The sequence below is a fragment of the Sphingobacterium sp. BS-2 genome (assembly GCF_046161205.1).
GTDB classification, from domain to species: Bacteria; Bacteroidota; Bacteroidia; order Sphingobacteriales; family Sphingobacteriaceae; genus Sphingobacterium; species Sphingobacterium mizutaii.
Genome location: NZ_JBIXGO010000016.1, coordinates 1 through 57671, shown reverse-complemented (window position 1 = coordinate 57671; position 57671 = coordinate 1). Strand labels below are relative to the sequence as shown.

The window sequence follows — 57671 nt, the reverse complement described above, 5'->3', positions numbered from 1 at the left end:
GATTCGCAGCCCCCAAGATCGCATCACAGATCGCATGCGCCAAAACATCCGCATCTGAATGCCCAAAAGCACCAGCGTGGTGATCCAAGGTAACACCACCAACAACAAAAGGATGTCCCGCCTTCATCTGATGGACATCAAAGCCAAAACCTACTTTAATTTTCATAAAACGAAGATAAGGAATATTATTTGAACCAGGATTCCCTTCGACGGTTAGCGAAGCCGAAGGGAATCCTGGTTCACCCAAAAAACCAAAAAAGGGCAGAGAAATGATCTCTGCCCTTTTTTGGTCTCTTTTATCCTCAGCTTAGGCTGAAACTTCTTCGTTTACGAACTCATCATACAGTTCAGAGAAGGCTTCATAGTCCTCATCTGAAGATGGTTCGAAGGTACGGATGTTATTTTCTTGGATGTAAGAAAGAATTTCCGGATTGATATCTGCATCGGCTTTTACGACAACGTCTGTAAAGGATAGAGCACCTTTATAGATGTCAACATAACTACCAGATCCATAATCCTTCAATTTGCTGGCGTCAATGTCTGATTGTGCAGCCATTTCCGCATACTTGCTTCCTAAAGAATCGTTTCCGAATTCTTCATTGTACAAGGAGAAGAACACTTTGGAATCTTTGAATGTAGGATCATCCTGATAAACTGTTTTCAAGTAAGCAGGAACCATCGCAGTAAACCATCCATGACAGTGAACCACATCTGGCGACCATCCTAGTTTCTTAACGGTTTCCAAAGCGCCTTTACAGAAGAATAATGAACGCTCATTATTGTCTGCAAAGCCTTTACCATGCTCATCACGAAAAACTTTTTTCCGCTGAAAGTACTCTTCATTGTCCAAGAAGTACACCTGCATCCTTGCCGCCGGCAATGATGCTACCTTAATAATTAGCGGATTATCATTATTGTCCACCACTATGTTCATTCCCGACAACCTTATCACTTCATGAAGACGATTTCTGCGCTCATTAATATTACCAAAACGCGGCATCAGAATTCGGATTTCGAACCCTTTTTCTTGCATAGCATGTGGTAACTGGCGTGTTATTTCAGAAATTTTACTTAGTTCAAGGAAAGGCGACATTTCATGGGTTATAAACAAGATTTTCGTTTTTGCCATCTCCAACTGTTTTTTATATTATTGAATAGTAAAATCGGTCTACAAAGATACAATTAATTTATCAATTTTACAATTGATTAAAAATCATCATTTTATAATTTAAACTTTATTCCCCATTTTTGCACCTTATTTCTAATTTTTGACCGTGAAAATTTTTCGCACTAAACAGGAACTCCAACATGAACTTGCTGGAATCCGCCAACAAAATCAAGTCATCACCTTGGTACCGACCATGGGTGCGCTGCATGAAGGTCACCTCTCCTTGATCAACTATGCTAAACCACTGACCGACATTACGGTATGTAGCATTTTTGTCAATCCAACTCAATTTAATGACCCTAAGGACCTGGAGAAATATCCTCGCCCTATTGAAAATGATATCGCCCTATTGGAGTCGGTAGGCTGTGATATTCTCTTTATGCCGACCGTTGAGGAGATGTATCCAGAAAATGACCCTGAATGGCATATCGACCTAGGAAATCTGGACCAGATCTGGGAAGGCGAACACCGCCCAGGACACTTCCAAGGTGTTACACAAATCGTTTTTAAGCTTTTTGATCTGGTAAAACCGAACCAAGCTTGCTTTGGCCAAAAAGACTTCCAACAGGTGATGGTCATACAACGCATGATTGACATCAAAAAACTGGACATCAAACTCCTGATCTGCCCAATCATTAGAAGTGATGAAGGGCTGGCATTGAGCTCCAGGAACGCACGTCTTTCTGAAGAAGGAAAAGAAAATGCCTTGACTTTAATTACGGCGCTTCGCTTTATCAAGGACAATTTGGAGCAGAAGTCCGTCACTGAGCTGTTGGATGGAGCGAAAGAAATCCTTGCTTCCAATCCTGCTGTGGAATTGGAATACCTTAGTATTTGTGAAACGAGCACATTGGCCCCTGTCGACAATATCGAAGCAGACAAAGACTACGTAGCACTCATCGCTGCATGGGTGGAGAAGGTACGTTTGATCGATAACATATTACTTTCCCGTTAGAATAATTTTTAAGCCATTTTATATTAAAAGAGTAACTTTGCATCATGATGATAGAAGTAATGAAATCAAAAATTCATAGAGCTCGCGTTACGCAAGCTGAATTGAATTATGTGGGAAGCATAACCATTGATCAAGACCTGATGGATGCTGCGGATATTATTGCCAATGAAAAAGTACAGATCGTCAACAATAATAATGGAGCTAGGCTGGAGACCTATGTCATTCCAGGTGAACGTGGTACTGGAACCATCTGTTTGAATGGAGCCGCTGCCCGTCTGGTACAAGTTGGCGACATCGTAATCATTATTTCTTACGCATTAATGGAACGTGAGGAAGCAAGAAACCACAAACCATTGCTTGTGTTCCCAGATGAGCACAATAAAATCGTTTAAACACTAATTTTAGCAGATAAATTGTTAATTTTAGCAATCATTTGACCCGTGCATGCATAGACTAACCTCATACCGCCAATTTGTTGCCCACTTCCTTCTTGTTTGGATGTGCGGCATCATTATCTCCGGTGTAGTCTTCATGCACAAAGAGGTCACCTCAACCGGTGAGATCGTCACGCACATCCACCCCTATAACCTTGGCGAAAAGAACCACCATCATCACCACTCTGATGCTGAAATCCGATTCTTAGATATCGTTTACCAAGGTTCTTACCTCCACTGGTCCCCATTTGTTTTTGAAGTACCGATCTTACCAGAGTTCAATGTCTATGAATTCGGGTTTAAGACCTTTAATATTATTTTCCAAATCCACGATATCCGTGCTGGACGTGGGCCCCCTTCCATTTTAGCTTAATCAATATTTTTCTTTTTGAACCTATTGGCTCCAAACCCAAACGCTTTGGGATTATTGCGCTTAACAGGTTCGCGATTAATTAATTTATGTAGTGGCGTGAATGATGCCCTACCCTATTTGGGTTCCTATACTTTATAGGTATCCAAATATAATTGTACAGCTAAAATTATTTATGAAATTATTTCTACTCAGGAATTTCCTGATCATTATATGCCTTGGCCTAGGCAAACAAGCGGTTTATGCCCAAATTTCAGGTCGCGTAATTAATGACAAACAACAAGCTATCCCTAATGCAACCATTCTTTTGGATGGAACCAAAGTGGGAACTTCAACTGATAGCCTAGGATATTTTGAACTGGATACCAAAGGCCAAAGCAGCAAAAGCCTTTCCGTAAGAGCGGTAGGCTACCAAAATGCTAAAAAACAGTTCAATGCCAACGAATCAGGATTGAACATCGTCCTGCATGAAGACAACCTAAATTTGAACGAAGTGGTGGTCAGTGCTTCCCGTTATGGCATGGAAAGAAAGAAAGCTCCAGTAATCGTGAATGTATTGAGCCCAAAATTATTTACCGCAACACAGTCCGTTGCCATGTCGGAAACCTTGAATTACCAACCAGGGGTTCGCGTGGAAAATAATTGCCAAAACTGTGGCTTTACCCAAGTTCGCTTAAATGGAATGGAAGGGGCATATTCGCAGATTCTGATTAACTCTCGTTCTGTTTTCTCTGCTCTAAACAGTGTTTATGGTCTGGATCAGATTCCTACCTCCATGATAGACCGCATCGAGGTGGTTCGCTCTGGGGGGTCTGCCCTATTTGGTGCGAATGCCATTGCCGGAACCATCAATATCATTACCAAAGATCCTGTAGAAAATGATTGGCAGATCAAATCGACCAACTCCTTCATCGATGGCCAAGCTTGGGACAATACCATTGATTTCAATACTTCTTATGTGGACAATGACCTAAAAGCTGGAGCTACATTTTACGGAATGCACCGTAATCGTCAAGCCTATGATGCGAATGGCGATGGTTTTTCCGAAATGACAAAATTGAAGAACATCACCTTTGGAACCAAGGCTTTCTATAAGCCATCTGAATTCAATAAGATTACTTTAGACCTAAGTGCCTTAAATGAGTTCCGAAGAGGTGGAGACAACTTGGACAAGGCTCCGCATTTTACAGATGTAACAGAACAGTTAAGGACCAATACCTTTATCGGCGGATTGACTTACGACCAATACTCAAAAGATTACAAGCATAAACTTTCTCTATATGGTTCTGGACTGATTACCGATAGAGAAAGCTTTTATGGAGGTCTGGGCGGTGGTAGAACCGCTCAGGATAGCATCCTTGCATCTAATGCTTATGGTGATACCGATGATTTCGCCATGGTGGTAGGTGCGCAATATACCTATACCTTCGAACGCGATGTCATTACGGCTGGGGTGGAATATAACAACAACAGAACCAAGGACAATATCCCTGGATACGATCGTTTGATCGACCAAAAGACACATGGCGTGGGTTCTTATGCGCAATACGAGTGGAATATCTTGGAGAACCTAAAAACATTGATTGGTGCGCGCTATGATTATACCTATGTAGATGGCAGCTATAAATTGGCAGGTTACAATAGGAACTCCGCCCAAAACTTTGGTACATTCAGCCCAAGGTTCACCTTGTTATATGATATCACCGACTATCTGCAATTCAGAGGTGGATTTGCCCGCGGATTCCGTGCACCACAAGCTTTCAACGAAGATATGCACGTCACTTCCATCGGTGGGCAACAAGTATTCGTATTGATCGGTGAAAACTTAAAAACTGAATACTCCAATGCCTATACCGGTTCATTTAACTTTACCAAAAACTTTGGTTCAGTACAGACCAGTTTATTATTGGAAGGATTCTATACAGACCTTCAGAATCCATTTACCAATATCATGACTTCTCAAGATGAAAACTTGATCATCCAAGAAATGCGAAATGGGACTGGTGCGAAGGTATATGGATCAAATGTGGAATTAAACATTGCCCCTTCTTCAAAATACAGTTTCCAGATGGGTGGAACTGTGCAACGTTCTGAATATACCGATGAACAACTATTATATGAAGGAAAGACAGCTGCAGAGAATGTCAGCAGCAAAAAGTTTGTTCGTACGCCAAATGTTTACGGATACTTTAATGCAAACTGGAAACCATTGGAGCCTTTTAATATCGACATTACTGGGGTTTACACCGGTAGTATGATCGTGCCACATGTTTTGGAAGGAGAAGAGATGATCTTGAAAAACTCTCCAAATTTTGTGGAAGCAAACTTCCGCTTGGGCTATACTTTTTCATTAAAGAAAGACTTCAGCATCGAGCTTTTCGGCGGGATGCAGAACGTTTTCAATGCCTTTCAGAAAGATTTTGATAAAGGCGCTTTGCGTGACTCCAACTATATCTATGGACCATCAAGGCCAAGGACCATAACCTTCGGCATCAAAGTTGGACATTTTCACTAATGAAGTTGTTACAAAACATACTCATCAGCATCTTATTGATGACAGGTTCGCTCCAAGCTCAAGAGCAGAACGAACCTGCCATCAATTGGCTTTCCTTTGAGCAATTATCCGACTCCTTGGAAACACAGCCAAAGCCCGTTCTGATCTTTTTCCATACCGATTGGTGTTCGTATTGCAAAAAGATGCTAGGCGAAACCTTTCAAGACCAAAAAGTGATCGAAAAGCTCAATTCTGAATATTATGCCGTAGAGTTTGATGCAGAATCCGTAGACACTGTCAGTTTTGACGGAGTGAGCTATGTCAGCGAATTAAAGTCCAAAAGGACCGGAAAATATCACCCCTTGGCAAGTATATTAATGGGCAGCAAAAACAGGGCTGTTTTCCCTACTACCATGATCTTAGACACCGATTTTTCCGTGAAATTCAAAAAATTTAATTACTTAAGTATTAAGCAACTATTAAATATTTTATAAATTTATGCCCGCAACTGTAGCGTATAAAAAAATACATACGTTATAAGAAGCATTATTAATGATACTAAAAACGAATATGAAAAACTTAAAATTATTCTTAGTTGCTCTTTTGGCTGTGGTAAGTGTTTCATCTTGTATGAAGACTGAAACTAATGATTTTGATTATGAAGCTAATCAAAGAAGAATCGATTCAACTTTGAAAGCTCAAGCTCCACGTATTGAAGCTTATGCAAAAGAACATTTTGGTCCGAACGTAGATTCAGCTTACGGCATTTGGTACGAAGTATTACCTTCTACAGTTGATAGTACATTCGAATATGTTTCTGCAGGAAACGGATGGGTGCCAGTTACGGCTAACCTAAAATATAAAGGTCAATTAATGGATGGAAAAGTTTTTGAAGAAAAAACAACTCCAACCCAAATTACCATCAACAGATTAATCACTTCATGGATGGTGATGTTCTACCCTAAAGCTACAACAGGTTATTCTGGTATTTTACCTCATGGATTATTAAAAGGAAATAAAGTGAGATTTATCGCTCCTTCTCCTTTGTGTTATGATAATCAAGCACAAGAAAATATCCCTGCGGATTCACCGCTTATCTTCACCATTGAAGTAACGGATATCAGAAACGCAAACTAAGCGCAAAAAATCAAATAATATTTACAAAAAGGCAATCGTAAGGTTGCCTTTTTCTGTTGGTTTTCATCCCAAAATACCTAAAGAAAAATTCGGGTTTCATTCGAGACTCATTCGAGACACATTCGGGAAATGCCTTGGATTGCTCCGTCATTTACAGCAACAAAAATTCCTTATTCTTCGATTCATATTGCAAGTTTTCCGAATATGTCTCGAATAAGGTCAAAAGAATAGTCTGACTTAAAAAATTAGCCTAAAAATTTCCAGTATTTATTACTTAATAGCGGATAGGCTTTAGGCGATAATTAATTAAATTACTATTTTTACAATAAAAGTCCACACATGAAGATTGCTTTATCACAGCTCAACTACCATATAGGAAATTTCGAAAAGAACAACCAAAAAATTATCGATAGCATCCAAAAAGCTAAGGGTGAAGGTGCTGAACTGATCGTATTTGCAGAATTGGCTATTGGAGGCTATCCTGCGAAGGATCTTTTGCGCAACTCTGCTTTTTTACAGCATTGCTATCAAAGCATCGAGCGCATCGCTGAACATTGCCAGGATATTGCCTGTATAATTGGTGCTCCTGTTCCCAATCAAGATGGAGAAGGAAAATCCCTTTACAATGCCGCTGTATTGATTGAACAAGGACAAGTTAAGCAAATTACCAAAAAGAGTCTGCTTCCCGATTACGATGTTTTTGATGAATACCGTTATTTCGAACCTAATGCACAAGTAAGCTGTATCAATTTTAAGGACAAGACAATTGCCTTGACCATCTGTGAAGACCTATGGGATGACGATGGCCCTAATTCTTATGTAGGCGATATTATGTTGGAGTTGGCAAAAGAAAATCCTGATTTGATCATTAATATTGCAGCTTCGCCATTCTCATACACGCATTTTGAAAGCCGAAAAAATGTGCTGCAGCGCAATGTGATCAAAGCGAGCGCTCCTCTAATCTATGTCAATCAAATTGGGGCACAAACAGACATCATATTTGATGGTCGCTCACTTGCATTGAACAAAAAGGCGGAAGTGATCCTAGAATTAAAGGCTTTTGAAGAGGATTTACAGTTTGTGGAACTAATCAACAATGATTTAAAGTCCTCGGTGGAACATAGCCCACTGAAAACAACAGAAATCTCATTGATCCATGATGCCTTGATCTTGGGACTAAGAGATTATTTTCAAAAATCAGGCTTTAAATCAGCGGTTCTTGGCCTTTCAGGAGGTCTGGATTCAGCATTGGTTGCCGCATTGGCATGTGAAGCCCTAGGTCCTGAAAATGTGCTTTCTATCTTGATGCCTTCAGTATATTCGACGGACCACTCCTTGAAAGATGCTTTGGATTTGGTGGAGAATACCGGATGTCAACATCAAATAATTCCAATTAAAGACATTGCATCTGCTTTTGAATCGACTCTGGAAGAAACCTTCGCCGGACGTGATAAGGATACCACCGAAGAAAACATTCAAGCTAGAACAAGGGGAACCTTACTAATGGCAATCTCCAATAAATTTGGCAACATCTTACTGAACACTTCTAACAAAAGTGAGGCTGCAGTTGGTTACGGCACCTTATATGGAGACATGGCAGGTTCAATCAGTGTCATTGGCGATGTTTATAAGACACAGGCTTATGAGTTGGCAAAATACATCAATCGCGATCGCGAAATTATTCCGATCAATACGATCGTCAAACCACCATCGGCCGAATTAAGACCGGATCAAAAAGATTCGGATTCTCTACCTGATTATGATCTCTTGGACGCGGTCCTTTTCCAACTGATCGAAATGGAAAAATCCAAAGAGGATGTCATCAATTTGGGATTCGATGAAACCTTGGTCAACAGGATCTATAAATTGCTTTGCAATGCGGAATTCAAAAGATTCCAAGCCCCTCCTATTCTGCGCGTTAGCCCTAAAGCATTTGGTCCGGGAAGGTCCATGCCTTTAGTTGCAAAATATTCGTTTGGAGGTTAAACTTTTTATGGCTAATTACGTCTAATAAAATAAATTGAGGTTTATGAAAAAGTTTTGGTCAATCATGCTACTTGGGGTAGTCCTAGTATTAGGCTCCTGTAGCTCCTATAAATATAACACCACGAGGGTCCAGACCTTGGACTTCGCACAATATAAAACTTATGGTTGGTTACCTCCTGTAGATTCCCTTTCCAAGAACTACTTTACGAACGACATCGCCAGAAACAACATTCTGTCTTCGGCAAACCGTGAATTAGAGGCTAGAGGAATGCGCTACAGCAAAGAAAACCCAGACATCTTGTTTCGTTATATCACCATCGTGAACAACAAAAGCAGAATGGTGTACGGGAACACAGGCTGGGGATGGGGTGGCCCATGGGGCTTTAGTCCCTGGTGGGGCTACGGCTGGGGCGGCAGATCTTATCCAGTAGGAAAAGAAAAAGTTCGCTACTCCCATTTGATCATTGAAGCTGTGGACCGCAAATCAAATTCGGTCGTTTGGCAAGCAAGAGGATCTGGCGAAATCCAAACCCCAGAGAAATCAATCAATAATTTACCGAAAGTGGTAGAAGGAATTTTTAAGGAATATCCGGTGAAATAGGAAACACAAATAAAGCGAGCAATGCTCGCTTTTTTTGTGTTTGGATATGAGATGTGAGATTTGAGATTTGAGAGAGCGGAAAGGGGATGTTTTTTTAGCTATTTGCATCATCGTTGAGGAACGAAACATTCCGGAAGCATGGCTTTTTTAATATTTAATCCCCGAGCCTGTCATGTTGAGGAACGAAACATCTCGGAAGTGTGGCTTTTAATATCCCCGAGCCTGTCATGTTGAGGAACGAAACATCTCGGAAGTATGGCATTTATTATCCACGAGCCTGTCATGTTGAGGAACGAAACATCTATGAAGTATGGCTATTATTATCCCCGAGCCTGTCATGTTGAGGAACGAATCATCTCGGAAGTATGGCTTTTATTATCCCCGAGCCTGTCATGTTGAGGAACTAAACATCTCGGAAGTATGGCTTTTATTATCCCCGAGCCTGTCATGTTGAGGAACGAAACATCTCGGAAGCATGGCTTTTATTATCCCCGAGCCTGTCGTGTTGAGGAACGAAACATCTCGGAACTATAAATACTGATAATCAAAAAATGATAGCATTGGCGTACAGTTCTTCAATCTTCGATTGAAGATGACAGGCCATTTTTATAAGAACCGTACAGATTCTTCACTCCTCGTTCAGAATTGTAAATGTGCTAAAGAACCATCGGTCAATTATTTGTTTGATACAGTTTAAATCTTGGTCTATCCTCCCATCCCGTACCCTGAGCTCTGCCGAAGGGCATCCTGGTTCAAACGAAGGAATGGAAAGGAGGGACATCCAAAGGGATGATATTAATTTAGGTTTGTAAGAGGCGGGCGTATGCAATACGCCCCTACAGTAGCACGTCCAAAAATAGTTTAGAATGCCACAATTATACTTTGCTATTTTACCATAGGTAAATACCTCTTCCAATTATCGGCAATGATCCAAATATCAATTAACCCTAATACGGCAGCCATTGGTGCTCCGGAAGGATCTAAGGTTGTATGATGTAGAAAGACTCCTATCAAAATAGGCAGCAATATAATGGCTCCTAAGGCTCTTGTTTTGGGAATGGCGACCAAGAGGCCCCCTATAATTTCCATCGTCCCTACCAAGGGAATTAGCCATTTTAATTTCATTAAAGCCGCTGTAATGGATAACTGAGCTTCAGTCAGTTCGGGGGTCGGGATTATGTTGATGAACTTGGCTGTACCGAAGAATATAAATGCCAAACCAAATAGGGTGAAAATAATAGTCTTAAGGATTTTCATAAAGATTTTGCTTTGTGGACTGGTATTGAACAGATTACAAAACAAATTGTTTATGGATGGAAGCAATTTTTTGGATGGACCTTACAAACTAATTGTTCTAACTCTTTAAATCGATGACCTTTGCTTCAGGTAGAAAGGGACTTCTACATGATCCTTTGATTTGTTCTTGATAAGCTCTGCCGCCATTTTACCCATCATTTCAAAATCCGTTGATATCGTGGTGATACCATTGAGAATGAATTTCTTTAATGGGGTTTCATTATAGGAGATAACGCCGACATCCTGTCCAATCTTTAGGTTTTTCTTGATGATCTTGTCCAATAGCTTCACCAGATCATCTTCGGCGATATTGATATAACAGCTACCCAATTCAATTTTTTCCTTCTCCAATTCGCTGACTAAGGAATGGTTGAAAGCATATTGTTGGGCAAATTTATAGAAGCCTTTGATAATCGCTTTGGGATAATCGCTATTATCCGGAAAAATCAGGTTCAAGGTATGGTACTTACTCAAGGATGGTAAGGCTTCTTCTAGGGCGCCATAGATATCCTTTTCATAATTCTCATATACGGCAGCGAAATCACCTTGTATATCATCGATGTACTTACCCAATAAGATCAGTTTTTCACGTGGAATCAATTTATTAATAATATCGGGGGCTTGATCTCTTCCTTCCTTAAAATGTGGAAAAAGGACATAATAATCATAGGTCTTAGTCAGGCCTCCTAAAAGGGTCCGCAGATAGGTGATATCTGAGTTGTACACGAAAAGATCGAGCGCTGCATCATCCTCTAATTCTCTTGCAAAGGAATCATAGACCAACTTTTTGTGAGCGCTGAGTTTATTCAGAAGGATTGCAATCTTTTGCCTCTGCTTCACGTCAGTAGTGGCTATATAATATCCCTTACCGGGAATGGAGGCAATGACTTCAGCATTTTTGAGGAACTTATAGGCTTTTTCGACGGTATCCCTAGAGATATCCACATACACAGAAAGCTCATTGATGGAAGGCAACATATCCTCTTTTTCCAATGCACCATTCTTGACCGCATCGATAATGGCACTGGCTAACTGCTTGTATTTTGGGGTAGCAGAAAAGTCACTTATCTGAATGGTCTTTAAGAAATCAGTTACCTTGGAAGTCATAAGATCTGTATTACAATATAGGTTTACTTTGTATACATCCTAAGGTAAGTAAAATACTTGTTTTAAGGGAAAAGTTTTTGGCGAATTATCGGCATTGGTTTCCATTAGATCCTTCATATAAGCCCACCATTCCTTCATTATGGGATCTGTCTTTAATTTTTGTTCATCAAATCCTTCCGTCAAGGTCTGCACCGCAAAAAGATCTAAGGTATCCTCATCAAGGAAAATGGAATAATCGGAGATCCCATTTTCTTTTAAGAGCTTAGCCAACTTAGGCCATATTTCCTGATGCCGGCGCAGGTATTCAGTTTCATTGCCCGGCAGAAGTTTCATTTTAAATGCTAGCTGTTTCATGTTCTTTTGAAGATTAAAGGTCTGTTCTGATGGTATACTTACCCGAGCCAAGTTCAACCAAGATCTTGCCGTCCAGTTTCTTTAAGGAACGGACAAGATTGTTCCTATCGATGGGTTCACCATTTATTTTTACAGCAGTCAGATCATCGGTATTGATACTGCAATAGGCAATTACATTGACTGGGATCTGGATTTCTTGGATGACCTCCTTTTCGGATTTGCTCCAAGCACTTTTAATGTTACCGGCAATGGAACGATAAGACCCAGCCACGTTATTGATTCCGAAATCTCCTATTTCAGGTTGTATATAGATCTCTTGGAAACCATTTTCTTTTAGTCGGATTCCCAACATATATTCAAACATCCATTCATTGACCGAACCAAACGCATAATGCGAGAAGGAATTCATAGCTGCATTATGGACAAAGCCCTTGTCTTTGGTATAGCTATCCCAACGTTCCCAAATGGAAGTGGCACCGTTAACAACCTCATAGCCTAAGGATGGGTATTCCGTACTTTGGATCAGCATATACGCTTTATCAGCAGACCCCGAAGCCGTCAATGCTGGCAAAAGCGGCTTGAAACCCAAGAAACCCGTGCTCAATTTATTGCTATTGCTTTCCAATAATTCGCGTAGATATTTTCCTGCTATGGCTTCATCCTCCTCATCCAGGATCCCCGAATACAGTGCATTGGCATAAGCCGTTTGGGTATGCCCAGAAAAGCCATTCTGCCCTTCAACATAGCCTTCCCCCTTTCCATAAAAAGCAGCATTGGTTTTCAGTTTTCCTTGATCGTCCATATAATGTTGATTAAAGCCCATCTTGACCGCAAAGGATTCTTTTTCGTAATCATTCGCTACTTGCAAATCCCCGATAGCGCGACACATTTCAGCCATCAATTTATTGCAATAGAAATAATAGGTTGTCGCCAATAAATCCGGGCTTGTCTTTTCACCAACAGATAGCCAATCTCCGAATCCACCCTTTGGGTTTACATCTTCAAAAGCCCCCTCCTGAAGTACATGTCCCTTGGTCCGTGACTTCAGGAAAGCCATAAATTTGTTCATAAAAGGCAGCGATTCCCTTACAATCCGAAAATCATTATAGGCTTTGAAATATTCATAAGTACAGATAATCCCGGCTTCGGACCATCCCGGCGAGAAAGAATCGGATGCTCTGATCGCTGCTACTCCCTCAGCATTTACAGGCATTGGGGCATAGATCGGATAGGCTCCATTCGGCCATTGGGAATCATTCAGGTCTTTGATCCATTTCTTGTGGAAAGCAGCAACATCAGCATTGAAGATCGCCGAACGCATATACACCTGGGCGTCTCCAGTCCAGCCCAATCGTTCATCACGTTGCGGGCAGTCGGTAGGGATATCGAGATAATTAGCCTTCTGCGTCCAAAGTATATTGCTATAGAGCTGGTTCAACATGGCATTGTCTGATTCAAAATTTCCGACTTGGTCGAGATCGGAACTCATGACCAAGCCTGTCAAGAAATCAAGGCTAGGTTCTTCTTTCAGACCGGTAACTTCTACGAACTGAAAACCATGAAAGGTGAAGCTAGGGCTCCATTCCTCATTTTTTGAACCATTCAGGATATAGGTATCCGTAGCCCTCGCTTTTCGGAGGTTGTCGGTCATCAGCTTGCCATCAGGAAACAGCATTTCTCCATACCGAAAGACCAAGGAATCTCCCTTTGCGCCATTGATCTTTAGGCGGATATTACCAGCGAAATTCTGTCCAAAATCCACGATATATTTACCTCCATCAATTTTCTTGATTGATTTGGCGGATAATTCCTGCAGTACCCGAACTGGATTGCTGGGATAGATTTCTAGCGCTTGTCCCTCTTGATCTGGAAATTCTTGGATAGTCGTCCAAGAGCTTTCATCAAATCCTACCCTATTCCATCCTTGCGGCTCCTTTCGGGCATCATGCTTTTCCCCTTCCAAGAAATCTGATTCCAATATGGCGCCAGTACTGTACTTCCAACTCGAATCGGTAACAATCTGTTCTTGGCTTCCATCTTCATAGGTTACATCGATCTCAGCCTTTAGTAAGGGAAATTTTCCATAGAATTGATTCACTTGTGGGGAACCCACCAATAATGCATAGCCCAAATAACCGGCATACCAACCGCTGGATAAAATAGCTCCAAAAGCATTTTCTCCATTCTTCAGTTGGTTGCTGACGTCATAGACATTGTAATAAACCCGCTTATGGTAGTCTGTCCATCCTGACGCAAAATAATCGCGACCAATCTTTTCACCATTGATATAAAAATTATGGAGGCCAAGGGAGCTGATGTACAGGCGTGCTGATTTTATCTTTTTATTTAGGATGACTTCCTTGCGCAAATAAGGCGAAGGCGGTAAATGATATTCAGCTGTTGGGGCTAGGTGATTTAAATCAACACCAATCCACTTTGCTTTCCAATGGTCGGGATTAGGTTTCGCAAGTTCCCAATACTGCACATCGGACCATTTCCCTACTTTGTCCTTTTCATCCCAAGAACGCACCTTCCAATAGACCCGCTGACCAGGCTTCAGTAACTTTCCAGCATATTCAATTTGGTTAGTTTGGTTGCTACTGACCTTTTTGCTATCCCAAAGGTCTGCTTGGTTCTTTTTAAGCAGCATTTCAGAGCTTGCCACCAGCACTTGGTAAGCCAATTGGGATTGATTGAATCCTTTTCCTTCTAATTCCCAACTCAGGCGAGGCTTGCTTTCCTCGACATAAGGATTCAGTTTATATTCTGTACGCAGGTATTTAGGTTGGATATTCGCAAAAGAAGCCGCAAAGTTCAACAACAAGCTTACACAGATACAGGATATAATTTTTAAGGATTCCATGCGCGACGATCTAATAATTTATAGTTTTTTAGGTACTTCAATTTCGGAAATTACCTTTCCATTTTCATCCTTTTTTTGCAATAGTTTTAAATAGGCTATAATTCTGAAAATTGATTAAAGATAGAAAAGGCGAAAGGAAGGACTATCCTGTTCTTTCAGGTTGGAGGGGATTATTTAATAAAAACTCAGAATCCAAATTGGGATTTTCTTAATAAAAGTATTTAGAGGGATTCAGAGCACAGCGAAGACTGTCATCGTGAGCAAAGCGAACGATCTATTTCGGAATAAAACGGTTTGCTCATCTTGCGATTCGCAATGAATGCCCACTGTTTAATACAAAAAATAGATTCCACGGCAAGCCTCTGAATCTTTCTAGAGATCTCCCCCCTTTCCATCCCATACACCCCTTCTACAGGACGGTGCAGGATGCTCAACCTAAAGTGGATAACTATATTTGAACTACAGCCAAAGTATTGGCAACCTATAACTTTTAACTAATTCCGGTAGCCCTTCAACCTAGGCTGCCAATAAACCAAATGAAAACGAAAACATGTATTACTTAGAAAAAGGATGATCTGTTATTGAACAATAACATTGAAAAAGACTAATAAAAAAAAACCGACAGTGTTCCCGCACTATCGGTTCAATATCAATGGTCTTTTTAAACTAACCAAGAGGGTCGAAACTCTTTATTGTTTAACCATTTAACTTTGCAAAGGTATGCAATATGACCAATTAAACAAAACGAAAAACCATCGATTAATTGCACCTGCCGTAACATTTAGGAAGGTTTTGGGGTTCACATTCGGAACGGAACCCAAGAAAAGATTCCTGCAATTATCGTTGATCTTTCCTGCTTTGATTTTATCGCAGGCTGGCCATTCCGAGGTCAACAAGTATTCTACTATGAATAAAGAAACACACAACATCTCCGTGGAACATTACACGGGCATCAGCAACTTAAACTTGTTTGGCCAAGAGAAAATCAAGGTCACAGGGACTGTTAGTGATGCCAATGGGGTGCCTATTGCGAGTGTTTCTGTTCGAGTAAAAGGCACCAATTCTGCGACTGCGACTGATGAAAACGGTAATTATGAAATCGAATTGAACAAAGGGCAAACTTTAACCTTTGACAATATCGGTTTCACTTCGAAAGAGATTGTAGTCAATGCTGCAGGTACTCAAAACATTTCTTTAGACAGCAGCAGTGAAGACATTACGGAAGTCGTTGTGGTGGGTTATGGTAGCCAACAGAAAAAGGATGTTACTGGTTCGATTGCCGCTGTGTCCATGAAAAATGTAAAAGGACAGGCGATTGCGAGTCCTGACCAAGCCTTAACAGGTCAATTATCAGGTGTACAGGTAAGTAATTCCAATGGTACTCCAGGGGGAGGTCCTAGGATTCAAATCAGGGGAATTGGCGCAATTGGTGCTGGTAGCCAGCCTTTGTATGTTATTGATGGATTCCCGGTACCGGGCTCTTCCAGTGAAAGGGGAAATCCCTTGGCAACCATCAACCCAAATGATATCGAGTCGATGACCGTGCTGAAAGATGCTTCTGCAACGGCTATTTATGGCTCAAGAGGTTCCAATGGCGTAATCTTGATCAATACCAAACGTGGTACAGATGGCAAAATGAGAATTGATGTAGCGGCAAGTTCCGGTTTACAGCAGGTCCCTCAGAAAGGAAGACCCAACTTGATGAATGCCGCAGAATTTGCACAATTCAGAAAAGAAGCTATTGAGGATAGAATCAGGTTCGAAGAAGGAAGGGAACCAACTATAAATGATATCCCTGAAGAATATAGAAACCCAGCTGCCCTTGGTGAAGGTGTGGATTGGTATGATGCCGTGACCCGAATTGCGCCGATGTCGGATATCAACGTGAATTTCTCTGGTGGTAATGAGAGTGTTCGTTCATTCGTTTCTGCTGGTTATTTAAACCAAAAGGGAGTGATGTTAAATTCTGGCTTTGATCGTTTCTCGATCCGTGCGAATGTGGAAGGGAATTTTGTCAAGAAATTAAAATTAGGGATGAACATTAACCCTACGCTATCTTATATTGAAGGTGGAATCAATGGTCAGGGACGTGATGAATTCTTCGAAATCACTACTCCTGTTGCCAAAATCTATAATGATGATGGTTCCTATGTTCCTTATATTCAATCTGCGGGAACCTTTGGAAATCCCAATCCAGTAATGTTCCTAAATCAAAGGACAAACAAGAGCTCGAAGTTAAAACTCTTGATGAGTACCTACGCAGAATATAGCTTTTTGGAAAACTTGAAGTTCAAAACGACCTTCAACGTGGACTATCAAGATGAGAGTGGCGAGACTTTTAGGCCATCTACTATTCCTAATCAAAATGCTCCGGGTGCTTCAATTCCTAGCGGAAGCTATGGCAGAGGCCAATATATTAACTGGGCAAACGAAAACACTTTAAACTACGATTACTCCTCTGATAATGGCCATTCCATTTCTGCATTGGCTGGTTATTCCATCCAAATGCAAAAGAATAAGAATGCAAACTTCAATGGTGCTCAATTCCCGGATGATGATATTCAAACCTTGAATGCAGCAGCTAGGATTACCGGCGGTACAGGTATTGAAGATTGGGGATTGATCTCTTACCTAGCAAGGGTTAACTACTCCTATTTAGATCGCTATATCTTGACGGGATCCTATCGTGCTGATGGTTCTTCCCGCTTTGGTAAAGACAATCGCTGGGGTTCTTTCCCTTCAGTGGCCGTCGGATGGCGCTTATCTGAAGAGGATTTCCTGAAAGATAAAGAGTGGATCAATGAATTGAAATTGAGAGCTTCTTATGGTCGTTCTGGAAACTTCAATATTGCCAACTATGCTTCTTTAAGTAGTATTGGAGCAGCGAATTACATATTTGGAGGAGGTCTTGCACCAGGCCGTACGATGAACAGCCTAGGGAACAGCTTCTTAGGTTGGGAAAGGATGAAAGAGTTGAACATTGGTTTAGATTTCACCACATGGAATAACCGTTTGACCTTAACTGCCAACTATTATAAACGTAATACTTTAGATCTATTATTGAATACCCCGATCCCTAATTCATCAGGATTTGGATCAGTGGTGGAAAATCGTGGAGATGTCGAGAACAAGGGTTTTGAGTTTTCAATTAGTTCAGCAAATATTGCCCGTGAAAACTTTACCTGGAATACCGACTTCAATATTTCATTCAACCGCAACAAAGTCATTGCATTGGGACGCAGTACTGACCCAATCTTCTCAGGACAGAGTTCGGAAGGAAACTTTACCAATATCACCGAGATTGGTCAGCCTGTCGGAATGATCATCGGTTATGTGGTAGAAGGAATTTATCAAAACCAAGCAGATGTAGACAATAATCCAGCTTTCCCGGGAGCTATCCCTGGGAACTTAAAAATGAAGGATGTAAATGGAGATGGTCAGATTACACCAAACGATGACTTTGCAGTAATTGGAAACCCTTATCCTGACTTCAATTTTGGTATGACCAATACCTTGACTTATAAAGCATTTGATTTCCGAGTGATGATGGTGGGTTCCATGGGACAAGAAATGTTGCATGCTACCAGGTTCTATACAGACAACATCGACGGTGTATTTAATGTGAGGAAAGAGGTTGCTGATCGTTGGAGATCAGAATCTAATCCAGGTAGTGGTTTGGTGCCAACAACCAATGGTACTGGTAGAGGCCGTGTAATGTATCGTGATACCCATTCCCTATTTGTCCAAAAGACAGATTACCTATGGATCAAGAACATCACTATCGGTTATTCCCTACCAAAGAGCATTGGCGGAGTGTTAAACAACCTTAGAATTTATGCCAACCTTCAGAATCCATTCTTATTCACTGATTACGATGGAAATCCAGAAGGTACCAACATAAATAGGGGGGATATAAGTCCATTGGTACCAGGTATCGACTATTCGGCGTATCCGGTTCCAAAGATTTACACATTTGGGTTGAATTTCAATTTTTAAGACAAGGATTATGAAACTAAGATATATTCTATTAGGTCTAGGGTTATTGAGCATGAGCTCCTGCAATAAATTATTGGATGTAAAACCCTATACCTTTTCAAGTGGAGAGAACTATTACGAAAATGAAGGGCAGATCCTTCGTGCAGTAAATGGTGCATATAGCAGATTGCAAGTATTGTATACCAGTGATTTTTTTTCAATGACTGAAATGCGTGCTGACAATACCAATTATCAATATGATGAAACGGACCGTGGAGCACAGCAGCGGGAGGAAATCGATGAATTCTTGATCACCTCGTCCAATAACTACGTGAATACCACCTGGGTAAACCTGTATGTTGGCATTCAACAAGCCAACGCCATCATCAGTAGGATTGATCAAGTCGAGTTCGCGGATGAAAAATTAAAGTTACAATACCTGGGAGAGGCGAAGTTTTTGAGAGCATTTTCGTACTTTCATTTAGTTAGACTATTTGGAGAAGTTCCTTTGCTGACCAAAGAGGTTGAGAATCCTTCGGACGCCTTCTCAGATGGAAAGAAAGGAACAGTTGACGAAGTTTATGGAGTCATTATCCAAGATGCTAAGGATGCCATTGCAAACTTACTTCCTAGCTATGATAAAGGAAGTGTAGGTCGGGCGACCAAGGGTGCAGCATACACATTACTAGGAGAAGTCTACCTAACGAGGAAGCAATACGCTGAAGCAGTAACCAATTTTCAGGAAGTAACCAAATTAGGCTATTCCTTGATGCCAGATTATGCATCTTGTTTTAGTCCTAATTCCAAGAATAATGCAGAGTCAGTTTTTGAGGTGCAGTTTGATCAATCGGTAGAGGGAGAGAACAGTAACTTCATTTACATTTTCGGGCCAAGAAATGCAAAAATGCAATTGGTCGGTTTCTCAGGAAACTTAGGCGGAAGTAATATTCCAACACCGAGCATTTATAATGCCTATGAGCAGGGAGATTTACGTAGAGATAAATCCATCCAATTGTTCAATGACCCTTCAAATGCCGCATTTCAAGAGTCTAAAGCATTTGGTGGAAGCATGCCGTTTATCAAGAAGTTTTATCACGCACCTTATATTGAGGATGGTAGATCGAATGAAAACTGGCCAATCTACCGCTATGCCCACGTTCTTTTGATGTTGGCGGAAGCACAGAATGAGGTCGGCTCAGGAGATCCTTTGGCAAACCTGAATATCGTAAGAAAAAGAGCCGGCTTGAAACCAGTATCTGGTTTATCCAAAGATGCTTTGAGAACGGCCATCGCTAATGAAATAAGAGTCGAAGTAGCTTTTGAAAACCATAGGTGGTACCAACTTTTGAGAACTGGAAAAGCCATAGAGGTGATGACTGCCCATGGTGCCGAGGAGAAGAAAAGATTGACTCGACTAAGCAGTGCTTCATATAATATTCAACCGTTCAAACTATTATTCCCGATCCCTCAGCGTGAGATTCAGATTAATGGAATTGAACAAAATCAAGGTTGGTAGGCACATGTAAGCTGTTATAAACTATATCAACATAAAAACCAAATGATAAAAACGAAAAGAGCACAATTGTATTTGTTTGCCTTGTTCCTGTTCATTTTTGCAGGAGCGTGTAAGCAGGAGAAGGAAAAGGAGGTGGTTAAAGAACCTAATCCAAAAACAGATAAAATAACATTGCCCGATGGGTTTGAAATCGAGCATATCTATAGTCCTTCTGATGACAAAAAAGGATCTTGGGTTTCCATGACTTTTGATGACAAAGGTCGGATGATCACATCGGATCAATTTGGTGGTCTATTCCGCGTTGAATTGCCTCCTCTTGGTTCAGATTCAACTGTTAAGCCAAAAATTGAGGCATTGGACTTTCCAATTGAAGGCCGCGATCCAAAGGATACGACCAGCAATAAAGTAGGAATGGGCTTTGCACAAGGTTTGTTATGGGCCTATAACAGCTTATATGTTATGATTAACCACCGTCCGAATGAGAATCTTTCAAAAGGTTCCGGTCTGTATAGGCTTCAAGACACCAACAATGATGATAAATTAGATAAAATCACCCAGCTGATGGAATTGGAGGGAGAGGGTGAACATGGACCGCACAGCATCGTATTAGGACCAGATTCCATGATCTATGTTATCGCTGGTAACTTCACGAAAATCCCTAAAATGGACAATTATCGTTCTTTACCAAATGATAAGGTGGACAATTTGATTCCTTACATTTTAGATACCCATGGCCACGATGCTGACTCTCACCTGAACGGTGGATGGATAGCAAAAACGGATTCAGAAGGTAAATCTTGGGATCTTATCGCATCGGGAATGCGTAATGGATTTGACTTAGCCTTCAATAATGAAGGTGAGCTTTTTACCTACGACTCCGATATGGAATGGGATTTCGGGATGCCATGGTACCGCCCGACAAGGATCCTTCATGTTCCTAGTGGCGGTGAATACGGCTGGAGAAAAGGGGATGCAAAATGGGATGAAAGGTTCTTGGACAACCTTCCTGCAACCTTAAATATCGGCCAAGGATCTCCTACTAACTTTATCAACCCTAGCAAAGCTAAGTTCCCAGATAAATATAGAAACAGCTTATTCGCATTCGATTGGAGCTTCGGTATCATCTATGCTATCCAATTGCAACCTCATGGAGCAAGCTATACCGCTAAGGCAGAAGAATTTATTTCGGGTTCTCCACTACCATTGACCGATGGAACGATTGGTCCTGATGGAAACCTTTATTTCTTGACTGGTGGTAGACGATTGGAATCTGATCTATACCGCGTTTACCATAAGGACCGTGATAAGATCTATAACGAGGTTAAAATATCTGAGCCTAATGAGCTAGTGAAATTACGTAGAGAGATCGAACAATACCACAGACCATCGGCTCCAGGAACTGTTGATAAAGTTTGGGAATATTTAGGTCATGAGGATAGATTCATTCGCTATGCCGCTCGAGTTGCTGTAGAACATCAACCTTTTGACACTTGGAAAGACAAGGTTTTCGCAGAACGCAATGTTGTTCGATTGACTGAAGCGATGGTAGCGATGGCACATGTAGCCGATCCTTCCCTACAGCCTATGATCATGAAAAAATTGGCAACTATTCCTGTAGAAAAGATTACGCCGAAGATGTTGGAAAACCTGTTGAGAGTTTACGAAATTGTCATTGCGCGTATGGGTAAAGTGAATGATGCGGATGCTACTGCTTTAGCTCAAAGGTTAGAACCTTTCTACCCCGCCAAATCGAACTATACCAATAGGCAATTGTCTAAAATCTTACTTGCTCTAAACAGCGAACCAGCTGTTAAGAAGACGCTTGACATCCTAGCCAATGCGAAAGACGATACCACCCAAACCAACTTTATGAATTCTTCAGATTTAATCTTGAGGAATCCACAGTACGGATTGGACATCGCAGACATGTTGGCCAATATCCCGCCTGCACAACAGATCTTCATGGCTACCGCATTAAGCAATACCAGTGTTGGTTGGACTCCGGAATTACGTGAGCAATATTTCAATTGGTTCTACAAAGCCTTCGGTTTTAAAGGCGGTAACAGTTACATCGGTTTTATTGACAATGCACGTAAAATGGCATTGAAAAATGTACCACAAGAACAACTTGCCATGTACGGAAAGATGTCGGGAGACTCTTTGATCAATGCACAAGGAAACAGACTTGCTGAGAAAGTAGAAGGTCCGAAAGGTCCAGGAAGAGCATGGGAAGTTGATTCGGCGCTGAAAGTTGTTGATGAAAACACCGGTGTCCGCAATTTCAAACGCGGTAGAGAGTTGTTCCTTGCTGTTAAATGTGGTTCTTGCCATACTGTCAAAGGCGAAGGCGGTTCTGTTGGTCCTGATTTAACGCAATTAGGTACCCGTTTCTCTAAACGCGATATGCTAGAGGCTATCATTGAACCAAGTAAAGTGATTTCTGATCAATATGAATCCAAAGTATTCAACCTGAAGGACGGAACGAATGTCCTCGGCCGTTTGATGAGTGAGGATGAGCACAATTATGTGATTTCTCAAAACCCTTACGCACCACAAGTGACCAAGACCATTCCGAAAAACTCAGTGAAATCCATGAACCGTTCTGAGGTATCGATCATGCCTCCGGGAACATTGAATGTGATGAGTCCTGATGAAGTTAAAGATATCATGGCCTACCTGATGTCTGGAGGTAATGAAAAAAGTGAAGTTTATAACAAAAAATAAGTAAGGCATTGGAAAACTCAAATCAAGACTGGTTGAACAAAGTCTCCCATGTAGCACAGGTTGGAGGCATAGAAACTTCCATTTTGGATAATGGAAGGGGGAAAGGAACGCGTATAGCCTGGATCAACACTGGGGCAGGACTACGCTTTAAAGTAGTCATAGACCGTGGTATGGACATAGCGGATGCTTCGTTCAATCAGTTTAACTTGAGTTGGTTAAGCCGCCTAGGTGTAACTGCTCCGCAACCCTTCTCAGACAAGGGAATTGATTGGCTGAGAACATTTGGAGGCGGATTATTGACAACCTGTGGGGTAACCCATGTTGGAGGACCGGAGCAAGATGAATATGGAAATCGCGGCTTGCATGATCAATTCAGCAACAGCCCAGCGGAACTCCTATCCATCAAGCAGCCTGATCTAGCCAACGGCGATTACGAAATGTCCATTACTGGAAAAATATTTCAAGGCCATCCCCTAGGAGACAACATCGAAATTACGCGCACAATACGATGCATTCTAGGTCATCCAACCATTTATTTGGATGATGAAATCCAGAATATCGGTAATATCAATTCTTCCCATATGATTTTATACCATTTCAACTTCGGGTGGCCTTTCATTGATGCGGGAACCAAATTGCTCTGGAAGGGCGCTTGGCAATCTCGCGAAACCGGCGCAGACAATAAGATATTCAAAGAAGGACAGGACTTCAGAACCTGCCAAGAACCACGGGAAGACCATAGTGGTTCGGGGGAAGAAGCAGCCTTGATAGACGTGGATTGTGATGAGCAAGGCAGAGTAGATTGTGGAATTTACAATGAGAAATTAGGCTTTGCATTAAAACTAAGCTTCAACAAGAAGCAACTGCCTTGGTTGACCAATTGGCAACATTGGGGCAGAGGTGAATATGTAACAGGAATGGAACCTGGCACCAACCCACCGCTAGGGCAGAAACTGATGCGCGAACGTGGGGAATTAATCCAACTGAAACCCGGAGAAAAGCGGAAATATAACTTAGAAATCAGTATATTGAATAAGCCGGACTCCATTACGGAATTTGTAAACAAGTATATAAACCTATAAAAATAATAAGAATGGAAATCATTGAAAAGGCATTCGAACAAGGAAAAGGAATATTGAGATTAGCACCTAACTGGGTGCCAAGATCTTTTTGTGTACCAGGTAGAAGGATAAAACTTCATCCCGATGATTACTATGTATTAGGCGGTGAACGTGGCGGTATTGATGAGCGTTGGTTTTCATCGACCACTCCTGCGAAAAATGGTCCTTTGACGGGTGAATTTGAAGGATTGAGTTTTGTAGTTTATGAAGAAAATGGCAAGACAGAACAGGTTTTATTAGCTGACTGCGTAGACCATCTAAAAGGTAAATTAATTGGTAACCGTCTTTGGGATGAATACCAAAGCTGGCCGATGTATTCAAAATTCTTTGATAACATGGGTCCTCTACCCCACCATATCCATCACAATGATGAAAAGGCAGCACTTATCGAACAACAAGGAAAACCTGAAGCTTATTATTTCCCACCACAGTTGAACAATCATGGTGGCGATTTCCCGTATACCTTTATGGGAATTGCACCGGGAACACCAAAAGAAACCATCAAGGAATGTCTGGAGAACTTTGCTAAAGGCGACAACAAGATCACCAATTACTCACAAGCCTACCGCTTGGAACCAGGAACCGGATGGGATGTTCCTCCAGGCTTATTGCATGCCCCTGGAAGTTTATGTACCTATGAGCCGCAAAAAGCTTCGGATGTATTTGCGATGTACCAATCCTTGGTAAATGAAGCGATCATTCCTGAAGAGTTATTGTGGAAAGGTGTTCCTGAGAACATGAAAGGTGATTATGATGCCCTGATGGATATCATTGATTGGGACCTGAACGTTGATCCAGATATGATGAAAAACAGATTTATGGCTCCCCTGCCAGTGAAAGATGAGAAGGCGATGGAAAGCGAAGGCTATTCGGAAAAATGGGTTTGTTATAAATCAACCGCATTCAGTGCCAAAGAATTGACCGTATTCCCTGGACAGACAGTGACCATTACCGATGCTGCAGCCTATGGATTGATCATGATGCAAGGTTATGGCAAGATGAATGATTGGACCATCGAAACCCCAGCCTTGATCCGTTACGGACAATTGACTTTTGATGAATACTTTGTATCAGAGGAAGCAGCTAAAAGAGGAGTAACCATTCAGAACCATTCTACAACAGATCCGATCGTGATGCTGAAGCATTTCGGCCCAGACAATCCGGATTTAGTGGTAAAAGGTTAATTAGTGAATAAATAAACTTTGTTATGAGCAAGAACAATTTCCCAAAATTACACAATGCCACATGGCCCGGCATTGTAGGAAAAGGAGACCATGAACCCATCATTTCATTGGATGAGTTATTGGAAAAAACGGCCAAAGCAGAAGTAAACGGCGTAAAATTCGATGGAATAGACTTGGGTTTATTTGACCCACATGTCAAGTTAGATCCTTCGGACGATCATATAAAATCAGTTGTAGACAAGATTGGAGGCACCTATGGCTTGGCTATAGGTACTTTGGTGGCTCCTATTTGGCCACCAGATGGCGGTTCCGCAATGGGTTCCCAAACAGACCGAGATCGCTTTGTGGAAGTGGTTAGGAAAGCTGCTGAGTTTGGATATAAACTTAGAAAAGAAGGAATTAGGACCAACAACGTTATCCGCGTAGACTCTGCCAGCAGTGTAGAGGAATGGTCAAAAAACCCTACTGAAAACACTAAACTAATTGCCGACACCTTCCGTAGAGCATGTGATGCTGCGGCAGAATATGGCGAACGCCTAGCTGCCGAAGGTGAAATCTGTTGGGGTGGTATGCAAAGCTGGAAAACCATGCTGGATACCCTAGAGATGGTAGACCGTGATAATATGGGCTTCCAAGCGGATATGTCGCATACTTTCCTTTACCTATTAGGCTATAATGCACCTGAAGACCGCATCTTGAAACCTGACTTCCAATGGGATGACCGTGAAGAATTAGAAAGAGGGCTAAAGTTCCTGACCTCAAAACTTCGCCCTTGGACCATTGATTTCCACGTTGCACAAAACGATGGAACGGTATTCGGATCAGGATCGCACGATAAGACAGGAAGACACTGCTTGCCAACCGATCCTAACGGACGTTTGGATATCGCTAAAGATGCAGGCTTCTGGATGAAGGATGAAAATGGAAATCCAACCAAGGCCTTCAACCATATCTGTTGGGATGGATGTATGTTCCCTAATGAGGTGATGCACAAACAAGAGACCTGGGATTCGATCTTGAAGACCTTGATCGAGGTGCGCGATGTAAATGGATGGTCAGAGTAATCTTCAAAAGAAAAAATCATGAGCAAAAAAGAATTAAGAATTGGATTAATAGGATGTGGTTTCATGGGAAGAACCCATTCCAATGGATATAAACGTGTACCTAATTTCTTTCCTGACCTGGAATATACACCCGTGTTAAAGGCTGTATGTTCACGCAGTGAAGCAAAAGTGAAAGCATTTGCAGAACAGTGGGGATATGAATCTTACGAGACCGATTGGAAGAAGCTGATCGCTAGGGATGATATCGATGCTGTTGATATCTGTACCCCAAACAATATGCACATGGAGATTGCAGTAGCTGCTGCCGCAGCCGGCAAAATGGTACTTTGTGAAAAACCGCTTTCAAGAACCTTGGAAGAGGGCGAGAAAATGGTGGCAGCCGTGGAAGCCAATCAGGTGAAAAACACCATTTGGTACAATTACCGTCGTTTACCTGCGGTAACCTTGGCTAAACAGATCGTAGACAGTGGCAAGCTGGGCAAAATCTTCCATTACCGCAGCAACTTCCTACAGGACTGGACCATCAATGAAAACCTTCCTCAAGGGGGTGCCGCATTCTGGAGAATGGATGCCGATGCTGCAGGTTCAGGAGTAACCGGAGACCTATTGGCGCATTGTATAGATCTAGCGATGTGGATCAATGGAGGCATCAAGGATGTGTCGGCCATGACCGAAATCTTCGTAAAGCAACGCATGCATGAGGAAACTGGCAAAATGGAAGATGTAAAGATTGATGATGCCTGTATATTCCATTGTCACTTCGACAATGAGTCTTTGGGATTGTTTGAATCTACGCGCTATGCCCGTGGGCACAAAGCCCTATTTACTTTCGAGATCAATGGTGAAAAGGGTTCATTGAAATGGGACTTACATGATATGAACCGATTGGAGTATTTCAACAACGCCGATGATTCGATTGTTAAAGGATGGAGGTCCATTCACGTTACAGATGGCGACCAACCTTACATGGATAAATGGTGGGTTCCAGGTCTATCTTTGGGCTACGAACATTCCTTTGTCCACCAAGTAGCAGATTTTTTACAAACGCTAGAAACAGGGGCCGAATGCCACCCAACTTTTAGGGATGCACTGGAAACCCAGAAGGTCTGCGAAGCCGTTATCAACTCGGCTAAAAACAGAAAATGGGAAGATACCCATGTGGATTGGAAGAACAAATAAGTCTTAGAGAAATCCAATATGAAAAAATTATTCAAATATAGCTGTATCTGCCTCAGTGCTACTATTTTATTAGGATCATGCAATGGAAGCAATGCAGAACAGAACAACAAACAGGACAGTACCGCCAGCGATACGGTAGGGTTAGACGATGGTTATATCGCCATGTTTGACCCGAATTCCTTATCCGGCTGGGAGGGTGATACGACCTATTGGAAAATGGAAAATGGGGTCCTATCGGGCGAGATCCGAGCGGATCAAGAACCATTGAAAAACAATACATTTTTGATCTGGAACGGTGGGGATGTAGCTGACTTTTCATTGAAAACTAAATTTAAAATTTCCGAAAATGGAAATAGTGGTGTAAATTACAGAAGCGATCGTTTCACAGAGGTGCCGAATGCCCTACGGGGGTACCAAGCGGACATTGATGGAAAGAATAATTACACTGGTCAAAACTATGAGGAACGCAAGCGAACAACCTTAGCTTACCGTGGTCAGCGAACAGAAATATTGAACCCTGCAGATGGAAATAAAGGCGAGTCGAAAGGCAATGCCTGGACAAATATGAAGGTGATCGATTCTGTAGCTACCGATGAAGAATTAAAGACCATAGTAAAACCGAATGATTGGAATGATCTGGAAATCGTTGCTGAAGGCAATAAACTAACACATTTTATCAACGGAAAGGTAATCGCTGAAGTGATCGACAATGATCCTGAAAACCGCAAGGAGAAAGGATTGATTGGTGTGCAAGTGCATGTTGGTCCACCAATGAAAGTTGAATACAAAGACATGCAGATTAAAATTTTAAAGTAATCATAATATAAACTGCAATATGGAATGGAAAGAACAAGTGCGAAATACCTTATTCGAACTGCTGACAGCAGAGGAGAAAAGCTATTTAGAGGAATGTGAGCGAACGATTGCAGATAATTACACTACAAGTTTTGTAAAGATATTTTCCTCGTTAAGCAGGAAATTAAATACCAGCAAGGATAAAACAGTAAGTATGGTCCAAGAGGATAGCAATCCCTTGATTGTCGAGAATTGGACCGTACTTAGACTTGCGCGGGTATACCTATTGAGTTTGATCGAAGATCAACAAGAACCCTATTTTACTTTTATCGAGAAGTTGTTCAATTATGCTGATATGCAAGAGCAGGAAGCCTTGTATTCGGCATTGAACATTTTCCAGTTCCCAAGAATCTGGATTGACCGTTGCCAAGAGGGTATTCGGAATAATATTGGGCTGGTTCAAGGCGCTATCATGGAGCAGAACAAGTTTCCTGCTACCTACTTAAATGAAGAAGCCTGGAACCAAATGATTTTAAAGAGCTTTTTTACCGGCAAGGATATCAAGAAGATTTATGGTCTCTACGACCGCAACAACATCCATCTTGCAAACTCCATTGTCGACTATATTTATGAACGCGATTCTGCCAATCGAGAGATCCACCCTATGCTATGGGTTTTGGCGAAGGATCACTTACCTCCTCGCGCTAAAGAAATCTTGAAGCAGCAAAACGTTAGCCCAGAATTATTAGAGAAAAATTAAAAACAGACAGGAATGTGCACAGAATTAAATAGAGACCTAGCGAGTATGGGGAGACCAATGTCGCTAGACTTTGAATTAATTAAAGGGATGAAATTTGTGGACCCACATATTCATATGGTTTCACGAACGACGGATGATTACCAAGCGCTGTTTGATGCAGGTGTTCTTTTACTGATCGAACCTGCCTTTTGGGTCGGACAGCCAAGAACTGGGATAGATACCTTTAAGGATTATTATAGTAGCCTGATTGGATGGGAAAGATTTAGGGCTTCCCAATTTGGGATTAGACATTTTTGTACCATCGGACTTAATTCTAGAGAAGCAAACAATGAAGCTTTAGCAGAACAGGTTATGGAATTACTTCCTCATTTCATTTATAAGGAAGGTGTTGTCGGGATTGGAGAAATTGGTTTCGATGACCAGACTCCTGCTGAAGATAAATACTATAGAGCTCAATTGGAGCTTGCCAAAGAAGCTGGACTGCCTGTCCAGGTTCACACCCCCCACCGTGATAAAACTCGCGGAACCACACGCAGTATGGATATCGCTATCGAGCATGGCCTAGACCCTCAAACCGTCATCATTGACCATAACTCAGAAGAAACGGTTAAGGAAGTATTAGACCGCGGTTTCTATGCCGGATTCACCATCTATCCATTTACCAAAATGGGCAATGAGCGCATGGTGGATATCGTCAAAGAATATGGTTCTGATAGGATCATGGTCAATTCAGCAGCAGACTGGGGAATCTCAGATCCATTGGCAGTGCCAAAAACTGCTGCATTGATGCTGCAACATGGTGTTTCAAAAGAAGATGTCATCAAGGTGACCTATCAGAATGCTTTAGATGCGTTCAAGGTCAGCGACCATCTTGATTTAAATACCCTGGACAAGACTTTATTTGCAGATCCTAATGAGAAATTTGAAGGTAATACAATCCTTCGTGGTGGTCAACAACCTAGGTTAAATAAGGATTCTATTATTATTTCTTAATACCGTCGCGTATGTTGAAACCATGGATCCAAATCATCAGGCCGTCCAATGTTTTAACAGCCATATCTGATGTTTTAGCTGGTGTCGCTTTAGCCTGCTTGTTTCTGCAACAAGATTTACCCCCGGTCAATCCATTGATCTGGATTACCATTTCCAGTATGTTACTCTATACTGGCGGGATAGTCTTTAATGATGTCTTTGATGCCGCTTTGGATAAAGTGGAGCGTCCCGAACGCCCCATCCCTTCCGGAAGGATCAAAAAATCCGCTGCCAGCATTTTAGGTACCTTAGCCTTTGCCATTGGATCCTTTTTGGCCTATCAGGTCAATATGACCGCATTCTATGTTTCATTGGCCATCGTGCTGATGTGCTTATTGTACAATGGCAAAGCGAAACATCATTTCCTTGCCGGCCCTATCGTCATGGGAGCTTGCAGAGGTTTGAACCTTTTATTGGGAATGGCCGTTTTGCCAGATGCCTTGAGCTATTGGTATATCGCCATCATCCCGATTATCTATATCGCTTCAGTAACCAATATAAGCCGCGGGGAAGTATATGGAAGCAATAAGACTGCCTTGTTGGTTTCCATTGGCTTGTATTCCATTGTTATATTAACCTTACTTTACTTCACCTATAGCAGCAAAAATTACTTGGCCTTGGTTTTCATCCTGCTTTTCAGTGTTATGATCGGTTCACCGGTTTCCAAAGCCCTGAAAACATTGCAGCCACAAGATGTCAGGAAGGCTGTGAAATTTGGAGTACTCGCACTGATTTTAATGAATGCTAGCTGGATTGCCATATCTGGCCACTGGCTGCTAGCATTGGCCGTATGCGCCATATTACCGGTTTCAATCTTCTTAGCTAAGAAATTTGCCGTAACCTAAACCCTATTGAGTATGGAACGTGTATTAGAACAAAAATTCACTATTGAATATCAATATAATATCTTTTTCACTAAAGGTCTTTTCACCTTAGGCAACAACCTATTGAAAGATTTTCTTTCCCAGCACAGCAACCCTGGATTCAAACAGAAAATCCTCTTTGTTATTGACGCTGGATTTATGGAAAAACACCCTAATCTGACGGAACAGATCCATAATTATTTCATGGAAACGGAAGATTTTATTTTAGCGAGCGAGCCATTGGTCCTTCCCGGCGGAGAGATCTGCAAGAATGATACGACCTGCTTAGACTCCATAATCCAAGCGGTAGATCAGTATGGGATCGATAGACATTCCTATGTTATTGGCATAGGCGGCGGAGCTATTTTAGATCTAGTGGGCTATGCCGCTGCGATCTCGCACCGTGGCATCAAGCATATCCGTATCCCGACTACGGTACTATCCCAGAATGATTCGGGTGTGGGAGTAAAAAACTCGGTGAACTATAAAGGGAAAAAGAACTTTCTAGGAACATTTACCCCTGCAAAGGCAGTTTTCAACGATTATGAATTTCTGCAAACCTTAGATGAACGATCTTGGGTAGCTGGGGTATCAGAAGCCATCAAAGTTGCATTGATCAAGGATTTAGGATTCTATGAATGGATAGAAAATAATGCCAGTAAGATCAAACAAAGGAATTCTGTAGAAATGGAAGATTTGATTTTCCGTTGTGCCGATAAGCATCTGGAACATATCCGAAATGGTGACCCTTTCGAATTAGGATCTTCCAGACCATTGGATTTTGGCCATTGGAGTGCCCATAAACTGGAACAGATGACTGATTTCCAAGTATTGCATGGCGAAGCTGTTGCCATTGGAATCGCGATGGATGTCTTTTACTCCTATTTAATCGGTAATATTACAAAAGAAGAGGCTACCCGAGTGGTCAGTTTGATCCGTAACCTTGGTCTGCCTATTTACCATCCGATCTTGGACTCCGAAGAGGCAAGATTTATTTTGCTATCTGGTCTGCTCGATTTCCAAGAGCACCTAGGCGGAAAATTGACCGTGGTTCTTTTAGAGAAAATGGGTAAAGGAAAAGACTATCACCAATTAGATTATGACCTGATTATCCAAGCTATTGATTTTTTAAAGAACTTTAGTCAAAATCAAAACCCTGTTTATGAAGCTAGCTAATTCACATCTTTCTTATTGCAGCAATATCCATCCAGGTGAAGCCTGGAAAGACCATTTTCAAGAGCTTAAAACAAATTTACCGAAGATAAAAGCGGCGGTTTCAGCTGACCAAGACTTTGGATTAGGCCTGCGCCTATCCGCTCAAGCAGCCAAAGAATTGAGTGAACCGGAAGCCCTAAAAGAATTTCAGGGTTGGTTGAAACAAAACCATATCTATGTATTCACCATGAATGGTTTCCCCTATGGCGATTTCCATATCAAAGAGGTGAAGGATAAAGTGCATGCTCCTGATTGGACAAGCAAAGAGCGATTTGAGTATACAAAGAATCTGTTTGACATCTTAGCGCATTTACTGCCGGAAGGTCAAGAAGGTGGAATTTCTACTTCGCCTCTATCCTATCGTTTTTGGCATGAACAAAACACCCCTGAATGGCAGCAAAAGCGTGACCTTTGCACCAAACATATTCTATTGATCGCGGAACAGCTGTATCAAACAGAGGTTAATAGCTCGATCTATATGCATTTGGATATTGAACCTGAACCTGACGGTATGTTAGAGGATTCCAGGGAATTTATCACCTGGTATACAAACGAGCTGATCCCGATGGCCAGTGAGTTCTTTAAGGAAAAATATAAACTAGACGTCGATCAATCCAAGGCGATCATCAACAGATATATCTGTCTCTGCTATGATGTCTGCCATTTTGCTCTGGAATACGAGGACCATCAAAAGAGCATGGATGAATTGGAAAAACTGAACATCAAAATAGGTAAATTCCAAGTTAGTTCAGCCCTAAAGGTGTCCCTTGCAGAGGATCCAGAAAAAAGGGTTAACCAGAAAAACAAACTTAAAGAATTCAATGAGCCGATCTATTTGCATCAGGTCATTGCTAAAGATAGCGAGGGCAACCTCATCAAATACAAGGACCTTCCTGAAGCATTAAATGATCCCAATGATGCCAACCATGTGGAATGGCGGAGCCACTTCCATGTTCCTATCTTTTTGGAAAGCTATGGAGAACTGGACTCCACCCAAGAGGATATCATCAGGGTCATAAAACTGCATAAAGAAAAGGAAAGAACAAATCATATCGAGGTAGAAACCTATACTTGGGGCGTATTGCCCAAATCCTTGCAGGCTCCCATTGAAGAGTCCATCGCAAGGGAATTGAATTGGTTATTGAAAAAATTAAGGGATTAAATATGAAGAGAATTGCTGTAATTGATATTGTTGGGCTTTCAAGTTCCGTAATTGGAGAACATACCCCGTTCATTGAGAAATTCATCAAACAGAATAAACTACGTAAGATAAAACCGGTTTTGCCTGCATTGACCACTTCTGCCCAAACAACCTATTTGACGGGGGTGGCACCGAGTGAACATGGCATCGTTGGAAATGGGTGGTACGATCATACCGATTCAGAGATAAAATTCTGGAAACAATCCAACAAATTGGTGCAAGGCGAAAACATCTGGGTGACCGGAAAGAAACAGAATCCTGCATTTACCTGTGCACAGATGTTCTGGTGGTACAATATGTATAATGATGCGGACTTCTCTGCTACGCCAAGACCAAACTATTTGGCCGATGGCCGGAAGATGCCGGATTGCTATGCTTACCCTAGCAGCCTGCGCGATGAATTGACGGAGAAATTCGGGAAATTCCCTTTATTCAACTTTTGGGGTCCCAATGCCAATATCACCTCTTCCAATTGGATCGCGGATGCGGCCATGTATGTGGAGGAGAAGCATCAACCGACTTTAAACCTTATTTATCTCCCGCATTTGGATTATTGTTTGCAGAAATATGGTCCTAAAGGCGAAAGTGTAGCTGCGGAGTTAAAACAAATCGATCAATTGGTTGAAAAGCTTACCACCTTCTTCCAAAAAAGAAACGTGGAAGTGATCCTATTGTCGGAATACGGAATTGGCCCAGTCGATCAACCTATCCATATCAACAGAATCCTTCGCAAAGAAGGACTAATCGATATCCGAATTGAAAGAGGATTGGAACTATTGGATGCTGGAGCATCTGAAGCTTTTGCGGTCTCTGACCATCAAATAGCACATGTATATACCAAATCGCATGAAACTAGGGCTAAACTCAAGACCTTATTATCGAAGGTCGCTGGCGTAGCCAAAGTATTGGATAAGGAAGAACAAAAGGCTTATCAAATCGACCATGAACGTTCAGGAGATTTGGTCCTATTAGCAAATCCTAACGCCTGGTTTACCTATTATTTCTGGGAAGATGATGCTGTGGCACCGGACTATGCGAGAATGGTAGACATCCACAAAAAACCGGGATATGATCCCGTAGAAATGTTCATGACCTCCAAGTCTAGGGCAATCGGTAAACTTATCTTGAAGAAAATAGGCTTTGCGGCCGTTCTGGATATTACTCCATTAGATGCTTCCTTGGTAAAAGGTTCCCATGGCATTGTAGATGTAGCTCCAGAATACTACCCTATCTTGATCGGAGATTTTGATGGATTGGAGGAAAATGTAGAACCGACTTCCATTAAACAAATTCTCTTAAACAAGATTTTTGAAGCTAAAAACGCAGCAGAAACAGTTGTTTCTCAATAAATGTAGATATTTTGTAAATAGCCTGCAGATGAATTGTTAAAGATCAAAAGGAAATTCTTTTGCATCTTTAATTCAAACAAATGCAGCGCTATTATGTCGTATCATGCTATAGAAAATTTAGTGGAAGATGCCGTTCATCTCCTGGAACGAACTGATCTTCCTGCCGCGGAACAACGTAAAATCATTTTCAATCTCTACCAATTCCAAAATCGATTTGATACGAGTTTTACGGTTTTACGTTGTTTCCCGTATTTGGAAAAAATCGGTTTTATCAAGAAGCTTCCCATTGATCAACATCCTGATTATAAAAACAACCCTGAATATTTCAAAAACCTAGAAGATTCCGACTGGATCCTCAGTGATGTCAACAATGAGGAGGCTGATGTTGTCTTTCAGGAGGATGGATATATTTTCCCTGAGTATGGCTCCGAAACCTGGAAAAGATTGCTGGATGCTGGCCATTGGAAAGAAGCCCCTGAAAAACTGGAGCATATCCTCATTCCTAAATTGATTGCTGAGATGATCGAACTATCCAAGCAGCAAGACGACAAGCAACTGATGCATAATTTTTACTTGGCTTTTGTCAATGCCTATCTAGAAGCTGATATAGGTACAGAGGACGGCTTGGCAAAAGATTTTGAACAATGGATCAACAATCCTGAATTGATCAAGTTACATGAACTCCTAATCCAATATGATTTACTAAAGATCAAGAAGAAAGATACCGATTTTGAAGTTCCAAGACTGTCAGATGAATTATCCACGCTAGTAGATCCTGATGAAAGAGCCAAGGTTAGTTTTTTGATGGACCCTAAAAAATCTATTGAAAAAATATATGCTAACTACCAAAAGGAAAAAAAGGCTGCCATAGAATTACCTCATCATATCGAAACGATCTCAACCGTGGTTAAGGAAGCCATGGAAAAAAGTTCTTGGACATTTTTAAGTGAAAATATTGAACGCCCATTAAGTTTATACAATTGGGTATGGTACAAAGATCTTTCCGTAGCAAATAGACCAAGTCGTATTTTCACAGAAATAAGCTTAGATGTAGAATTGAGTTCTATTTTTGCCAAACAATATATACAGCATGCATTGCTACTTGAATGGCAAGGCAAGTCGCTTAGTATGGATTTGGAAGATGCTCAATTTAAGACTAACCCTTTCGAGCTAATTGAAGATAATGAAGTCGAAAAAAACCTCAACTTCTTAGGCTTATGGGTTCTGCCACTTAAATCTTCAGGGAAAAGAATCGCAACCTCCACCCAGCAATTCATGCAATACCTTGATGGATTAGGTACAGGTTATCTAGACCGGATAAATAAAGAGTTTCCAAAGCCTTTCTTTTCTAAGTCCTTTGCTTCGTATATCAAAATATTCGAATCCATGACACCGATCGATGATTTCTTATTGATCAATGACCTGTATTCCATTAGCACGTTATTTATCTATAACTTGATTCAACAAGGTAAAGAAAAAGAAGCCATGAAAATTTATGACACTATGGAAGGACGATTGACAGACCGTTTTAGAGAAAATATTCCGTGGTATAAGAATGAATTTTTACCCTTTATCAAAGCCATAAAAGCAGGTGAAAAACCAGCATTGCCTGCTATGTTCAGGAAGGATTAATAGAAATTCTTATCAGTATTTATTGCTTCGGAAAAGAGCAAAATGTTAATTTATTTTTTGCAAGAAGTATCGAATCTATGCTCCTGCGCAACAGTAAGATTTAGATCAAAGATTGAACTGTTTTATTCGGACCTTATTCGAGACATATTCGAGACACATTCGGAAAATTCGGAAGGTGCCTCGAATAAGATCAATCAAATTCCTTTATTAAGAAAGGTGAATAAGTTTCATTTTTGGAACCAATATTCGCATGATGGTCCAAGCCAATAAATAGGCGATCGAACAGACTGCAAAGATGATAAAGTAACCCGATTCAATCCCTTCGAATCCAAAAACTTTCATATTGGTTTGTTCGGCATAATCGAACAATACCCCTGAAACTTTATTGATCAGGAAAGAACCAACCCCGCCAGCAAGACCACTGATACCTGTCACCGTGGCAATAGCTTTCTTTGGGAACATATCACCTACGGCTGAGAATATGTTTGCAGACCATGATTGATGAGCTGCTGCACTGATACCGATCAGGATAACTGGAAACCAATACGAATATTCGCCCAATGGTTGTGCAAAAAGGATCAATAAGGGGAAGAAAGCAAAGATCAGCATGGCTCTCATACGTCCTGCATACACTTCCATCCCTTTCTTTTCCACAAAATAGGTGGGTAGCCAGCCGCCGATAATGGACAACATGGTAATGGCATACAGAACAAATATAGCAACCTGTCCTTCTATATCCGAGGATTTTATATCATAAACCGAACTTAAATAGGCCGGGAACCAAAACAAAAGAAACCACCATACGCCATCGGTCAGGAACTTACCAAAGATGAGTGCCCAGGTTTGTTTGAACTTTAGGCATTCTCGTATGGAGACCTTGGCTTTTACGGGCTTATCCGCTTCGGCTACTTCTCCATGATCGACATCCTGTTTGATGTAAGCCAACTCAGCGGCATTGACGCGTGGGTTTTCTTCTGGTTTTTTGTACATAAACTGCCAGAAACCCATCCAAATGAAACCTAAGGCTCCAATAATAATAAACGACATTTCCCAGCCGTATTTGGCTGCAATAACTGGAATGATCAAGGGAGCCAAAAGTGCTCCAATGGTAGTACCCGAATTAAAGATGGATGTGGAAAATGCCCTGTCTTTTTTTGGAAAGTATTCTACACAGGCCTTCATGGCTGCCGGAAAGTTTCCGCCCTCCCCTAATGCCAAAATGATACGCGCAAAGATAAAGACAGTGACCGAGATGTTAACCACTTTGGTGACATCCTCAATACCAGCGATGATTTCCTTGGCCCGTCCGAAAGTAACCAACCATTCTCCTGCTAATACCCCTGAAGTGATCATGCCACAGAATGCATGTAGGATAGCACCTACCGACCAGATCGCAATCGCCCATAAATAGCCTTTCTTTGTTCCAAGCTTATCGATAAATCGACCGGACAACAACATGGAAATGGCATAGACAATGGAGAAAATGGCCGCAACGTTACCATAGTCATTGTTGGTCCAATGAAATTCTGGTGCAATAAAGTCTTTCCAGGTCAGAGAAAGCACTTGCCTATCCAGGTAATTGATGGTCGTTGCGAAAAATATCAGTGCACAAACCGTCCACCTATATTTCGTAGGTTTACTAGTATCCATAATTTGTTGTTTATGTGGGTAGATCCTTGGTTAAGATCTCAAAATTCCTAATTCTAAACCTCGCAATTCTGCTAGGCCACGAAGCCTTCCAATGGCTGAATAGCCTGGATTGGTCACTTTATTGATGTCATCAAGCATTTTATGCCCATGATCGGGTCTAAATGGAATCGCCAAATCTCTGCGTTGGTTTTCTTCACTTAAGCCCTTAACGATCGCATACATATCCACGTCCCCATCCAAGTGGTCTGCCTCATAGAAGCTACCAAGGGCATCGCGCTTCACATTGCGCAGATGGGCAAAGTATACGCGGTGCTTCACCTTGTCCAAGATCTGTGGAAGGTTGTTTTGGGGTCCAGCTCCTAGTGAACCGGTACAAAAACAAATGCCGTTGAAATCCCTTGGTTGCTCTGAAATGATGTAGACCAAATCCTCCTCGTTGCTGACCACTCTAGGAAGCCCTAGGATGGCGTAAGGCGGATCGTCAGGGTGAATGGTCATCTTGATTCCATTGGCTTCACAGGTGTCCGCAATGGCGCCCAGGAAATAGAGCAGGTTCTGTTTCAACCCTCCTCTACCGATACTTTTATAAATATTGATGCTATTCTGTAAGGATTCTAAGCTGATATCCCCTTCGCCGGGAATTCCCATCAGGATATTAAACTGTAGATCAGTTTTCTCTTCCTCAGACATCTTGCTGAATTTCTCTTCAGCCAACTGTTGGATTTCTTGGCTATAGTCTTGGGCCGCTGCCTCTCTTTTTAAGATATAGATATCGAAGATCGCAAGGTCGATCCAATCAAAATAGAGCGCCTTAGATCCATCTTTCATGATCAAATCCAATTGCGTCCGGGTCCAATCCAAAACGGGCATAAAATTATAACAGATAGTCTTGATGCCGCAGGAGGCTAGATTTTGCAAGGATTGCTTGTAGCGTTCGATATATTGGTCTGCATTTGCAGATCTTGTTTTAATGGCTTCATGGACAGGTACCGATTCAACAACGGACCAAGTCAGTCTAGCTTCCTCAATAATCCTTTTCCTTTCCTGGATGTCCTCCAGAGGCCATACCTCACCGTGGGGGATATGATGCAATGCCGAAACTATGCCAGTAGCCCCAGCCTGCTTCACATCTTGCAAGGATACAGGATCGTTAGGTCCGTACCATCGCCAAGTCTGTTCTAAGAATTTTTTGTTTTCCATATTATACGCCACACCAAGAGTTAAAGCCACCGTCCACAAAGATTATTTCTCCAGATACGAATGCCGATGCATCGCTGAGTAGATAGACTAAGGTGCCTTCTAATTCTGATGGATCCCCTAACCTTCTGTATGGGGTTCCATTGATGAATTTCTGTGCCCTATCGGTATAGCTACCATCTGGATTGGTCAGTAAAGTTTTGTTTTGCTCGGTTAAGAAGACTCCAGGTGCAATCGCATTGACACGAACCTTATCGCCATAGCGAAGCGCCAATTCGGTGGACATCCACTTTGTGAAGCCATCAATGGCATGCTTGGCAACGGTATAGCCCAACACGCGGGTCAATGGTCTTGACGCAGCCAAGGAGGAGATATTGATGATGGAACCTTTGCCCTTTACAGCGATGAGTTCCCCAAAGATCAAGGTTGGAATAATGGTACCGTAAAGGTTAAGCTCAATCGCTTTGATGGTATCCTGGATTTTATTGTCAAATATATTTTGATCATCAGCGATCGTGGCACCTGGAATGTTACCCCCCACGGCATTGATCAGGCCGTCAATGCTGCCATAGCGATTTACGATCAGTTGTTTTGCATCTTTAACAGACTGCTCATCCATCACATCGGCAACAATACCTATAGCCTCTGCACCGAGGTCATTGGCCATGCTGATACGTTCATTGATTTTTTCTTGGTTTCTCCCGATAATACAGATTTTAGCGCCGGCCTCAGCTAATGCTTTGACAAAGGATTTGCCTAAAATCCCAGTGCCTCCTGTAATAACGATAACTTTATCTTTTAGGGAGAATTTATCTAGAATACTCATAGTTTATAGTTGATTATTATCCAATAATACAGAAATTATAGCGAAAAATCGGCAATGTAAACAGGATTATTACTTAAACGTTTTCGTAAAAACGCTGCAACAATCCATCAAAAACTATTATATTGTTGTTCAGTTTGACCTATGCCACAGATATTAACATTCGGTGAAGTATTGTACCGCCTTCAAAGCCTCAGTGAGTCCATTTTTGAAGGGGGAAATAATCGTTTAAAAATTTTCCCTGGTGGTTCGGAAGCCAATGTGGCCGTTGGTTTGGCCCAAATGGGAGATCAGGTCCAGTTCTGCTCTGCATTTCCGGATAATAGCCTTGCAAATGAATTAAAGGATAGCATCCAGAATTTAGGAGTGGATTGCTCTAAGGCGATCCGCTTTGGAGATCGTATTGGGAGCTATATCCTGCTTTCTGCTAATGGATTGAGTAGCGGTGAGGTGGTATATGACCGAAAGTATTCCAGCTTTAGCCAGTTAAAGCCTGAGAATATCGATTTTGATCTCCTCTTTCAAGATGTAGATTGGTTTCACTGGTCGGCATTGACACCAGCGCTTTCCCAAGAAATGGCAGACCTGATGGAGCAAGTGCTGAAGGAAGCGGATCAAAGAGGGATTACGATTTCTGTAGACCTTAATTACCGCAGCAAGCTTTGGAAATATGGCAAGGAGCCTTTGGAAATCATGCCGAAATTGGCTGCGTATTGCGATGTTATCATGGGAAATATTTGGGCTGCACAAAACATGCTCGATAGCCCCGTTGAAATAGGATTAAACCGACAAACAACCAAAGAAATATATTTTAACAGTTCCCAAATATCTGCAAAGCATATTTTTGAAACTTTCCCTAAGGCGAAACATATCGCCAATACCTTTCGGTTCATGGACCATCCAAAACATAACCTGTTTTATGGCACCTACCATAGCAGAAATGAAGACAGCATCTCAGAGACTTTTGAGACGGAAGCTGTGGTTGATAGGATCGGAAGTGGCGATGCTTTTATGGCGGGATTGATCCATGCTTTGAGGAAGGGGTTCTCTGCTCAGGAAACCATTGATTTCGCAACTGGAGCAGGTTATCAAAAATTATTTGTGGAAGGAGATTTTGGAAATGGAAAAGCAAACTAACATGAAAGAAGAAATTATCAAAGATATCATTCGAAATCCGGTCATTCCTGTTTTCTATCATGATGACGTCAATACCTGTATTCAGATTCTAAAAAGTTGTTATGAAGGTGGTATTCGGGTTTTTGAATTTGTGAACCGAGGAAATGAAGCCGAACAGAATTTTAAAGCTCTGCGAAACTATAAGGAAGAGCATTTTCCAGACCTAAGACTAGGTATTGGGACGATAATGCATGCGGATGATGCAGATCGATTTATCGAACTGGGAGCCGACTTCTTGGTCAGTCCTATCTTTTCGGAATGTGTCGCAAGTAGTGCCAATAAGAACAACATCCTATGGATACCGGGCTGCATGACCCCTACCGAGATTTCTGATGCTCAATTAGCTGGCTGCACCTTCGTGAAATTGTTCCCGGGGGAAACTCTTGGTCCAGGCTTTCTGAAAAGCATCAAGCCTATCTTTCCTAAATTGAGATTTATGCCTACAGGTGGTGTGGATTGTACGGAAGAAAGCATCAACAAATGGTTTGAAGCCGGAGTTAGTGCCGTAGGATTAGGTTCTAAATTATTCGTAAAAGTGGGTGGAAATTATGAATATGGACAGATTGCTGAAAGCTGCAGCAAACTATTGACCTGGGCAAAAAGAGAGGCTTGATCTGTTAAAGACTAATCTCTACCAACTGCTTGTTTTCAAGGATAGATCTTTCGAACTTCCTGATATTCCTTTTATCGATCAGAACCTCAATATCAATCGTCAATAAATCTGCTGACATGGTCTGCTTTTTTATTTTGACATGCTTGGCAAGTGGCTTGATTTCAGACAACAATTGATCTTTGGCATCCAGGTCTTCTCTTTTCATACTGACACTCACCAATCGAACTATGTTATGGATCACATATTTATTCAATAAAGGCCCAGATACGATAATGGCAAAACAAGCTAAAAGGAAAATGGCAGCGATCACATATACGCCAAAGCCGATGGCCATCCCAATGGCTGCAGACATCCAGATAATACTGGCAGTAGTCAACCCATTCACATTCACGCCATCCTTAAAGATTACCCCTGCACCTAGGAAACCAATCCCCGAAACCACATAGGAGGCTATACGGGTAGCGTCCTCAGATTCCCCAGCTCCCAACTTGAAAGACAGCAAAGAAAACAGGGTACTCCCCAGACAGATAATAGAAATGGTCTTGAAGCCGGCCGATTTATCCTTCCACTCGCGCTCAAATCCCAATACGAATCCAGCACAGAGTGACAATACGGCTTTCAACAAGTCATTCCAATCCCAAACAAGTTGATTGATAATAAAGTCGATAGATGCGATGTCAGTCATAATCAGAGGAACAAATATAAGATGAAATTGTTAATAAAAATCTTTAATTCATCCAAAAACAAAAAAGCTCGGCTACAGGAGCCGAGCTTTTTTTATTTCCATTAGGAAGTTTAATTCCTAAATCTTTCTGTATTAATCTTCTTCCTTAGAAGCCAACAACTGATCGTATTCTTCACGAGAACCAACGATGATGTTGCTGTATTGACGTAAACCTGTACCTGAAGGGATTAAGTGTCCAACAATAACGTTTTCTTTCAATCCTAATAAGTTATCACGTTTACCTGCGATAGCAGCTTCATTCAATACTTTGGTAGTTTCCTGGAAGGAAGCAGCAGAGATAAACGATTTCGTACCTAATGAAGCTCTTGTAATACCTTGCAACAATGGACTAGAAGTAGCTGGAATGGCATCACGCACTTCCACTAATTTCAAGTCTTGACGTTTCAAGCTAGAGTTTTCTTCACGTAATTTACGAAGATTTACGATCTGTCCTGGACGCAATGATTTAGAATCACCTGCATCTACAACCACTTTCTTGTCGTAAAGTGAATCGTTTTCTTCCATGAAGTCCCATTTGTTTACAGCTTCTTTTTCTAAGAAACGAGTATCTCCTGGATCTTCGATGTTCACTTTTTGCATCATTTGGTGAACGATGGTTTCAAAGTGTTTATCGTTGATCTTCACACCTTGTAGACGGTAAACCTCTTGGATACCATTCACAATGTATTCCTGAACTGCAGAAGGACCTTTGATCGATAAGATGTCTGAAGGAGAAATCTGACCATCTGAAAGCGGCATACCCGCTTTGATAAAGTCATTATCCTGTACCAAGATGTGTTTCGAAAGTGGAACTAAGTATTTCTTCACCTGTCCGTCACGGGACTCGATAGAAATCTCACGGTTACCACGTTTAACACCACCTAAGGTCACAACACCATCGATTTCAGTAACAACTGCTGGGTTTGAAGGATTACGAGCCTCGAACAACTCCGTTACACGAGGAAGACCACCCGTAATATCTCGGGTCTTACCTGTAGAACGAGGGATCTTAACTAAGATCGCACCTTCTTTTACTTTTTGTCCATCAGATACCGAAACGTGTGCTCCTACTGGAATGTTATATGAACGAATGATTTCACCTTTGTTATCCAAGACTTTGATCATCGGGTTTTTAGTCTTATCACGAGTCTCAATGATCACTTTCTCTTTGTGTCCAGTTTGCTCATCAGATTCCTCACGGTAAGTAATACCTTCGATAATCGCATCGAATTCTACCTTACCCGCAAATTCAGAGATAATTACAGCGTTGTATGGATCCCAGTCAACCAACTTAGTTCCTTTATCAACTTTCTCTCCTTCTTTAACGTATAGGTTCGATCCATAAGGAATGATTTGTTGGTAAAGGACTTTCTTATCGTCATTTACAACTTTAATCTCTCCTGAACGACCCAATACAACTTGGTAAGGACCAAATTCACCTTCTTTTTCTACTGTACGAACGTTCTCAAATTCGATTTTACCATCGTATTTAGAGATGATCGAAGATTCAGCAGCAATGTTAGATGCCGTACCACCGACGTGGAATGTACGAAGTGTCAACTGTGTACCCGGCTCACCGATTGACTGAGCAGCAATTACACCAACAGCTTCACCTAATTGAACACGTTTTCCTGACGCTAAGTTACGTCCGTAACAACATGCACAAACTCCACGCTTAGACTCACAAGTTAATACAGAACGGATTTCAACCCCTTCAATTCCTGCATTCTCGATTGCCTCAGCAATTTCTTCAGTGATATCATCATTTGCAGCAACGATCAATTCGTCTGTCTCAGGATGTACAACATCGTTCAATGGCGTACGTCCTAAAATACGGTCGTACAATGGTTCAACGATATCGTCATTATCCTTAAGCGCTGTTGTATAGATACCGCGTAAACCGTTACAGTCTTGCTCAACAACAATCATATCTTGAGCAACGTCATGTAAACGACGAGTTAAGTAACCCGCATCGGCTGTTTTCAACGCTGTATCGGCAAGACCTTTACGCGCACCGTGGGTAGAGATAAAGTACTCCAATACTGACAAACCTTCTTTGAAGTTTGAAAGGATCGGGTTTTCGATAATCTCACCACCTGAAGTACCTGATTTCTGAGGTTTCGCCATCAAACCACGCATACCGCATAACTGACGGATCTGCTCTTTCGAACCACGAGCTCCTGAATCCAACATCATGTAAACAGAGTTGAAACCTTGGTTGTCGTTCGAAAGGATATCCATAACGTGCGCTGTCAACTTGTTGTTGATACGTGTCCAGATATCGATGATTTGGTTATAACGTTCGTTGTTCGTAATGAAACCCATGTTATAGTTGTTCATTACTTCTTCAACTTCGTTTGTAGCTTGAGTGATCAAATCAGCTTTCGCAGCAGGGATGTTCAAATCTTGAAGGTTGAACGATAGACCACCTTTGAATGCTGTTTGGAATCCTAATTCTTTCATGTCATCCAAGAATTTCGCTGCACGAGCCATACCCGTGTTCTTTACGATCTCTCCAATGACATTACGAAGTGATTTCTTAGTCAATAATTCATTGATGTAACCTACCTCTTCTGGAACGATTTGGTTGAAGATCACACGACCCACAGTCGTTTCAATGATTTGATCTTTGAATTCTCCTTCTTTAGTCTTAACACGAGCTTTAACTTTGATAAACGAGTGAAGATCTACTTTTGCTTCGTTCAAGGCAATGATTACCTCTTCTGCTGAATAGAAAGTACTTCCTTCACCTTTCATCACACGGCTATCGTCAGTTTTACGGCCTTTAGTAATATAGTAAAGACCCAATACCATATCTTGTGATGGTACTGTAACTGGAGAACCGTTTGCAGGGTTAAGAATGTTGTGTGCTGCCAACATCAAGATTTGGGCTTCCAAAATTGCAGCATTACCTAATGGTAAGTGAACTGCCATCTGGTCACCGTCGAAATCGGCGTTGAACGCTGTACACACTAATGGGTGTAATTGAATAGCTTTACCCTCTACCAAAGTCGGTTGGAAAGCCTGGATACCCAAACGGTGAAGCGTAGGTGCACGGTTTAGTAATACTGGGTGACCTTTCAATACGTTCTCAAGGATATCCCATACTACTGGATCTTTGCGATCTACAATTTTCTTCGCTGACTTCACTGTCTTTACGATCCCTCTTTCGATCATCTTACGGATGATGAACGGTTTATAAAGCTCAGCAGCCATATCTTTAGGAAGACCACACTCGTGTAATTTCAAGTGAGGACCAACGACGATTACCGAACGAGCCGAGTAGTCAACACGTTTACCTAATAAGTTCTGACGGAAACGACCTTGCTTACCTTTAAGGATATCCGATAAAGATTTCAAAGCACGGTTACCTTCAGTCTTAACCGCATTTACCTTACGTGAGTTATCGAATAACGAGTCAACTGCTTCTTGAAGCATACGTTTCTCGTTACGTAAGATTACCTCTGGAGCTTTGATCTCGATCAAACGCTTCAAACGGTTGTTACGGATAATTACACGACGGTAAAGGTCATTTAAGTCTGAAGTCGCAAAACGACCACCATCCAAAGGAACTAAAGGACGTAACTCTGGTGGAATAATAGGTACGATCTTAACGATCATCCATTCCGGACGGTTTTCGATATGATCATTAGCACCACGGAAAGCCTCTACAACATGAAGACGTTTCAACGCCTCGTTTTTACGTTGTTGAGAAGTTTCGTTAGCTGCTTGGTGACGAAGATCGTATGACAATTGGTCTAAGTCTAGACGTTTCAACAAATCTTCCAATGCCTCTGCACCCATCTTAGCGATGAATTTCTGAGGATCGTTGTCATCCAAGTATTGGTTTTCTTTCGGAAGAGTATCTAAGATATCTAAATATTCCTCTTCTGTCAAGAAATCCATGTATGAAATACCATCTTCTTCTTTGATACCAGCTTGGATAACCACGTATCTTTCGTAGTAGATGATCATATCCAACTTCTTCGTTGGAAGGCCTAATAAATAACCAATTTTGTTAGGTAGAGAACGGAAGTACCAGATATGAGCAACCGGAACCACCAAGTTGATGTGTCCCATACGCTCACGACGTACTTTCTTCTCTGTAACTTCAACACCACAACGGTCACAAACGATCCCTTTATAACGGATACGCTTGTACTTACCACAGTGACATTCGTAGTCTTTTACTGGACCGAAAATACGCTCACAGAATAGACCATCACGTTCTGGTTTATAAGTACGGTAGTTGATAGTTTCTGGTTTAGTAACCTCACCACTTGAACGCTCCAAAATAGTCTCTGGAGACGCTAAGCTGATCGTAATCGATGTAAAGTTACTTTTGATTTTGTTATCTTTTTTGTAAGACATACTTAGTAAAAAGTTAAAGCTGTATGTGAAAGCTTAAGAAGGTTATTCACCCTCTTAAGCTTAATTTGCTTGATTAATCTAATGTGATATCTAAACCTAATCCGCGTAGCTCGTGTACCAATACGTTGAACGATTCTGGTACCGATGGAGTTGGCAGGTTGTTTCCTTTTACGATTGCCTCGTAAGTTTTCGCACGACCTACTACATCATCAGATTTTACAGTTAAGATCTCTTGAAGGATGTTGGATGCACCAAATGCCTCTAACGCCCAAACCTCCATCTCACCAAAACGCTGACCACCGAACTGTGCCTTACCACCTAATGGTTGTTGAGTAATCAACGAGTATGGACCAATTGAACGTGCGTGCATCTTATCATCAACCATGTGTCCTAATTTCAACATGTAGATTACTCCAACTGTTGTAGGTTGGTCAAAACGATCACCTGTCAATCCATTGTATAGGTAAGTACGACCTGATTTAGGCAAACCTGCTTTTTCAACCCACTCTTCTACTTGGTCCATTTCAGCACCATCGAAGATTGGAGTAGCAAATTTAACGCCCAATTTTTGTCCTGCCCAGCCTAATACAGTTTCATAGATCTGTCCAAGGTTCATACGCGAAGGTACCCCTAGTGGGTTCAACACGATATCAACTGGAGTTCCGTCCTCTAAGAAAGGCATATCTTCATCACGTACAATACGTGCAACAATACCTTTGTTACCGTGACGTCCCGCCATTTTGTCACCTACTTTCAGCTTACGTTTTTTGGCAACATATACTTTCGCCATTTGAACGATACCCGATGGAAGCTCATCACCGACAGAGATTGCAAATTTCTCACGCTTGAATGCACCTAACTCCTCATTAACTTTAATGTTGTAGTTGTGCAATGCAAGTTTGATCATGTCATTCTTGTCATCATCAGTTGTCCATCCTGTAGGATTAACGTTGTTATAGTCAAGATCAGTAAGGATCTTTTGAGTAAACTTAGCGCCCTTAGCTACCAATAATTCTTTGTAAACATTGTAAATACCTTGTGAGGTCTTACCATTTACGATCGTGAATAATTTCTCAACTAAACGATCTTTAAGAATCTTGATGTTTCTATCATGAGCAACTTCTAGTTTCTCTAAAGCTTTACGTTCAACTTCTTTAGACATTTTCTTCGCACGAGAGAACAACTTCGTATCGATAACCACACCTTTGATTGATGGTGGAGTTTTCAATGAAGCATCCTTCACGTCACCAGCTTTGTCACCAAAGATCGCACGTAATAACTTCTCTTCTGGTGAAGGATCAGACTCTCCTTTTGGAGTAATCTTACCAATTAAGATATCACCTTCGCCAACCTCAGCACCAACACGGATAATACCGTTCTCATCAAGGTCTTTCGTAGCTTCTTCAGAAACGTTAGGGATATCAGCTGTTAATTCTTCCTCACCACGTTTTGTGTCACGAACTTCAAGTTCGAACTCTTCAATGTGTAATGAAGTGAATAAATCTTGTGATACTACACGCTCAGAGATTACGATCGCATCCTCAAAGTTGTATCCTTGCCAAGGCATGAATGCCACTTTCAAGTTTCTACCTAATGCCAATTCACCGTCCTCGGTTGCATAGCCTTCACATAATACCTGACCTTTTTCAACTCTCTGTCCTTTCGTAACGATCGGTTTCAAGTTGATACAAGTATTCTGGTTGGTTTTCTTGAACTTGGTCAATCTATATGCTTTCACATCATCGTCGAATGATACCAAACGATCGTTGTCGTTTCTATCGTAACGGATGTGAATTTCTTGTGCATCTACATATTCTACTGTTCCGTTTCCTTCAGCATTGATCAATGTACGTGAATCTTTCGCTACACGAGCTTCCAATCCAGTACCTACAACCGGTGCTTGCGGACGCAACAATGGAACTGCTTGACGTTGCATGTTCGAACCCATCAATGCACGGTTGGCATCATCATGCTCCAAGAAAGGAATCAATGAAGCCGCGATTGATGTAATCTGGTTCGGAGAAACGTCCATATAGTCTAATTTCTCAGGCTCGATAATTGGGAAGTCACCCTCATATCTAGCTTTTACTTTAGCATCTAAGAAATTACCTTTATCATCATATAGAGCATTTGCTTGCGCAATTGTCTTATCGTCTTCATCTTCAGCAGATAAATAAACAACTGGTTTATCAACCACAACCTTACCATCAGAAACGATACGGTATGGAGTTTCGATAAATCCTAGGTTATTGATTTTCGCATGAACTGACAATGACGAAATCAAACCAATGTTTGGACCCTCTGGAGTTTCAATTGTACACAAACGACCGTAGTGCGTATAGTGAACGTCACGTACCTCGAAACCGGCACGCTCTCTAGAAAGACCACCTGGACCTAAAGCTGATAGACGACGTTTGTGCGTAATCTCAGCCAATGGGTTGGTTTGATCCATGAACTGTGATAACTGGTTCGTTCCGAAGAATGAATTGATCACTGATGACAATGTACGAGCATTAATCAAATCAGTAGGCGTAAACACCTCGTTATCACGAATGTTCATACGCTCACGGATAGTACGAGCCATACGAGCTAGACCTACACCGAATTGCGCATATAATTGCTCACCTACCGTACGAACACGACGGTTAGATAAGTGGTCGATATCATCCACCTCAGCTTTCGAGTTGATCAAGTTGATCAAGTACTTCACGATAGCGATGATATCTTCACGAGTCAAAACTTTTGTATCCGACGGTGTATCAAGTTTCAATTTACGGTTGATACGGTATCTACCCACATCCCCTAAATCGTAACGTTTATCCGAGAAGAACAAACGGTCAATGATACCACGTGCAGTTTCCTCATCAGGTGGTTCTGCGTTACGCAATTGACGATAGATATGCTCTACCGCTTCTTTCTCTGAGTTGGAAGTATCTTTTTGTAAAGTGTTATATATAATCGAATAGTCCGCATTGTTTGACTCATCTTCCTTGGTCAGGATAATGGATTTCACTCCAGCGTCGATGATCAGGTCAATGTGGTCTTCTTCTAATATGGTTTCACGTTCAAGGATGATCTCGTTACGGTCGATTGATACTACTTCACCTGTATCTTCGTCCACGAAATCCTCTGTCCATTTGTTCAATACCCTAGCCGCTAAACGACGACCAACGTATTTCTTCAATCCAGATTTACTAACTTTAACTTCATCTGCAAGGTCGAAAAGCTCTAAGATTTCCTTATCCGAATCGAAACCGATTGCACGTAACAAGGTAGTAACTGGGAATTTTTTCTTACGGTCGATATAAGCATACATCACGTTGTTCACGTCTGTAGCAAACTCGATCCAAGAACCTTTAAAAGGAATAACCCTAGCAGAATAAAGTTTAGTACCATTGGTATGTCTACTTTGACCAAAGAACACACCAGGGGAACGGTGCAATTGAGAAACGATAACACGTTCAGCTCCATTGATCACGAAAGTACCTTTTGGAGTCATGTACGGAATGGTTCCTAAATACACGTCTTGTACAATGGTTTCGAAATCTTCGTGTTCTTCATCATTACAAGACAACTTCAATTTAGCCTTTAAAGGTACGCTATAAGTCAGTCCACGCTCAATACACTCTTGGATATCGTAACGCGGTGGATCAATGAAATAATCCAAAAACTCTAGCACAAAGATGTTTCTTGAATCAGAAATAGGGAAGTTTTCTGCGAAAACCTTGTAAAGCCCTTCCTGATGGCGGTTGTCAGAAGTAGTCTCTAATTGAAAAAACTCCTTGAAAGACTCTAATTGTACGTCCAAGAAATCCGGATAATCAATCACCTTCTTACTTGTCGCAAAATTTACTCTTTCTTTTTGAATATTATTGTTTGCCAAGGGAATAAGAATTTAGTTTTAAAAAACTGAGCTAACATCTGCTGATTCCGTCTTCCGATCAAGCATCAGCAGGGGCTTGATCCATACACTATATTTATAAACAGGAATAGACTCTGATAGATTTGGACTATCAGAGTCTAAGTTTTTGGTGCATTATGCGAGATTACTTAATCTCAACAACAGCTCCAGCTTCTTCTAATTGTTTTTTCAAAGCTTCAGCTTCGTCTTTAGAAACACCTGTTTTTAATTCTTTAGGTGCACCGTCAACTAAGTCTTTTGCTTCTTTCAAGCCTAAACCAGCTAAATCTTTAACTAATTTTACGACAGCTAATTTCTGACCACCAGCTTCTTTCAAGATCACATCGAAAGATGTTTTCTCTTCAGCAGCAGCAGCACCATCACCAGCACCTGGAGCAGCAGCAACAGCTACAGCAGCAGCAGCAGGCTCAATACCGTATTCGTCTTTTAAGATATCAGCTAATTCTTTAACTTCTTTTACTGTTAAGTTAACTAACTGTTCAGCAAGTTGTTTTAAATCTGCCATTTTATTTTGAATTTTTGAATGTTCTTTTAAAAAAATTGTTAATTAAAATTTAACGAACGTTTGTTATTAAACTGAGGGTTCGTTAGCCTCTTTCTTCTAAAGCTTTTACTAAGCCTGAAATTGTATTTCCGCCTGATTGAAGCGCAGAAATAACATTCTTCGCAGGAGATTGAAGTAAAGCAATAACGTCTGCAATAAGTTCTTCCTTAGATTTAAGGGTCACTAATGCGTCAAGTTGGTTGTCGCCCACAAAAGCAGTCTCTTGAATGTACGCTGCTTTTAATACTGGCTTGTCACCTTCTTTACGTAATTGTTTGATCAATTTCGCTGGAGCATTCCCTATTTCGGAAAACATTAGGGTTGAAGCTCCTTTTAATACGCCAAAGATCTCTTCTGAATCTACACCCGCCTCTAACAACGCTTTCTTAATCAAGGTGTTTTTCACAACCTTAATCTCGATTCCCTGCTCGAAACATTTACGACGAATATTATTCACCTTTTCTACAGTCAGATTAGCAGTGTCAGCAATATAGAAATTGCCGTAAGATTTAATCTGTTCTGCTAAAGCTTCAACAATTTCATGTTTAAGTTCTTTTCTCATGATTAAATTCCTGCTACTGATTTAGTTTCAATATGAATACTAGGACTCATAGTTGAAGAAATGTGAATACTCTTGAAGTACGTTCCTTTTGCTGCAGACGGTTTCAAACGTGAAATTGTTTGTAACACTTCTAATGCGTTGTCATAGATTTTATCTGCGTCGAAAGACACTTTACCAACTGAAGTGTGGATGATACCTGTTTTGTCAACCTTGAAGTCGATCTTACCAGCTTTTACCTCAGTCACAGCTTTTCCAACTTCTGGAGTTACTGTTCCTGTTTTAGGGTTAGGCATTAAGTTTCTTGGACCTAAAATACGACCCAATTTACCTACTTTCGCCATAACACTAGGCATTGTGATGATAATGTCAACGTCAGTCCAACCACCTTCGATTTTGCTGATATAGTCATCAAGACCTACGTAGTCTGCACCTGCCGCCTTAGCTTCTTCTTCCTTGTCAGGAGTACATAAAACTAATACACGTACCGTCTTACCAGTACCGTGTGGCAATGTTGCAATACCACGAACCATTTGATTTGCTTTACGAGGATCTACGCCCAAACGAACGTCGATATCCACAGAAGCATCAAATTTGGTGTTGGTGATCTCTTTTACTAAAGCCGCAGCTTCTTTCAAAGAGTATGCTTTACCAGCTTCAATTTTGGATAGTGCCGCTTTTTGATTTTTTGTTAATCTAGCCACTTTCTTAAACTGATTTCGTTAATTAATTTTTCCAAGGAGCATCACCAGATACAGTGATACCCATACTACGCGCTGTACCAGCAACCATTCTCATAGCTGATTCTACAGTAAATGCATTCAAATCTGGCATCTTATCTTCCGCAATCTGTTTTACTTGATCCCATGAAATGGAAGCAACTTTCTTACGGTTAGGCTCTCCCGATCCGCTCTTAAGCTTCGCTGCATCTTTTAATTGAACAGCTACCGGTGGAGTTTTAATGATAAAATCAAAAGATTTGTCGGCATATACAGTGATCACAACAGGTAATACTTGACCTGGTTTGTCTTGCGTACGAGCGTTAAATTGCTTACAGAAATCCATAATGTTCACACCTTTAGCACCTAATGCAGGTCCTACCGGTGGAGATGGATTCGCAGCTCCGCCCTTCACTTGTAATTTTACTAACGCACTGACTTCTTTTGCCATTTTTTCTGTGATTTAATTTGTTAAATGTTTGTTAGTAAGTTGGAAGCAATAACGTAACATTTAATTCTCGATGGCAACAAAACATAGTTTTGCAACCAAACGAGGTGCAAAGATAACTAAATATCTGATAATAAAAAAGTATTTTTTCTTTTTTTATTTACCTAATAATAAGCGCACTTGGTCCCCCCAGGCACCGATCATCAAGTCCGGAATCTTATCCCCATTCACATCCCCCACATCGATCCCCCAGGCTCGCTCCACCGTCACCTTCGGAATGGCCTCCTCTGTGGCAAAACTGAACTTGCCCGAACCGTCATTCTTCAAGGCCTGGACCTGCATCGCCTCAAAGGGCGGAATCTTCAATGCACTCAATATTATATCTAGATCCCCGTCGCGATCATAGTCGATCACATTACAGGCATAGGTTGAAAATTCATAGGCAGGGATCCTGGCATCTGTCTCATCGACAAATTTTCCCTCACCTTTATTAATAAATAAACGTCCCGTAGGGTTTCGCTCCTTCTTTCCACCATTACTGGTCAGGTTGGCAAAGAAAATATCATCCTTTCCATCCTTATCGGCATCGAATACGATGACCTCCCGACTATGCAAGGGCTCTGTGGTTTGCAAAGCACCCTCCTGTTCTGTAAATTTTCCCTTTCCATCATTGAAATACAATCGGCTCGGTGGAGTTTCGGTACCCAATACCATATCTAAATCACCATCGCCATCGGCATCAAATAATTTGACCGACTGCACCTCGTCCATGTTGTCAGGCAGACTTCCCGGCGCCGAATCAATCAGGTAGCCCGGTTTATTCGGATCATTTAACCAAATAAAGGTTCTTGCCCCTTCGCCGGTATTACCAATAACGATATCCGGCAACCCATCTCCATTCACATCCCCTATATCCAATCCATTGCCCTCACTCTTGCCCAACAAACGGTCTGAAACATTCCGAAAGGTGCCATCCCCATTTCCTAAATAATATTCATGGGTTTTATTGTCTTCAGCGACGAATATCACATCTGAAAAACCATCATTGTCCATATCGGCAACACGCACATGCTCTGTATCGTTATTTTCATTCACAAAAACATCCTTCTTCCAAGTGAAATTACCATTGCCATCATTGATATAAAGACGGTTGGGTTGCATTTCCAGCGCAAAGATGGCATCCAATGCGCCATCTCCATTCACATCTACCAAAGCAACATCCAAAGCATGCGTTTTTGGATCCAGGGGTATGCTGCCTTCTGTAACGTCAGAAAAATAAGCGGTCTCATTATCCTGTGCAAAAACAGTATATCCTTGGCTTAGGGCAAGAAAAATCAATGCATAGCCCAAATATTTGGGCTTAAAATTTAGAATAATCATAAGCTTATTTTTTAAGGTTTACAGAAATTGTGTCTATAACTACTTATTATCAACAGTTTACAGCAACATTTGTTTGTAGACCCTATTTCAGCCCTTCATACAGCGCCTTACTCAAGGTCAGCTGATCATCATCCCCTTTAAATTCCCAATACATGGCCCCAAGGATGCCTTGGGATTTGATATAGGCAGCCTTTTCCCGGATCGACCTTTCATTCTCAAAGGTCAACACCAACTTCCCGGTGCTGTCCACTAAATAAGGTACCTTCGATTCATCATCCCATTTTTCTTCAAACTGGGTCAACTTGGGTATGTTTCGGAACATCACAAAATCACTCACCTGCACTTTATCTCCTCTTCCATAGAATGGAATCCCCATCACCAATTTGTTCTTCGGAACACCGGCATCAATATGGGCTTGCAAGGCTTCTACCAAGGTAATACGTCCAGCAAGATCCGATTTATATAGACTATTATGTTGCAATGGAGGTTTTGAGACATCATACATCATGATATTCACAAAATCAATATCCTTATCGATCGCTCTAAAATCAATATATTTTCCATCTGCTATGGTCGCTAGGGTCAATAATTTTTTCGGACCGATTGCCTTACGGATATCCTGCATTAAAAGAGTAAAGTTCTTGGTATCATCTGGAGAGGAAGATATGCCCGCTTCATCACTGGTCGGATATTCCCAATCAATATCGATTCCATCCAGATCAAATTCCTTTACGATCTTTTGGCAATCTTTAGCAAAGCCCAATCTATTGTCCTTATCAGCTGCCATTTCACTGAATCGACCAGAAGTCCAGCCACCGATCGACAACAAGATCTTCAGATCCGGATGATTCTTTTTCAAGGCTACAATTTCTTTTAATCTTGCTGGGTTATCCACTTTCACCCCATTGAAAGTCTCATTGACATGACCAAAGGCATAATTAATATGGCTGATCAGATTAGGGTCAGGCATCGGACCTTTCCCCGAAGTAACATAAGCGATGATTACAGGCTTCTTACCTTGGGCAACCAAGGTAAAGGGAACTGCAAACAGCATAATCAGAGCCATTAGGATCAGCTTGTTCGTGTGATTTCTTTTCATAGTATTATGATATTATAGTTTAAGTTTTATACCAAAACGGTTCAACAAGATGCCAAACCAAAGCATTAAATAGGCCCATAGCAAGGAACCCAATACAGCTAACCACATCTGGTCAGGCTGCTTATAGAAAAACAAGGGTATTCCGAATCCCCAAACCAAGAAATAGATCAGGTCTGGAGCCAAATAGGTGGTCAATGAATTTTGACCCGCCAGCTCAAACAGCCGACTAAATTTATTATACCTCCTGACATCTATAAAGTAATAGACCAGAACAAATAGCATAATGCTGATCCCATTGCAAAGCATGCCCCAGGAAGGGGTCGCTTGGATCTTGGATACGATGAACCATTGGTGGAATACCAAGCCCACTAGCAAGCTAATAAGGCCATACATGGATAAATAAATGGCCAGCTTCTTCCAATCCTTTGAATATTTCTTAACAATCAAGGTCGCTGCCATTCCTGAAAGGACAATCATCGGCACATTACCATGAAGGACCACATCAAAAAACTCTTGGAAAGAAAACAGCTGCGGAATCCATCCGCTTAAGGATGCCACATTCAGGAATAAGAAAAAGATAATTGCCAAGAATGCAGCCCAAAGCTTGTCCTGAAGCAGCAGATAGACCGAACCTGCAACCAAATATCCCCAACCGATCTGCCCTAAAATACCCCACCAACTCTTCTCAAACCAAGTCGGTGATTCTGGAGTTCCAGCCCGAAATATATAGGCTAAACCAAGCAGCCCTACTATTCCCAACAACTTCAGCCCAATAAAAAGGTTTTTGTTCCTGTCCTTTGGATAGTTGTTCCAGATCAAAAATATACAGACATAGACCAACCCTATCCACAGCAACTTGTTCATGCCCGTCATTTCCGGATTTAAGCTGCTGGAATTAACCACCAATAGTCCAATAATGATCAAGCTAATCGACCTGCTGATGATATGGAACCAGATCTGCCAAGTCGGTTCACCGATTTTCCGTCTAGCAGCCACCGCATAAGGAATAGCCATCCCCACCATAAAAAGGAAGCCCGGAAACACCCAATCTGCCAATCCCATCCCATCCACATCAGCTTCCGTATGCAGCAGCCATTTCGGTACACCAGGAATAAAAAGATCATTGACAAACAACATCAAGAACAAGGTCAAGCCTCGCATAATATCAATAGCACGAACCCGTAATTTCTTAGGTTCAGGCGGATAAGAAGAAATGGATGGTGACTTCGACATCATTAATTTAGGTAATTCAATTCCTAAATATACAAAATTGAATCGGACTTGATTGCTATGAAGCAAGCCGATCCCAGACGATCATCGAGCGGAGCCGAGATGACCATCAATAGTGTCCTAAAGGAGCGGAGGCGAGATGCCGCTCAGGGTACGGGGTGAGAGGACGGGCCAAGACCTATTCCCTTTTCTGTGTCATCGTGACGAAGGAACGATCTCGGAACTATTCAAACCATAATTGCATTGGCGTACAGGTCCTGCACCTTAGGTGCAGGATGACAAAATGTAGTATACATTGACGTACAGATTCTTCACTGATCGTTCAGAATTGGAAATGTGCTTGTGAGGGATACATAGTAAGCTCAGCGAAGCCGAGATTACCATCAATAGCATCCTAAAGGATCATCGAGCGAAGTCGAGATGACGCTGAAGGATCACCCACAGCAAGGATCAACTCCCCCTCGACTCCGCTCGGGGATCATACCCACAAAGGTTGAGAGACAATCAGCGGAGCCAAGATACCGCCCAACCATCGGAATATGATCTTGGCCCATCCTTGGTTGGTGAGCATTCTAAGATAAAAGCAAACAATTATGCTGATAATTTCACAAATGGTTCATCTCTTTTTACCACTGCGAATATTCTCAATATAATTTTGTTTGCAATAGCGTTGATTACAGATAGTTTATGTTTTCCTTCCTCCGTTTTCCTTTTATAATAATTTTTGAGCTGTGGGTCATGTTGTAGCGCCGATGAAGCTGCCTTGAACAGGATTGCCTTCATGTTTTTGTCGCTGATGGGACTGGTCCTGGCCCTTTTTCTTACGCTGCTTCCGGATTGG

45 protein-coding genes (1 of these 45 running past the window's edge) are annotated in these 57671 nt (G+C 41.5%); 25 read left to right on the top strand and 20 right to left on the bottom strand.

Annotated features, from left to right (window positions below; all coding sequences use genetic code 11):
• Both ispF and ACK2WI_RS07225 read right to left on the bottom strand, forming a co-directional pair.
• Positions 1-166: the beginning of a 2-C-methyl-D-erythritol 2,4-cyclodiphosphate synthase gene (gene ispF, locus ACK2WI_RS07230; RefSeq protein ID WP_409150216.1), read on the bottom strand. 320 nt of this gene lie to the left of the window's left edge; only the first 166 of its 486 coding nucleotides appear in the window; it begins with the start codon at positions 164-166; the stop codon falls past the left edge of the window.
• Positions 167-307: 141 nt separating this feature from the next.
• A complete protein-coding gene (locus ACK2WI_RS07225) occupies positions 308-1129 on the bottom strand; it encodes a glycogen/starch synthase (RefSeq protein WP_093098612.1) in 822 nt (273 codons plus the stop codon).
• 145 nt (positions 1130-1274) lie between these two features.
• Here ACK2WI_RS07225 and panC point away from each other — a divergent pair, with 145 nt between their 5' ends.
• From panC to ACK2WI_RS07185, 8 genes are all read left to right on the top strand, one after another.
• Positions 1275-2123 carry a pantoate--beta-alanine ligase gene (gene panC / locus ACK2WI_RS07220; protein ID WP_409150215.1) on the top strand — a complete coding sequence of 283 codons (849 nt, stop codon included), beginning with the start codon at positions 1275-1277 and terminating at the stop codon, positions 2121-2123.
• Positions 2124-2167: 44 nt separating this feature from the next.
• Positions 2168-2515 carry an aspartate 1-decarboxylase gene (panD, locus tag ACK2WI_RS07215; RefSeq protein ID WP_094255370.1) on the top strand — a complete coding sequence of 116 codons (348 nt, stop codon included), beginning with the start codon at positions 2168-2170 and terminating at the stop codon, positions 2513-2515.
• A 52-nt stretch (positions 2516-2567) separates the two neighbouring features.
• Complete coding sequence (locus tag ACK2WI_RS07210) at positions 2568-2930, top strand: hypothetical protein (RefSeq protein WP_312696318.1); 363 nt, start codon at positions 2568-2570, stop codon at positions 2928-2930.
• A gap of 172 nt (positions 2931-3102) precedes the next feature.
• Complete coding sequence (locus ACK2WI_RS07205) at positions 3103-5442, top strand: TonB-dependent receptor (RefSeq protein WP_409150214.1); 2340 nt, start codon at positions 3103-3105, stop codon at positions 5440-5442.
• Positions 5442-5915: a thioredoxin family protein gene (locus ACK2WI_RS07200; protein ID WP_312696317.1), complete on the top strand. Its 474-nt coding sequence runs from the start codon at positions 5442-5444 to the stop codon at positions 5913-5915. The genes ACK2WI_RS07205 and ACK2WI_RS07200 overlap by 1 nt, the downstream gene beginning before the upstream one ends.
• A 76-nt stretch (positions 5916-5991) precedes the next feature.
• The gene (locus tag ACK2WI_RS07195) at positions 5992-6558 is read left to right on the top strand and encodes an FKBP-type peptidyl-prolyl cis-trans isomerase (RefSeq protein WP_169918976.1); all 567 of its coding nucleotides are present in this window, start codon (positions 5992-5994) and stop codon (positions 6556-6558) included.
• 339 nt (positions 6559-6897) lie between these two features.
• Positions 6898-8544: an NAD+ synthase gene (locus ACK2WI_RS07190; protein ID WP_409150213.1), complete on the top strand. Its 1647-nt coding sequence runs from the start codon at positions 6898-6900 to the stop codon at positions 8542-8544.
• 43 nt (positions 8545-8587) lie between these two features.
• Entirely contained in the window at positions 8588-9145 is a 558-nt protein-coding gene (locus ACK2WI_RS07185; protein ID WP_312696314.1) for a DUF4136 domain-containing protein, read from the top strand.
• Positions 9146-10030: 885 nt separating this feature from the next.
• On the opposite strand, the gene ACK2WI_RS07180 is transcribed toward ACK2WI_RS07185, so the two are convergent.
• From ACK2WI_RS07180 to ACK2WI_RS07165, 4 genes are all read right to left on the bottom strand, one after another.
• Positions 10031-10402 (bottom strand): DoxX family protein, encoded by a 372-nt coding sequence (locus tag ACK2WI_RS07180; protein ID WP_409150212.1) that lies wholly within the window; start codon positions 10400-10402, stop codon positions 10031-10033.
• Between the two features lie 105 nt (positions 10403-10507).
• Positions 10508-11548 carry a GntR family transcriptional regulator gene (locus tag ACK2WI_RS07175; protein ID WP_312696312.1) on the bottom strand — a complete coding sequence of 347 codons (1041 nt, stop codon included), beginning with the start codon at positions 11546-11548 and terminating at the stop codon, positions 10508-10510.
• A gap of 39 nt (positions 11549-11587) precedes the next feature.
• The gene (locus ACK2WI_RS07170) at positions 11588-11902 is read right to left on the bottom strand and encodes an L-rhamnose mutarotase (RefSeq protein WP_409150211.1); all 315 of its coding nucleotides are present in this window, start codon (positions 11900-11902) and stop codon (positions 11588-11590) included.
• Between the two features lie 13 nt (positions 11903-11915).
• Positions 11916-14765: a family 78 glycoside hydrolase catalytic domain gene (locus ACK2WI_RS07165; RefSeq protein WP_409150210.1), complete on the bottom strand. Its 2850-nt coding sequence runs from the start codon at positions 14763-14765 to the stop codon at positions 11916-11918.
• A 906-nt stretch (positions 14766-15671) separates the two neighbouring features.
• On the opposite strand from ACK2WI_RS07165, the gene ACK2WI_RS07160 reads away from it, so the two are divergent.
• From ACK2WI_RS07160 to ACK2WI_RS07090, 15 genes are all read left to right on the top strand, one after another.
• Positions 15672-18761: a SusC/RagA family TonB-linked outer membrane protein gene (locus ACK2WI_RS07160; protein ID WP_409150209.1), complete on the top strand. Its 3090-nt coding sequence runs from the start codon at positions 15672-15674 to the stop codon at positions 18759-18761.
• 10 nt (positions 18762-18771) lie between these two features.
• Entirely contained in the window at positions 18772-20256 is a 1485-nt protein-coding gene (locus ACK2WI_RS07155; RefSeq protein ID WP_409150208.1) for a RagB/SusD family nutrient uptake outer membrane protein, read from the top strand.
• 42 nt (positions 20257-20298) lie between these two features.
• Positions 20299-22980, top strand: coding sequence for a c-type cytochrome (locus tag ACK2WI_RS07150; RefSeq protein WP_409150207.1), 2682 nt, complete (start codon positions 20299-20301; stop codon positions 22978-22980).
• Positions 22981-22988: 8 nt separating this feature from the next.
• Positions 22989-24062 carry an aldose 1-epimerase family protein gene (locus tag ACK2WI_RS07145; protein WP_409150206.1) on the top strand — a complete coding sequence of 358 codons (1074 nt, stop codon included), beginning with the start codon at positions 22989-22991 and terminating at the stop codon, positions 24060-24062.
• Positions 24063-24073: 11 nt separating this feature from the next.
• Complete coding sequence (locus ACK2WI_RS07140; RefSeq protein ID WP_312696304.1) at positions 24074-25285, top strand: hypothetical protein; 1212 nt, start codon at positions 24074-24076, stop codon at positions 25283-25285.
• Positions 25286-25308: 23 nt separating this feature from the next.
• Positions 25309-26349: a TIM barrel protein gene (locus tag ACK2WI_RS07135; RefSeq protein ID WP_312696303.1), complete on the top strand. Its 1041-nt coding sequence runs from the start codon at positions 25309-25311 to the stop codon at positions 26347-26349.
• Between the two features lie 18 nt (positions 26350-26367).
• Positions 26368-27528, top strand: a complete 1161-nt coding sequence (locus tag ACK2WI_RS07130; RefSeq protein ID WP_409150205.1) for a Gfo/Idh/MocA family protein — start codon at positions 26368-26370, stop codon at positions 27526-27528.
• Positions 27529-27546: 18 nt separating this feature from the next.
• On the top strand, positions 27547-28344 hold the full coding sequence (locus ACK2WI_RS07125) for a DUF1080 domain-containing protein (RefSeq protein ID WP_409150204.1): 798 nt from the start codon (positions 27547-27549) through the stop codon (positions 28342-28344).
• Between the two features lie 19 nt (positions 28345-28363).
• Complete coding sequence (locus tag ACK2WI_RS07120; protein WP_312696299.1) at positions 28364-29083, top strand: EboA domain-containing protein; 720 nt, start codon at positions 28364-28366, stop codon at positions 29081-29083.
• 12 nt (positions 29084-29095) lie between these two features.
• Positions 29096-30076 carry a TatD family hydrolase gene (locus ACK2WI_RS07115; RefSeq protein WP_197700972.1) on the top strand — a complete coding sequence of 327 codons (981 nt, stop codon included), beginning with the start codon at positions 29096-29098 and terminating at the stop codon, positions 30074-30076.
• Positions 30077-30087: 11 nt separating this feature from the next.
• On the top strand, positions 30088-30960 hold the full coding sequence (gene eboC, locus ACK2WI_RS07110; RefSeq protein WP_409150203.1) for a UbiA-like protein EboC: 873 nt from the start codon (positions 30088-30090) through the stop codon (positions 30958-30960).
• A gap of 12 nt (positions 30961-30972) precedes the next feature.
• Positions 30973-32154, top strand: a complete 1182-nt coding sequence (locus tag ACK2WI_RS07105; RefSeq protein WP_409150202.1) for a 3-dehydroquinate synthase — start codon at positions 30973-30975, stop codon at positions 32152-32154.
• On the top strand, positions 32141-33355 hold the full coding sequence (gene eboE / locus ACK2WI_RS07100) for a metabolite traffic protein EboE (protein WP_409150201.1): 1215 nt from the start codon (positions 32141-32143) through the stop codon (positions 33353-33355). Before ACK2WI_RS07105 ends, eboE begins: the two co-directional genes overlap by 14 nt.
• Before the next feature lie 2 nt (positions 33356-33357).
• Positions 33358-34743, top strand: a complete 1386-nt coding sequence (locus ACK2WI_RS07095; RefSeq protein ID WP_409150200.1) for an alkaline phosphatase family protein — start codon at positions 33358-33360, stop codon at positions 34741-34743.
• Between the two features lie 93 nt (positions 34744-34836).
• On the top strand, positions 34837-36375 hold the full coding sequence (locus ACK2WI_RS07090; RefSeq protein ID WP_409150199.1) for a hypothetical protein: 1539 nt from the start codon (positions 34837-34839) through the stop codon (positions 36373-36375).
• 207 nt (positions 36376-36582) lie between these two features.
• On the opposite strand, the gene ACK2WI_RS07085 is transcribed toward ACK2WI_RS07090, so the two are convergent.
• The 3 genes from ACK2WI_RS07085 to ACK2WI_RS07075 are packed head-to-tail and all read right to left on the bottom strand — an operon-like array spanning position 36583 to position 40048.
• On the bottom strand, positions 36583-38025 hold the full coding sequence (locus ACK2WI_RS07085; protein WP_409150198.1) for an MFS transporter: 1443 nt from the start codon (positions 38023-38025) through the stop codon (positions 36583-36585).
• Between the two features lie 30 nt (positions 38026-38055).
• A complete protein-coding gene (uxuA, locus tag ACK2WI_RS07080; protein WP_409150197.1) occupies positions 38056-39225 on the bottom strand; it encodes a mannonate dehydratase in 1170 nt (389 codons plus the stop codon).
• A gap of 1 nt (position 39226) precedes the next feature.
• Positions 39227-40048: an SDR family oxidoreductase gene (locus ACK2WI_RS07075; protein ID WP_093098572.1), complete on the bottom strand. Its 822-nt coding sequence runs from the start codon at positions 40046-40048 to the stop codon at positions 39227-39229.
• A 141-nt stretch (positions 40049-40189) separates the two neighbouring features.
• Between ACK2WI_RS07075 and ACK2WI_RS07070 the strand changes: the two genes are divergently transcribed.
• Together ACK2WI_RS07070 and ACK2WI_RS07065 are read left to right on the top strand one after the other, a co-directional pair.
• Positions 40190-41182: a PfkB family carbohydrate kinase gene (locus ACK2WI_RS07070; protein WP_409150196.1), complete on the top strand. Its 993-nt coding sequence runs from the start codon at positions 40190-40192 to the stop codon at positions 41180-41182.
• Between the two features lies 1 nt (position 41183).
• Positions 41184-41834 (top strand): bifunctional 4-hydroxy-2-oxoglutarate aldolase/2-dehydro-3-deoxy-phosphogluconate aldolase, encoded by a 651-nt coding sequence (locus ACK2WI_RS07065; RefSeq protein ID WP_409150195.1) that lies wholly within the window; start codon positions 41184-41186, stop codon positions 41832-41834.
• A 4-nt stretch (positions 41835-41838) separates the two neighbouring features.
• Here ACK2WI_RS07065 and ACK2WI_RS07060 read toward each other — a convergent pair whose 3' ends face one another.
• The 11 genes from ACK2WI_RS07060 to ACK2WI_RS07010 all read right to left on the bottom strand — a co-directional run.
• Positions 41839-42519, bottom strand: coding sequence for an MgtC/SapB family protein (locus ACK2WI_RS07060; RefSeq protein WP_313367960.1), 681 nt, complete (start codon positions 42517-42519; stop codon positions 41839-41841).
• Between the two features lie 132 nt (positions 42520-42651).
• Positions 42652-46929: a DNA-directed RNA polymerase subunit beta' gene (rpoC, locus tag ACK2WI_RS07055; protein WP_312696287.1), complete on the bottom strand. Its 4278-nt coding sequence runs from the start codon at positions 46927-46929 to the stop codon at positions 42652-42654.
• Positions 46930-47002: 73 nt separating this feature from the next.
• Complete coding sequence (gene rpoB / locus ACK2WI_RS07050) at positions 47003-50812, bottom strand: DNA-directed RNA polymerase subunit beta (RefSeq protein ID WP_185211030.1); 3810 nt, start codon at positions 50810-50812, stop codon at positions 47003-47005.
• Positions 50813-50975: 163 nt separating this feature from the next.
• On the bottom strand, positions 50976-51356 hold the full coding sequence (rplL, locus tag ACK2WI_RS07045; protein ID WP_093098564.1) for a 50S ribosomal protein L7/L12: 381 nt from the start codon (positions 51354-51356) through the stop codon (positions 50976-50978).
• Positions 51357-51438: 82 nt separating this feature from the next.
• Positions 51439-51957, bottom strand: a complete 519-nt coding sequence (rplJ, locus tag ACK2WI_RS07040; RefSeq protein WP_409150194.1) for a 50S ribosomal protein L10 — start codon at positions 51955-51957, stop codon at positions 51439-51441.
• A gap of 2 nt (positions 51958-51959) precedes the next feature.
• Entirely contained in the window at positions 51960-52658 is a 699-nt protein-coding gene (rplA, locus tag ACK2WI_RS07035; protein ID WP_093098561.1) for a 50S ribosomal protein L1, read from the bottom strand.
• A gap of 22 nt (positions 52659-52680) precedes the next feature.
• Positions 52681-53124 carry a 50S ribosomal protein L11 gene (gene rplK / locus ACK2WI_RS07030; RefSeq protein ID WP_185211031.1) on the bottom strand — a complete coding sequence of 148 codons (444 nt, stop codon included), beginning with the start codon at positions 53122-53124 and terminating at the stop codon, positions 52681-52683.
• A 153-nt stretch (positions 53125-53277) separates the two neighbouring features.
• Positions 53278-54501 carry an FG-GAP repeat domain-containing protein gene (locus ACK2WI_RS07025; RefSeq protein WP_409150193.1) on the bottom strand — a complete coding sequence of 408 codons (1224 nt, stop codon included), beginning with the start codon at positions 54499-54501 and terminating at the stop codon, positions 53278-53280.
• Between the two features lie 82 nt (positions 54502-54583).
• Complete coding sequence (locus ACK2WI_RS07020; protein ID WP_409150192.1) at positions 54584-55600, bottom strand: glycoside hydrolase family 18 protein; 1017 nt, start codon at positions 55598-55600, stop codon at positions 54584-54586.
• 12 nt (positions 55601-55612) lie between these two features.
• Positions 55613-56836 (bottom strand): DUF5009 domain-containing protein, encoded by a 1224-nt coding sequence (locus tag ACK2WI_RS07015; RefSeq protein WP_409150191.1) that lies wholly within the window; start codon positions 56834-56836, stop codon positions 55613-55615.
• A 585-nt stretch (positions 56837-57421) separates the two neighbouring features.
• On the bottom strand, positions 57422-57671 hold a 250-nt coding region (locus ACK2WI_RS07010; protein ID WP_409150190.1), incomplete at its 5' end, for a transposase.

Bases quoted from the DNA above. Each gene is read 5' to 3' on its own strand.
- ACK2WI_RS07070 (WP_409150196.1), top strand. From the start codon at position 40,190: ATGCCACAGATATTAACATTCGGTGAAGTATTGTACCGCCTTCAAAGC.
- ACK2WI_RS07175 (WP_312696312.1), bottom strand. From the start codon at position 11,548: ATGACTTCCAAGGTAACTGATTTCTTAAAGACCATTCAGATAAGTGAC.
- ACK2WI_RS07120 (WP_312696299.1), top strand. From the start codon at position 28,364: ATGGAATGGAAAGAACAAGTGCGAAATACCTTATTCGAACTGCTGACA.
- ACK2WI_RS07200 (WP_312696317.1), top strand. From the start codon at position 5,442: ATGAAGTTGTTACAAAACATACTCATCAGCATCTTATTGATGACAGGT.
- ACK2WI_RS07075 (WP_093098572.1), bottom strand. From the start codon at position 40,048: ATGAGTATTCTAGATAAATTCTCCCTAAAAGATAAAGTTATCGTTATT.
- ACK2WI_RS07160 (WP_409150209.1), top strand. From the start codon at position 15,672: ATGAATAAAGAAACACACAACATCTCCGTGGAACATTACACGGGCATC.
- eboC (WP_409150203.1), top strand. From the start codon at position 30,088: ATGTTGAAACCATGGATCCAAATCATCAGGCCGTCCAATGTTTTAACA.
- ACK2WI_RS07180 (WP_409150212.1), bottom strand. From the start codon at position 10,402: ATGAAAATCCTTAAGACTATTATTTTCACCCTATTTGGTTTGGCATTT.
- ACK2WI_RS07225 (WP_093098612.1), bottom strand. From the start codon at position 1,129: ATGGCAAAAACGAAAATCTTGTTTATAACCCATGAAATGTCGCCTTTC.
- ACK2WI_RS07095 (WP_409150200.1), top strand. From the start codon at position 33,358: ATGAAGAGAATTGCTGTAATTGATATTGTTGGGCTTTCAAGTTCCGTA.
- ACK2WI_RS07190 (WP_409150213.1), top strand. From the start codon at position 6,898: ATGAAGATTGCTTTATCACAGCTCAACTACCATATAGGAAATTTCGAA.
- ACK2WI_RS07165 (WP_409150210.1), bottom strand. From the start codon at position 14,765: ATGGAATCCTTAAAAATTATATCCTGTATCTGTGTAAGCTTGTTGTTG.
- ACK2WI_RS07210 (WP_312696318.1), top strand. From the start codon at position 2,568: ATGCATAGACTAACCTCATACCGCCAATTTGTTGCCCACTTCCTTCTT.
- ACK2WI_RS07065 (WP_409150195.1), top strand. From the start codon at position 41,184: ATGAAAGAAGAAATTATCAAAGATATCATTCGAAATCCGGTCATTCCT.
- uxuA (WP_409150197.1), bottom strand. From the start codon at position 39,225: ATGGAAAACAAAAAATTCTTAGAACAGACTTGGCGATGGTACGGACCT.
- ACK2WI_RS07115 (WP_197700972.1), top strand. From the start codon at position 29,096: ATGTGCACAGAATTAAATAGAGACCTAGCGAGTATGGGGAGACCAATG.
- ACK2WI_RS07105 (WP_409150202.1), top strand. From the start codon at position 30,973: ATGGAACGTGTATTAGAACAAAAATTCACTATTGAATATCAATATAAT.
- ACK2WI_RS07195 (WP_169918976.1), top strand. From the start codon at position 5,992: ATGAAAAACTTAAAATTATTCTTAGTTGCTCTTTTGGCTGTGGTAAGT.
- ACK2WI_RS07090 (WP_409150199.1), top strand. From the start codon at position 34,837: ATGTCGTATCATGCTATAGAAAATTTAGTGGAAGATGCCGTTCATCTC.
- ACK2WI_RS07015 (WP_409150191.1), bottom strand. From the start codon at position 56,836: ATGATGTCGAAGTCACCATCCATTTCTTCTTATCCGCCTGAACCTAAG.
- ACK2WI_RS07185 (WP_312696314.1), top strand. From the start codon at position 8,588: ATGAAAAAGTTTTGGTCAATCATGCTACTTGGGGTAGTCCTAGTATTA.
- eboE (WP_409150201.1), top strand. From the start codon at position 32,141: ATGAAGCTAGCTAATTCACATCTTTCTTATTGCAGCAATATCCATCCA.
- ACK2WI_RS07060 (WP_313367960.1), bottom strand. From the start codon at position 42,519: ATGACTGACATCGCATCTATCGACTTTATTATCAATCAACTTGTTTGG.
- ACK2WI_RS07125 (WP_409150204.1), top strand. From the start codon at position 27,547: ATGAAAAAATTATTCAAATATAGCTGTATCTGCCTCAGTGCTACTATT.
- ACK2WI_RS07025 (WP_409150193.1), bottom strand. From the start codon at position 54,501: ATGATTATTCTAAATTTTAAGCCCAAATATTTGGGCTATGCATTGATT.
- ACK2WI_RS07205 (WP_409150214.1), top strand. From the start codon at position 3,103: ATGAAATTATTTCTACTCAGGAATTTCCTGATCATTATATGCCTTGGC.
- panD (WP_094255370.1), top strand. From the start codon at position 2,168: ATGATGATAGAAGTAATGAAATCAAAAATTCATAGAGCTCGCGTTACG.
- ACK2WI_RS07085 (WP_409150198.1), bottom strand. From the start codon at position 38,025: ATGGATACTAGTAAACCTACGAAATATAGGTGGACGGTTTGTGCACTG.
- ACK2WI_RS07150 (WP_409150207.1), top strand. From the start codon at position 20,299: ATGATAAAAACGAAAAGAGCACAATTGTATTTGTTTGCCTTGTTCCTG.
- ACK2WI_RS07020 (WP_409150192.1), bottom strand. From the start codon at position 55,600: ATGAAAAGAAATCACACGAACAAGCTGATCCTAATGGCTCTGATTATG.
- rpoC (WP_312696287.1), bottom strand. From the start codon at position 46,929: ATGTCTTACAAAAAAGATAACAAAATCAAAAGTAACTTTACATCGATT.
- ACK2WI_RS07140 (WP_312696304.1), top strand. From the start codon at position 24,074: ATGGAAATCATTGAAAAGGCATTCGAACAAGGAAAAGGAATATTGAGA.
- ACK2WI_RS07130 (WP_409150205.1), top strand. From the start codon at position 26,368: ATGAGCAAAAAAGAATTAAGAATTGGATTAATAGGATGTGGTTTCATG.
- ACK2WI_RS07135 (WP_312696303.1), top strand. From the start codon at position 25,309: ATGAGCAAGAACAATTTCCCAAAATTACACAATGCCACATGGCCCGGC.
- ACK2WI_RS07170 (WP_409150211.1), bottom strand. From the start codon at position 11,902: ATGAAACAGCTAGCATTTAAAATGAAACTTCTGCCGGGCAATGAAACT.
- ACK2WI_RS07155 (WP_409150208.1), top strand. From the start codon at position 18,772: ATGAAACTAAGATATATTCTATTAGGTCTAGGGTTATTGAGCATGAGC.
- rplK (WP_185211031.1), bottom strand. From the start codon at position 53,124: ATGGCAAAAGAAGTCAGTGCGTTAGTAAAATTACAAGTGAAGGGCGGA.
- rplL (WP_093098564.1), bottom strand. From the start codon at position 51,356: ATGGCAGATTTAAAACAACTTGCTGAACAGTTAGTTAACTTAACAGTA.
- rplJ (WP_409150194.1), bottom strand. From the start codon at position 51,957: ATGAGAAAAGAACTTAAACATGAAATTGTTGAAGCTTTAGCAGAACAG.